Origin of the sequence: Halorubrum distributum JCM 10118, from assembly GCF_000337335.1 — an archaeon.
GTDB classification, from domain to species: domain Archaea; phylum Halobacteriota; class Halobacteria; order Halobacteriales; family Haloferacaceae; genus Halorubrum; species Halorubrum distributum.
The window spans coordinates 54,255-108,670 of sequence record NZ_AOJN01000018.1; the positions used below are offsets into that span (position 1 = coordinate 54,255).

At 69.2% G+C, this 54,416-nt stretch carries 58 protein-coding genes, 3 tRNA genes and 2 pseudogenes (2 of these 63 cut by a window edge); 34 read left to right on the plus strand and 29 right to left on the minus strand.

Annotated elements, in window-relative coordinates; translation table 11 throughout:
- On the minus strand, positions 1–1,036 hold the 5' portion of the coding sequence (locus tag C466_RS02305) for a 60S ribosomal export protein NMD3 (protein WP_004597080.1). 110 nt of this gene lie to the left of the window's left edge; the window shows 1,036 of its 1,146 coding nt (coding positions 1–1,036); it begins with the start codon at positions 1,034–1,036; its stop codon lies off the left edge, out of view.
- A 141-nt stretch (positions 1,037–1,177) separates the two neighbouring features.
- Here C466_RS02305 and C466_RS02310 point away from each other — a divergent pair, with 141 nt between their 5' ends.
- From C466_RS02310 to C466_RS02330, 5 genes are all read left to right on the plus strand, one after another.
- Complete coding sequence (locus tag C466_RS02310) at positions 1,178–1,528, plus strand: DNA-binding protein (protein ID WP_004597079.1); 351 nt, start codon at positions 1,178–1,180, stop codon at positions 1,526–1,528.
- Entirely contained in the window at positions 1,529–2,122 is a 594-nt protein-coding gene (locus C466_RS02315) for a DUF7411 family protein (protein ID WP_004597078.1), read from the plus strand.
- 127 nt (positions 2,123–2,249) lie between these two features.
- Positions 2,250–2,705 (plus strand): DUF892 family protein, encoded by a 456-nt coding sequence (locus C466_RS02320; RefSeq protein WP_004597077.1) that lies wholly within the window; start codon positions 2,250–2,252, stop codon positions 2,703–2,705.
- A 113-nt stretch (positions 2,706–2,818) separates the two neighbouring features.
- The gene (gene hisS, locus C466_RS02325; protein WP_004597076.1) at positions 2,819–4,141 is read left to right on the plus strand and encodes a histidine--tRNA ligase; all 1,323 of its coding nucleotides are present in this window, start codon (positions 2,819–2,821) and stop codon (positions 4,139–4,141) included.
- Positions 4,142–4,218: 77 nt separating this feature from the next.
- Positions 4,219–5,295 carry a CNNM domain-containing protein gene (locus C466_RS02330; RefSeq protein WP_004597075.1) on the plus strand — a complete coding sequence of 359 codons (1,077 nt, stop codon included), beginning with the start codon at positions 4,219–4,221 and terminating at the stop codon, positions 5,293–5,295.
- Between the two features lie 85 nt (positions 5,296–5,380).
- Here the strand turns inward: C466_RS02330 and C466_RS02335 are convergent, their stop codons facing one another.
- From C466_RS02335 to C466_RS02360, 6 genes are all read right to left on the minus strand, one after another.
- Positions 5,381–6,124, minus strand: a complete 744-nt coding sequence (locus C466_RS02335; RefSeq protein ID WP_004597074.1) for an ABC transporter ATP-binding protein — start codon at positions 6,122–6,124, stop codon at positions 5,381–5,383.
- Positions 6,121–7,119, minus strand: a complete 999-nt coding sequence (locus tag C466_RS02340) for an ABC transporter ATP-binding protein (RefSeq protein ID WP_004597073.1) — start codon at positions 7,117–7,119, stop codon at positions 6,121–6,123. Before C466_RS02340 ends, C466_RS02335 begins: the two co-directional genes overlap by 4 nt.
- Complete coding sequence (locus C466_RS02345; protein WP_004597072.1) at positions 7,112–8,461, minus strand: branched-chain amino acid ABC transporter permease; 1,350 nt, start codon at positions 8,459–8,461, stop codon at positions 7,112–7,114. The genes C466_RS02340 and C466_RS02345 overlap by 8 nt, the downstream gene beginning before the upstream one ends.
- Positions 8,458–9,579, minus strand: a complete 1,122-nt coding sequence (locus C466_RS02350) for a branched-chain amino acid ABC transporter permease (RefSeq protein WP_004597071.1) — start codon at positions 9,577–9,579, stop codon at positions 8,458–8,460. Before C466_RS02350 ends, C466_RS02345 begins: the two co-directional genes overlap by 4 nt.
- Positions 9,580–9,723: 144 nt before the next feature.
- Entirely contained in the window at positions 9,724–10,662 is a 939-nt protein-coding gene (gene lipA / locus C466_RS02355) for a lipoyl synthase (protein WP_004597070.1), read from the minus strand.
- A gap of 78 nt (positions 10,663–10,740) precedes the next feature.
- The gene (locus tag C466_RS02360; protein WP_004597069.1) at positions 10,741–11,745 is read right to left on the minus strand and encodes a hypothetical protein; all 1,005 of its coding nucleotides are present in this window, start codon (positions 11,743–11,745) and stop codon (positions 10,741–10,743) included.
- A 120-nt stretch (positions 11,746–11,865) separates the two neighbouring features.
- Between C466_RS02360 and C466_RS02365 the strand changes: the two genes are divergently transcribed.
- From C466_RS02365 to C466_RS02375, 3 genes are all read left to right on the plus strand, one after another.
- Positions 11,866–12,282, plus strand: coding sequence for a protein-tyrosine phosphatase family protein (locus C466_RS02365; protein WP_004597068.1), 417 nt, complete (start codon positions 11,866–11,868; stop codon positions 12,280–12,282).
- A 126-nt stretch (positions 12,283–12,408) separates the two neighbouring features.
- Positions 12,409–12,984 (plus strand): DUF7342 family protein, encoded by a 576-nt coding sequence (locus C466_RS02370; RefSeq protein WP_004597067.1) that lies wholly within the window; start codon positions 12,409–12,411, stop codon positions 12,982–12,984.
- On the plus strand, positions 12,977–13,414 hold the full coding sequence (locus tag C466_RS02375; RefSeq protein ID WP_004597066.1) for a hypothetical protein: 438 nt from the start codon (positions 12,977–12,979) through the stop codon (positions 13,412–13,414). The genes C466_RS02370 and C466_RS02375 overlap by 8 nt, the downstream gene beginning before the upstream one ends.
- Positions 13,415–13,436: 22 nt before the next feature.
- Here C466_RS02375 and C466_RS02380 read toward each other — a convergent pair whose 3' ends face one another.
- The 5 genes from C466_RS02380 to C466_RS02400 form a co-directional block, all read right to left on the minus strand.
- On the minus strand, positions 13,437–13,721 hold the full coding sequence (locus C466_RS02380; RefSeq protein WP_004597065.1) for a type II toxin-antitoxin system RelE family toxin: 285 nt from the start codon (positions 13,719–13,721) through the stop codon (positions 13,437–13,439).
- Positions 13,714–13,995, minus strand: a complete 282-nt coding sequence (locus C466_RS02385) for a ribbon-helix-helix domain-containing protein (RefSeq protein ID WP_004597064.1) — start codon at positions 13,993–13,995, stop codon at positions 13,714–13,716. The genes C466_RS02380 and C466_RS02385 overlap by 8 nt, the downstream gene beginning before the upstream one ends.
- Positions 13,996–14,270: 275 nt before the next feature.
- Entirely contained in the window at positions 14,271–15,488 is a 1,218-nt protein-coding gene (locus tag C466_RS02390) for an RNA-guided endonuclease InsQ/TnpB family protein (RefSeq protein WP_049908366.1), read from the minus strand.
- A 134-nt stretch (positions 15,489–15,622) separates the two neighbouring features.
- Positions 15,623–15,694, minus strand: a tRNA-Thr gene (locus C466_RS02395).
- A gap of 98 nt (positions 15,695–15,792) precedes the next feature.
- Entirely contained in the window at positions 15,793–16,458 is a 666-nt protein-coding gene (locus C466_RS02400; RefSeq protein ID WP_004597062.1) for a DUF7114 family protein, read from the minus strand.
- A 59-nt stretch (positions 16,459–16,517) separates the two neighbouring features.
- Here C466_RS02400 and C466_RS02405 point away from each other — a divergent pair, with 59 nt between their 5' ends.
- The 3 genes from C466_RS02405 (at position 16,518) to C466_RS02415 (ending at position 19,311) form a co-directional block, all read left to right on the plus strand.
- Entirely contained in the window at positions 16,518–17,264 is a 747-nt protein-coding gene (locus tag C466_RS02405; protein ID WP_004597061.1) for an enoyl-CoA hydratase/isomerase family protein, read from the plus strand.
- Between the two features lie 91 nt (positions 17,265–17,355).
- Positions 17,356–17,426 (plus strand) — tRNA-Gly (locus C466_RS02410).
- Between the two features lie 706 nt (positions 17,427–18,132).
- Entirely contained in the window at positions 18,133–19,311 is a 1,179-nt protein-coding gene (locus C466_RS02415) for an inorganic phosphate transporter (RefSeq protein ID WP_004597060.1), read from the plus strand.
- Between the two features lie 30 nt (positions 19,312–19,341).
- On the opposite strand, the gene C466_RS02420 is transcribed toward C466_RS02415, so the two are convergent.
- The gene (locus tag C466_RS02420) at positions 19,342–19,986 is read right to left on the minus strand and encodes an undecaprenyl diphosphate synthase family protein (protein ID WP_004597059.1); all 645 of its coding nucleotides are present in this window, start codon (positions 19,984–19,986) and stop codon (positions 19,342–19,344) included.
- A 79-nt stretch (positions 19,987–20,065) separates the two neighbouring features.
- Here C466_RS02420 and C466_RS02425 point away from each other — a divergent pair, with 79 nt between their 5' ends.
- From C466_RS02425 to C466_RS02450, 6 genes are all read left to right on the plus strand, one after another.
- Positions 20,066–20,605 (plus strand): hypothetical protein, encoded by a 540-nt coding sequence (locus C466_RS02425; protein WP_004597058.1) that lies wholly within the window; start codon positions 20,066–20,068, stop codon positions 20,603–20,605.
- Between the two features lie 61 nt (positions 20,606–20,666).
- Positions 20,667–21,137 (plus strand): DUF5812 family protein, encoded by a 471-nt coding sequence (locus tag C466_RS02430; protein ID WP_004597057.1) that lies wholly within the window; start codon positions 20,667–20,669, stop codon positions 21,135–21,137.
- 71 nt (positions 21,138–21,208) lie between these two features.
- On the plus strand, positions 21,209–22,105 hold the full coding sequence (secF, locus tag C466_RS02435; RefSeq protein WP_004597056.1) for a protein translocase subunit SecF: 897 nt from the start codon (positions 21,209–21,211) through the stop codon (positions 22,103–22,105).
- A complete protein-coding gene (locus C466_RS02440) occupies positions 22,105–23,709 on the plus strand; it encodes a preprotein translocase subunit SecD (protein ID WP_004597054.1) in 1,605 nt (534 codons plus the stop codon). The genes secF and C466_RS02440 overlap by 1 nt, the downstream gene beginning before the upstream one ends.
- Positions 23,710–23,886: 177 nt before the next feature.
- The gene (locus C466_RS02445; protein WP_004597053.1) at positions 23,887–24,591 is read left to right on the plus strand and encodes a metal-dependent transcriptional regulator; all 705 of its coding nucleotides are present in this window, start codon (positions 23,887–23,889) and stop codon (positions 24,589–24,591) included.
- Complete coding sequence (locus C466_RS02450; protein WP_004597051.1) at positions 24,588–25,289, plus strand: TMEM165/GDT1 family protein; 702 nt, start codon at positions 24,588–24,590, stop codon at positions 25,287–25,289. The genes C466_RS02445 and C466_RS02450 overlap by 4 nt, the downstream gene beginning before the upstream one ends.
- 31 nt (positions 25,290–25,320) lie before the next feature.
- Here the strand turns inward: C466_RS02450 and rnhB are convergent, their stop codons facing one another.
- From rnhB to C466_RS02465, 3 genes are all read right to left on the minus strand, one after another.
- A complete protein-coding gene (gene rnhB / locus C466_RS02455) occupies positions 25,321–26,052 on the minus strand; it encodes a ribonuclease HII (RefSeq protein ID WP_004597049.1) in 732 nt (243 codons plus the stop codon).
- A gap of 48 nt (positions 26,053–26,100) precedes the next feature.
- A complete protein-coding gene (locus C466_RS02460; RefSeq protein ID WP_004597047.1) occupies positions 26,101–26,472 on the minus strand; it encodes a 30S ribosomal protein S8e in 372 nt (123 codons plus the stop codon).
- Positions 26,473–26,597: 125 nt separating this feature from the next.
- On the minus strand, positions 26,598–28,232 hold the full coding sequence (locus C466_RS02465; protein WP_004597045.1) for a potassium channel family protein: 1,635 nt from the start codon (positions 28,230–28,232) through the stop codon (positions 26,598–26,600).
- A gap of 165 nt (positions 28,233–28,397) precedes the next feature.
- Here C466_RS02465 and C466_RS02470 point away from each other — a divergent pair, with 165 nt between their 5' ends.
- The 4 genes from C466_RS02470 (at position 28,398) to C466_RS02485 (ending at position 30,453) form a co-directional block, all read left to right on the plus strand.
- Positions 28,398–28,796, plus strand: a complete 399-nt coding sequence (locus C466_RS02470) for an ArsR/SmtB family transcription factor (protein WP_004597043.1) — start codon at positions 28,398–28,400, stop codon at positions 28,794–28,796.
- Positions 28,793–29,071, plus strand: coding sequence for a DUF7521 family protein (locus tag C466_RS02475; protein ID WP_004597041.1), 279 nt, complete (start codon positions 28,793–28,795; stop codon positions 29,069–29,071). Before C466_RS02470 ends, C466_RS02475 begins: the two co-directional genes overlap by 4 nt.
- A gap of 65 nt (positions 29,072–29,136) precedes the next feature.
- Positions 29,137–29,838 carry a helix-turn-helix domain-containing protein gene (locus C466_RS02480; RefSeq protein ID WP_004597039.1) on the plus strand — a complete coding sequence of 234 codons (702 nt, stop codon included), beginning with the start codon at positions 29,137–29,139 and terminating at the stop codon, positions 29,836–29,838.
- 69 nt (positions 29,839–29,907) lie between these two features.
- On the plus strand, positions 29,908–30,453 hold the full coding sequence (locus C466_RS02485; RefSeq protein WP_004597037.1) for a DUF1684 domain-containing protein: 546 nt from the start codon (positions 29,908–29,910) through the stop codon (positions 30,451–30,453).
- A gap of 107 nt (positions 30,454–30,560) precedes the next feature.
- Here the strand turns inward: C466_RS02485 and dpsA are convergent, their stop codons facing one another.
- Positions 30,561–31,109 carry a DNA starvation/stationary phase protection protein DpsA gene (gene dpsA, locus C466_RS02490; protein WP_004597035.1) on the minus strand — a complete coding sequence of 183 codons (549 nt, stop codon included), beginning with the start codon at positions 31,107–31,109 and terminating at the stop codon, positions 30,561–30,563.
- Between the two features lie 79 nt (positions 31,110–31,188).
- Positions 31,189–31,996, minus strand: a pseudogene (locus C466_RS02495) (carbon-nitrogen hydrolase family protein).
- A gap of 87 nt (positions 31,997–32,083) precedes the next feature.
- Here C466_RS02495 and C466_RS02500 point away from each other — a divergent pair.
- The 7 genes and pseudogenes from C466_RS02500 to C466_RS02530 all read left to right on the plus strand — a co-directional run bounded on the left by C466_RS02500 (position 32,084) and on the right by C466_RS02530 (position 38,387).
- Positions 32,084–32,755, plus strand: a complete 672-nt coding sequence (locus C466_RS02500) for a DUF7384 family protein (RefSeq protein ID WP_004597031.1) — start codon at positions 32,084–32,086, stop codon at positions 32,753–32,755.
- A gap of 25 nt (positions 32,756–32,780) precedes the next feature.
- Positions 32,781–33,704, plus strand: coding sequence for an HhH-GPD family protein (locus tag C466_RS02505; RefSeq protein ID WP_004597029.1), 924 nt, complete (start codon positions 32,781–32,783; stop codon positions 33,702–33,704).
- A 199-nt stretch (positions 33,705–33,903) separates the two neighbouring features.
- Complete coding sequence (locus C466_RS02510; protein WP_004597027.1) at positions 33,904–35,184, plus strand: RNA-guided endonuclease InsQ/TnpB family protein; 1,281 nt, start codon at positions 33,904–33,906, stop codon at positions 35,182–35,184.
- Positions 35,185–35,349: 165 nt separating this feature from the next.
- On the plus strand, positions 35,350–36,816 hold the full coding sequence (locus tag C466_RS02515) for an amidohydrolase family protein (RefSeq protein ID WP_004597025.1): 1,467 nt from the start codon (positions 35,350–35,352) through the stop codon (positions 36,814–36,816).
- Between the two features lie 89 nt (positions 36,817–36,905).
- Positions 36,906–37,187, plus strand: a pseudogene (locus C466_RS02520) (hypothetical protein); the annotation flags it as partial.
- Between the two features lie 105 nt (positions 37,188–37,292).
- Complete coding sequence (locus C466_RS02525; protein WP_004597021.1) at positions 37,293–37,691, plus strand: DUF5778 family protein; 399 nt, start codon at positions 37,293–37,295, stop codon at positions 37,689–37,691.
- A gap of 51 nt (positions 37,692–37,742) precedes the next feature.
- A complete protein-coding gene (locus C466_RS02530) occupies positions 37,743–38,387 on the plus strand; it encodes an alpha/beta hydrolase (RefSeq protein WP_004597019.1) in 645 nt (214 codons plus the stop codon).
- Between the two features lie 46 nt (positions 38,388–38,433).
- Here C466_RS02530 and C466_RS02535 read toward each other — a convergent pair whose 3' ends face one another.
- The 7 genes from C466_RS02535 to C466_RS02565 all read right to left on the minus strand — a co-directional run bounded on the left by C466_RS02535 (position 38,434) and on the right by C466_RS02565 (position 45,962).
- The gene (locus C466_RS02535; protein WP_004597017.1) at positions 38,434–39,678 is read right to left on the minus strand and encodes a glycosyltransferase; all 1,245 of its coding nucleotides are present in this window, start codon (positions 39,676–39,678) and stop codon (positions 38,434–38,436) included.
- Between the two features lie 432 nt (positions 39,679–40,110).
- Positions 40,111–40,440, minus strand: coding sequence for a transcription factor S (locus C466_RS02540; protein ID WP_004597015.1), 330 nt, complete (start codon positions 40,438–40,440; stop codon positions 40,111–40,113).
- Between the two features lie 584 nt (positions 40,441–41,024).
- The gene (locus C466_RS02545) at positions 41,025–42,116 is read right to left on the minus strand and encodes a putative sulfate/molybdate transporter (RefSeq protein WP_004597013.1); all 1,092 of its coding nucleotides are present in this window, start codon (positions 42,114–42,116) and stop codon (positions 41,025–41,027) included.
- Positions 42,117–42,204: 88 nt separating this feature from the next.
- The gene (locus tag C466_RS02550; RefSeq protein WP_004597011.1) at positions 42,205–42,897 is read right to left on the minus strand and encodes a hypothetical protein; all 693 of its coding nucleotides are present in this window, start codon (positions 42,895–42,897) and stop codon (positions 42,205–42,207) included.
- Positions 42,894–43,895, minus strand: coding sequence for a hypothetical protein (locus tag C466_RS02555; protein ID WP_004597009.1), 1,002 nt, complete (start codon positions 43,893–43,895; stop codon positions 42,894–42,896). Before C466_RS02555 ends, C466_RS02550 begins: the two co-directional genes overlap by 4 nt.
- Before the next feature lie 138 nt (positions 43,896–44,033).
- A complete protein-coding gene (locus C466_RS02560; protein ID WP_004597007.1) occupies positions 44,034–44,870 on the minus strand; it encodes an RAD55 family ATPase in 837 nt (278 codons plus the stop codon).
- 3 nt (positions 44,871–44,873) lie between these two features.
- Complete coding sequence (locus tag C466_RS02565) at positions 44,874–45,962, minus strand: beta-ribofuranosylaminobenzene 5'-phosphate synthase family protein (RefSeq protein ID WP_004597005.1); 1,089 nt, start codon at positions 45,960–45,962, stop codon at positions 44,874–44,876.
- A 167-nt stretch (positions 45,963–46,129) separates the two neighbouring features.
- On the opposite strand from C466_RS02565, the gene hemC reads away from it, so the two are divergent.
- The 4 genes from hemC to C466_RS02585 all read left to right on the plus strand — a co-directional run bounded on the left by hemC (position 46,130) and on the right by C466_RS02585 (position 49,563).
- Positions 46,130–47,299 carry a hydroxymethylbilane synthase gene (gene hemC / locus C466_RS02570; protein WP_004597003.1) on the plus strand — a complete coding sequence of 390 codons (1,170 nt, stop codon included), beginning with the start codon at positions 46,130–46,132 and terminating at the stop codon, positions 47,297–47,299.
- Positions 47,292–48,188, plus strand: coding sequence for a uroporphyrinogen-III C-methyltransferase (gene cobA / locus C466_RS02575; protein ID WP_004597001.1), 897 nt, complete (start codon positions 47,292–47,294; stop codon positions 48,186–48,188). Before hemC ends, cobA begins: the two co-directional genes overlap by 8 nt.
- Positions 48,185–48,946 carry a uroporphyrinogen-III synthase gene (locus C466_RS02580; protein WP_004596999.1) on the plus strand — a complete coding sequence of 254 codons (762 nt, stop codon included), beginning with the start codon at positions 48,185–48,187 and terminating at the stop codon, positions 48,944–48,946. The genes cobA and C466_RS02580 overlap by 4 nt, the downstream gene beginning before the upstream one ends.
- Before the next feature lie 215 nt (positions 48,947–49,161).
- Complete coding sequence (locus C466_RS02585; protein ID WP_004596997.1) at positions 49,162–49,563, plus strand: hypothetical protein; 402 nt, start codon at positions 49,162–49,164, stop codon at positions 49,561–49,563.
- On the opposite strand, the gene C466_RS02590 is transcribed toward C466_RS02585, so the two are convergent.
- From C466_RS02590 to C466_RS02600, 3 genes are all read right to left on the minus strand, one after another.
- Positions 49,564–50,607 carry a DUF4382 domain-containing protein gene (locus C466_RS02590; RefSeq protein ID WP_004596994.1) on the minus strand — a complete coding sequence of 348 codons (1,044 nt, stop codon included), beginning with the start codon at positions 50,605–50,607 and terminating at the stop codon, positions 49,564–49,566.
- Positions 50,608–50,739: 132 nt separating this feature from the next.
- The gene (locus C466_RS02595) at positions 50,740–52,065 is read right to left on the minus strand and encodes a 5'-deoxyadenosine deaminase (RefSeq protein WP_004596992.1); all 1,326 of its coding nucleotides are present in this window, start codon (positions 52,063–52,065) and stop codon (positions 50,740–50,742) included.
- Positions 52,066–52,611: 546 nt separating this feature from the next.
- On the minus strand, positions 52,612–53,112 hold the full coding sequence (locus C466_RS02600) for a CBS domain-containing protein (RefSeq protein WP_004596990.1): 501 nt from the start codon (positions 53,110–53,112) through the stop codon (positions 52,612–52,614).
- Positions 53,113–53,226: 114 nt separating this feature from the next.
- On the opposite strand from C466_RS02600, the gene C466_RS02605 reads away from it, so the two are divergent.
- A complete protein-coding gene (locus tag C466_RS02605) occupies positions 53,227–53,721 on the plus strand; it encodes a metal-dependent hydrolase (RefSeq protein WP_004596988.1) in 495 nt (164 codons plus the stop codon).
- 73 nt (positions 53,722–53,794) lie between these two features.
- On the opposite strand, the gene C466_RS02610 is transcribed toward C466_RS02605, so the two are convergent.
- Positions 53,795–53,948: transfer RNA gene (locus C466_RS02610), tRNA-Met, on the minus strand.
- Between the two features lie 226 nt (positions 53,949–54,174).
- On the opposite strand from C466_RS02610, the gene C466_RS02615 reads away from it, so the two are divergent.
- Positions 54,175–54,416, plus strand: the start of a protein-coding gene (locus C466_RS02615) for a DUF7115 domain-containing protein (RefSeq protein ID WP_004596986.1). It continues 1,081 nt past the right edge of the window; only the first 242 of its 1,323 coding nucleotides appear in the window; the start codon lies at positions 54,175–54,177; its stop codon lies beyond the right edge, outside the window.

Below are 54,416 nucleotides of genomic sequence, written 5' to 3' on the forward strand. Positions count from 1 at the left end.
CGAACGCCGGGTTCGGCACGGTCTTCGCCTCGTAGGTGACGGGGTCGAGCACCTGGATCGCGTTCTCGTCCTCGACGGTCACAACCGTCGTCTCCGCCGCGTCGTCGCGGGTGCCGAGCCGGGTCGCCTCCGGGGCCTCCCCGTCCGCGAACGCGGAGGCGTACGCCGCGCCGCTCGCGAGGCGCACGCCCCGGAGCCGGTCGGAGACACCGGTGACGAGGACCGGGCCGTCGCCGTCCTCGGGGTCGACGATCTCGCCTTCCGCGTACTTCGGCAGCCGGACCGCGAAGGTGACGCGGTACACCTCGTTGCCGTCGCCGTCCTCGGTGACGAGCGTCGGGTACGACTCGAAGCTCCCGCCGAGGGACTCGGTGATCCGCGTCGCGACGTTCTGCGCGAGGCGGTTCGAGGAGAGCTTGATGTTCGGCCCGTCGTCGGTCTCTTTCACCTCCGTGATGAACGCCTCGCGGTCGCCGTCGGCCTCCTGGTCGGCGACGTACGTCTCGGCGATGTCGAGCGCTTCGGCACGCTCCGCGGGCGTGAGGTCGCGCTCGTCGGCGCGGACCTGGACGATCCCCGCGTAGTACCCGCCGGCGATGCGCCCGCAGCGGTCGCAGGTCCCCCGCGAGATCTTGACCGGGACCGTCACCTCGGCGGACCGGAGGGTGCCGCGCACCACGCCCGAGAAGCGGCAGTGCATCCGCACGTTGTTCTCGTCGACCTGCTCTGGCTCGACGCCCCACTCGACGTCCGCGGCGTCGACGTGGACGCCCAGCGCCTCGGCGACCTCGTCGACCGCGACGTCGGTGTAGTCGCGCGCCCCCACGTCGCGCCACGACTCGCCGCGCCTGACGGCGCCGCAGCCGGAACAGACCAGCACCTCGATCCGGTCGGGCGCGTCGACGAGGTCGAAGTCCTCGAAGTAGCAGTCGTCGCAGAGCAGCGCGTCTCGCCCGCGCGGCTCGCCCGGAAGGGGGTCGCGCCGCTCGGGGACCGGGTCGCCGCAGCGCGGACAGAACTCCCGCGACTCGCTCATTGCCCGCGGCTACGCCGAGGATCCGTTTAAACCGCGCGGACCGCACCCGTCGGCGTCGACGGGCTCGCCCGCGGTTCCGGCCGGGCCGCGCGGGTCGCGACCTCCGAAATGGTTTTTCGCACGGACCGAGAACAGACGCCCATGAGCGGCAACCCCGACGACGAACGGCTCGAGGAACTGCGCGAACAGAAGATGGAGGAGCTCCGCGAGCGACAGGGGGGCGAGGACGCCGCCGAGGCCCAGCAGGAGGCCCAGGAGCGCGCCGAGGCCCAGCAGGAGGCGGTGTTGAAACAGCACCTGACCGACGGCGCGCGCCAGCGGCTCAACGCGGTCGAGATGTCGAAGCCCCAGTTCGGCGAGAAGGTGAAAAAGCAGGTCGCCGCGCTGGCGCAGAGCGGGCGGATCCAGGGACAGATCGACGAGGACCAGATGCGAGACCTGCTCAAAGAGCTCCAGCCCGAACAGAAGAGCTTCGACATCCGACACCGGTAGATGGAGCTCGCGCTGCTGTACAGCGGGGGGAAAGACTCCTCGCTCGCCGCGCACCTGCTCGACCGGTTCTACGACGTCCGCTGCGTCACCGGGAGCTTCGGGCTCACCGACGACTGGGAGCACGCCGAGCGGGCGGCCGCCGAGCTCGGGTTTCCGTTCGAGCGCGTCGACCTCGACCGCGACGTGGCCGAGCGCGCCGCCGAGACGATGGTCGCGGACGGCTACCCCCGCAACGGGATCCAGCGCGTCCACGAGCACGCCTTGGAGACCATCGCCGCCCTCGACGTCGACGCCATCGCGGACGGCACCCGTCGCGACGACCGCGTCCCCACGGTGTCGCGGGCGCAAGCGCAGAGCCTCGAAGACCGCAACGGGATCGACTACATCTCCCCGCTCTCCGGGTTCGGCCGCCACGCCGTCGACCAGCTCGTCGACGCCACCTTCGACGTCCAGCAGGGCCCCAGCGAGGAGGTCCCGAAGGCGGACTACGAGGACGAGCTCCGGACGCTCATCGCCGACGAGTACGGCGAAGAGACCGTCGGCGACGTGTTCCCCGACCACGACCAGACGTACGTTCACGGCCGGAACGACTGATCGGCCGGAACGACTGCTCGACCGGAACGACTGCTCGACCGGTGCGTCGCTCCGTCTCCGGTCGGCGATCTCCCGTCGACCCGGAACCGCCGGAACTCCTTTCGACCCCGCGGGCGTAGCGTCGGGTATGTCATCCGAACGAGTCGTCGACCTGCTCCGGACGGCGTACGCCGACGAGATCGAGACCGTGATGAACTACCAGACGAACGCGATCGTCCTCGACGGCGTCCGTGCCGAGGAGATCAAAGAGAGCCTCAAACAGGACGTCCAAGAGGAGCTCGGCCACGCCGAGCAGCTCGGACAGCGGCTCAAACAGCTCGACGCGCGCCCGCCCGGGTCCGCCGAGTTCACGGCCGGCCAGGAGTCGCTCCAGCCGCCAGAGGACTCGACGGACGTGTTGGCCGTCATCAACGGCGTGCTCGACGCCGAGGAGGACGCGATCGCGACGTATCGTGACCTGATCGACGCCGCCGAGGAAGCCGACGACCCGGTCACCGAGGACCTCGCCGTGACGCTCCTCTCGGACGAGGAGGCCCACCGGACCGAGTTCCGCGGGTTCCAGAAGGAGTACCAGCGCGAGTAGACCGGGCGCGGGGCCGCGCTCCCCGACCGTGAGTCGCGCGACCCACGCACCGACGCCGGCGAGCCCGCCCCCGAAAGGATGCTTTCAAGCGGGCGCTCGCCGAAGCGACGCCCATGTACGACGGCCTCAAGGGATTCCGAGACTTCTACCCCGGCGAGCAGTCCGCTCGCCGCGAGGTGACCGACGCGATCGAGGGCGCGGCGAGCCGGCACGGCTTCCGCGAGATCGCCACCCCCGCCCTGGAGCGGACGGAGATGTACGTCGACAAGTCCGGCGAGGAGATCGTCGAGGAGCTGTACGCCTTCGACGACAAGGGGGGCCGCGGGGTCTCGATGACGCCGGAGCTCACGCCCACCGTCGCCCGGATGGTCGTCGCGAAGGGCCAGGAGCTGTCGAAGCCGATCAAGTGGATGTCCACCCGGCCGTTCTGGCGCTACGAGCAGGTCCAGCAGGGCCGCTTCCGCGAGTTCTACCAGACGAACATCGACGTGTTCGGCTCCTCGGCGCCCGAGGCCGACGCCGAGGTGCTGGCGGTCGCCGCCGACGCCCTCACGGACCTCGGGCTCACCGGCGACGACTTCGAGTTCCGCGTCTCGCACCGCGACATCCTCGGGGGCCTCGTCCGGTCGCTCGCAGCCGATCCCGACGCGGTCGACACCGCGGCCGCCATCCGCGCGGTCGACAAGCGCGCGAAGGTCGACGACGCCGAGTACGTCGGCCTCCTCTCCGACGCCGGGCTCGCCCGCGACACCGCGCGCGACTTCGACGACCTCATCTCGGACGTCGAGACCGTCGCCGACCTCGACGCGGTCGCCGAGGCCGGCGACGAGTCGGTCGAGGCCGCCGTCGAGAACCTCCGGAACGTGCTCGCCGCCGCCGACGACTTCGGCGCGGGCGAGTTCTGCGAGGTGTCGCTGACCACCGCCCGTGGGCTCGACTACTACACGGGCGTCGTCTTCGAGTGCTTCGACTCCACCGGCGAGGTCTCCCGTTCCGTCTTCGGCGGCGGGCGCTACGACGACCTCATCGAGTCCTTCGGCGGCCAGCCCACCCCCGCGGTCGGGGTCGCGCCCGGCCACGCCACCCTCAAGCTCCTCTGTCAGCGCGCCGGCGTCTGGCCCGACGAGGAACTCTCGACCGACTACTACGTCCTCTCGGTGGGCGACACGCGGAGCGAGGCGGCCGCGCTCGCGAGCGACCTCCGCGCGCTCGGGGACGACGTGGTCGTCGAGCAGGACATCTCCGGCCGCTCGTTCGGCGCGCAGCTCGGGTACGCCGACTCGATCAACGCCGAGACGGTCGTGGTCGTCGGCGAGCGCGACCTGGAGAACGGCGAGTACACGGTGAAGGACATGGAAAGCGGCGACGAGACGACCGTCCCGGTCGAGGAGTTCCCGCCCGAGGACGGGCTGCCGACGTACGAGGACTACGTGTAGGCTCCGAGTTCCCGTCCGCTCTCGCGTCGTTTCCCGTTCTCGACCATTTTTAAGTTCGAACCGAGATCGGTGAGACGATGATCCCGCTCGCGACGACGATGCCCCCGACCGAGGTCGCCCTCCGCGTGGCCGCGGGCGTCCTCCTCATCCTGATCAACGCCTACTTCGTGGCCGTCGAGTTCGGCCTGACGCGCCTCCGGCAGTACCCCGAGTCGGAGATGGACACCCCCGGACTCCGGCGCGCCTGGGAGATGACCGACGACCTGGAGTTCTACCTCACCACCTGTCAGGTGTGGATCTCCGGCACGAGCATCGCGCTCGGCATCGTCGCCGAGCCGGGGCTCGCGGCGCTTTTCGCCCCGCTGTTCGAGAACACGACCCTCGCGTCGGCCGGCGCGGGCTCGCTCCTGGGATTCTTCCTCATCAACATGGTCCACCTGACGCACGGCGAGCAGACGCCGACGTACCTCGGCGTCGAGCGCTCGAAGCAGGTCGCCAACTACGGCGCCCGACCGCTGTACTGGTTCGCGTGGGCCATCTCCCCGCTGATCAAGTTCGGCGACTGGGTCGCGAAGGCGACGCTCCGCCTGTTCGGCGTGGAGATGACCGGCTCGTGGACCGAGGCCGAAGAGGAGGTGTTGGAGACGCGCGCGCAGCTCCGGACCCGCCTCGGTTCGATGATGGCGGAAGTGGAGCTCCCGGAGGAGCGCCGCGACGAGGTGCTCAGCGCGCTCGACGTGGACCGGATCACCGTCGCGGACGTGATGACCCCGCCCGACGAGATCGTCTCGCTGACGACGACGGCGTGCGTCGCGGAGAACCTCGACCGGATCCGCGACACCCCGCACAGCCGCTTCCCGCTCGTCGGCGACGACCTGACCGAGTTCGAGGGGATCGTGTACGCCCCCTCCATCGTGAGCCGCTTCGACGAGCTCCGGGACGGCGACCTGACGTTCGCTGACGTCGCGGCCCCGCCGATGACGGTGCCGGCTGACGCGAGCGTCAGCGACGCTTACGACCGGTTTCAGGCGGAGTCGCAGGAGCTCGCCTTGGTGACCGAGGACGGCGAGGTCGTCGGGCTGCTCACCGCCACCGACGCGATGGAGGCGGTGATGGGACAGCTGGAGGACCCGCTGGACGCCGGCAATTTATAATAGAACGGCGCGGTGGGGTCGCCGGCGCGTCGCGCCGGCCGTAAGAGGCGTCGCGCCTCCCCGTCGCCGCCGGCGCTGCCGCCGCCTATCCGCCGAGGAAGTCGCGGCGCACGTCCTCGTCGGCGAGCAGCACGTCGCCGCGGTCGGTGTAGCGGTTCTCGCCGTTCACCAGCACGTAGCCGCGGTCGCATCGGCGGAGCGCCTCCTTCGCGTTCTGCTCGACCATCAGCACCGCCGTCCCCGAGTCGTTGATCCGGTCGATCCGGTCGAACATGTCGGAGACGAGGTCCGGGGCGAGCCCGGCCGAGGGCTCGTCGAGCAGCAGGAGGTCGGGGTCGAGCATGAGCGCCCGCCCCATCGCGACCATCTGCCGCTGGCCGCCCGAGAGCGTCCCGGCCTTCTGGTCGCTGCGCTCGCGGAGGATGGGGAACCGGTCGTAGATCGTCTCGATCTGGTCTTCCGGCACCTCGTCGAGGATGTATGCGCCCATCTCGAGGTTCTCGCGGACGCTGAGCCCGGGGAACACGTTGTCGTTCTGCGGGACGAACCCGACCCCCTCGCGGATGATCCGCTCGGGCGCGAGCCCCTGGATCGACTTCCCCTCGAACTCGACGGTGCCGCCCATGTGGGTCGTGAGCCCGAAGACGGTCTTCATCACCGTCGACTTGCCGGCACCGTTGGGACCGACGATGGTGACGTACTCCCCGTCGGCGACGTCCAGCACCACGTCGGAGAGGATCTGGAGATCGCCGTAGCCGGCGTCGAGGTCCCGAATTCTGAGGATCGCATCGCCGTCGATCGCGTGTCCGGTGCCGGCGTCGGCGGTCATAGGTCCTCCCCCAGGTACGCCTCGATGACCCGCTCGTCGTTCCGTATCTCGTCGCCGGTCCCCTCGGCGAGCACGCTGCCCTGATGCATGACGATGACGCGTTCGCAGTTGTTCATGATGACGTCCATGTCGTGTTCGACGAGCAGGAAGGTGTAGCCGTCAGCGCGCAGGTCGTGGACCCGATCCAAGAGCTTCTCCTCGAGGGTCGGGTTGACCCCGGCGAGCGGCTCGTCGAGCAGCACCATCTCGGGGTCGGTCATCAGCGCGCGGGCCATCTCCAGCAGCTTCCGCTGGCCGCCGGAGAGGTTCCCCGCGTGCTCGTGCGCGAGGTGGTCGATCTCGAAGAACTCCAGCGTCTCCCACGCCCGCTCGCGGAGCGCGGTCTCCTCCTCGACCACCCCGCCGCGAAGCCCGGGCGTCACCGCGCGGATCGCGGACTCGCCGAGCTGGCCCTGCGGCGCGAGCATGAGGTTCTCCAGCACGGTCATCTCGGCGAGTTCCCGGGCGATCTGGAAGGTCCGGACCAGGCCCTTCCGGGCGATCTGATACGGCTTGAGCCCGGTGATGTCCTCGCCCTCGAAGTACACCTTGCCGGCGGTCGGCTCGTGGACGCCGGTGATACAGTTGAACGTCGTCGACTTCCCGGCGCCGTTCGGCCCGATCAGGCCGGTCAGCGACCCGGACTCCACCTCGAAGGAGGCCCCGTCGACGGCGGTGACGCCGCCGAACCGCTTCACGAGCCCCTCGACGCGGAGCGGCGGTGTCCCCGAGGGGGGCCCCGACGGAATGTGCTTCGCCGCCTCTTCGACCGCGCTGTCGTTCGACTCCGGTTCGTCGCCGGGCCCGTCCGTCGCCGCGACGGTCTCGGCAGCGCCGAGCTCTCCCGGGCCGGCGGCGTCGTTCGCGTCGGCGACATCGACCGCCTCCGACGCGTCGTCTACGTCAGTGGCGTCGTTCGCGTCGCCGCTGTCGCTCCGGTCGGGCGCGTCACTCATCGGACTCACCTCCGGTCGGCCGCTCCGAGAGGTCGACGGCCGCGGCCGTCTCGATCCGGTCGCCGAGGATCCCCTCGGGCCGACGGTGGATGATGAACACGAGCACCAGCCCGAGGAAGACGAACTGGAGCGGCGCGATGTTGTCGGTCGCGTACGCGAGGAACGTCACCGGGTCGAGCGAGACGAGGGCGTCGCCGAACGACGGCGGCGTCTCCGCGTCGATGAGGCCCCGCACCGTCCCGCCGACGCGCCGCGGGCCCTCGAACAGGACCGCGGCGAAGACGATGCCGCCGAGGACGGAGCCGGTGTTCGACCCGGACCCGCCGATGATCACCGCGATGAACACGTAGAACGTCAACAGCGGCCGGAACTGCGGGGTCGGCGAGACGTTGCCCTGGCTGCCGAACCAGAGGATGCCGGCGAGTCCCATCAGCGCGCAGCCGATGACGAACACCTTGATCTTCACGAGGTTCACGTCCTTGCCGAGCGAGTTAGCGACGAGCTCGTCCTCGCGGATCGCCTTCATCGTCCGGCCGAACGGCGAGCGGCCGAGGCGTTCGAGTATGAGGTAGAACGCGACCAGGAACGCCGCGAGGACGGCGATGTACCCCCAGCCGATGAGGATCGGGTGCGAGATGCCGAGCCCGCCGTTCCCGAAGACGCCGAAGACGGGGTCGCCGAGCGCGGTCGGCGTCCCCGCCTGTCCGTCGACGAGGAACAGTTCGCGGACGGGGTTGTCCGGCATCCCCATCCCGCGGCCGCCGCCGGTGCCGGCGCCGATCGTGTCGCGGAGGAAGTTGTCGAAGGCGCTCGACTGGAGCGACAGGCGGACGATCTCGGAGAGCCCGAGCGTCACGATGGCGAGGTAGTCGGCCTTGAGCCGGAGCGCCGGAAGGGCGGCGACCGCGCCGAGCAGCGCCGCCATCCCCATGCCGGCGACGATCCCGACGGGGAGCGGCAGCCCGAGTCCGGGCGGGCCGAACGCGGGGTCGGGCGACCGGACGACCATCCCCATCGTGTACACGCCGACGGCCATGAAGCCGGCGACGCCGATGTTGAAGAGGCCGGTGTACCCCCACTGGAGGTTGAGGGCGAGCGCGGTGAGCGCGTAGACGAGACCGAGGAACGTCAGCGTCTCCATGAGCCCGGCGACGCTGTTGAGCCCGTCGGTGAACGTCAGCAGCGTCGCGGCCGCGTAGATGGCGAGCAGCGTCCCGACGACGAGGCCGAGGTCGCTCTCTCGGGCGGCCTCGACCACCGCCGCCGTCGCGCTCTCGGGCGGGTCGGACGTGCCGTCGGACGGTCCGGACGCGGAGCCGTCGGGGGCGTTCGCGTCGCTCATGTGGTCGTCACCCCGCCGAAGAGCCCCTCGGGGCGCAACAGCAGCATGAGGATCATCACGCCGAACGCCGCGGCCTGGTTGAAGTCGGACGGGATCCAGATCGTCGAGGTGGTGAACACGACGCCGATGACGAGGCCGCCGACGATCGCGCCGTAGACGGAGCCGATCCCGCCCAAGATCACGGCCGCGAAGATGAGCAGCAGGAGGAGCCACCCGAAGTCGAACTGGATCGTCCCGCGGAGCAGGACGTAGAGGTAGCCCGACGCGCCCGCGAGCCCGCCGCCGATGATCCACGTCGCGGTGACGACGCGCTCGGCCGGGATGCCGGTGATGAGCGCGAGGTCCTTGTTGTCGGCCATCGCCCGCATCGCGGTGCCGAGCTTCGTGTGCTGGAGCATCCCGTGCATCGCGAGCATCAGCCCGACCGCCGCCACGAGGATGGTGAGCTCGTGGGCGTTCACCGAGAGCCCGAGCGGGTCGAACGCGAGGTTCGACGCGTCGACGCTGGCGGTGATCCCACGGCGGTCGGAGCCGTAAACGAACTGGAGCAGGTAGCGCACGATGAGCGCCGCGCCGATGGAGGCGATGAGCAGCGAGATCCCGTCGCGGTCGCGCATCGGCTTGTAGAACGCGCGGTCGAGCGCCACCGCGAGCAGCGCGGTGACGACGAACGCCGCGAGCAGTCCGACCAGGATCGCGCCGGGCGTCGTGAGGATGTGCGCGCCGATGTCGCCCGGCGAGGCGTTGCCGGCGTCGCGGACGGTCAGGAGCGCCCGGACCGACACGTCGCCGAGGCCGGCGATCAGGAACGCCACGCCCCAGCCGGAGAACGCGCCGACGCTGACGAGGTCGCCGTGCGCGAAGTTCGCGAACGAGAGGATGCTGTACGTCATCGAGAGCCCGATGCCCGCGAGCCCGATCACGAGCCCGATCACGACGCCGTTCCAGAGGTTCGAGCCGAGCCGGTCGACCGAGATCGACCCGCCGATCGGGCCGAGGCCGACCCCCGCGAGCTTCGCCGCGAGGTCGACGAGAAGCAGGCCGCCGAGGAGGGCGACGAAGAGAAGCCCCGGCCGGGCCCGCGCCGAGTCGACGATCGACGAGTCAGTTGTTCCCATGTGTACGTCTCACTGACGCAGGGTGAGTCACCGAGAGGTAAATAACTCGCTGTTCGGACAAAAGTCGAGACCTCAAAACCCCCTGACAGCTGTGACGGTCCCGGCGGAGTCCGCGGTCGAACTCGGTGGAGTTTCTACTTCGCGTCAGTCTCCGCCCGCGGCCCGCGCGTGGCGCCGCGCGTCCTCGGGCGACCGGCCCTCGCGCACCAGCGCCTCGACGAACAGCTCGCCGGCCTTGTACGACGACCGGACCATCGCGCCCGACGCGCAGTAGAGGAAGTCGAACTCCTCCTCGGCGACGCGCCGCCACGTCTCGAAGACGTCCGGGTGGACGTACTCGAACACGTCGAGGTGCGAGCGGGAGGGCTGGAGGTACTGGCCGAATGTGACCACGTCGACGCCGACCTCGCGGAGGTCGCCGAGCGTCCGGTACACCTCGTGGTCGTACTCGCCGACGCCGAGCATGAGGCTCGTCTTGGTGTGGATGTCGGACTCGCGGTCGACCCGGTCGAGGACCGCGAGCGACTGCTCGTAGTTCGCGCGGCGGTCGCGGACCGGCCACTGGAGCCGCTCGACCGTCTCGACGTTGTGCGCGATCACGTCCGGCTCCGCGTCGACGATGCGGTCGATCGCCTCGGGGTCACCCTGGAAGTCGGGGATGAGCGTCTCGACGAGGATCTCCGGGTCCCGGCGCTTGATCGCACGGATCGTCTCCGCGAAGTGCGCCGACCCGCCGTCCGCGAGGTCGTCGCGGTCGACGGACGTGAGGACGACGTAGTCGAGCCCGATCTCCGCGACCGCGTCCGCGACGTTCGCCGGCTCCTCGGGGTCGAGCGCCTCCATCCCGCCCGTCTCGACGTCGCAGAAGTTACAGCCGCGCGAGCAGCGGTCGCCCATCAGCATGAACGTCGCCGTGCCGGGGCCGTCCTCTCCCGACCAACACTCGCCCATGTTCGGGCAGTTCGCCTCCTCGCAGACCGTGTGGAGGTCGCGGTCGCGGAGGGTGGACTTGATCTCGGTGAACCGACTCCCGGACGGCGGGCGCGACTTCAGCCAGTCCGGCTTTCGGCGGCCGCGTTGCATGGTCGATCCTTGGCGCCCGAGCGCAAAAGCGTGCGGGTCGGCGGGGGCGCGCCGCGGACTCGACTCGTCCCGACGGCCCTACGCCTCGGGGACGAAGACGTTCATCGACGGCGTCTGGATCCCCTGGAACTTGTTCTTCCAGTTGTACGCGATGTTCAACACGCGGCGCCGGTTCCCGGGCGGCCCCGTCACCACGCTCACGGAGGTGCCGTCCTCCGGGATCTCGACGCGCGTGTCCGCCCACTCGAAGCCCGCGAGCAGCTCCGATGGGTTCTCGACCGACACCGTCCCGCTGTTCTTGTCCACCTCGTACAGCCGGTAAGAGTCGTTTTCGAGCAGCCGCTTGATCTCGTCGAGGTCCGTATCGAAGTGCTCCCGCAGCGCGTCGGCGGTGTGGTAGCCGCAGACGATCAGGTGCGCGAACGTCTCGACGTTGCGCGGGTTCTGCTCGGCCTCGCGCAGGTGGTCGAAGTACGCCAGCTTCTCCTCGCGGTCGAGTTCGAGGATCGCGTTCACGATCCGCGCCGCCTCCCGCTCCGTCTCCGTCGCGTCCGGGTCGGCGAGGACCTCGTCCGCCCGGGAGCCGGTGTTCTGGCCCCGCGACACGTCGAGGACGTTCTTGAGGTGTTTCGCGCGGTCGTACACCGCCGACTTGTACGACCAGTCGCGGACGTCATCGGGGTAGTCGTCGAACTCCTGAAGCAGTGCCTCCCGGTCCTCCGGAAAGCCGATCTCCTCGCGGAAGTCGCTCCACGCGGTGGCGTCCTCGAAGAGCTCGAACTGCGTCAGGGTGTCCTGCCCGAGGTTCGCCCGCGTCCCGCCGCTCGCGACGAACTTCGCTTCGAGGAACGTCTCGCTCCCGCCGTCCGACTCGACGATGAGGTCACCCAGTGAGTCGTAGGAGTTGCCGGCGTGTCGGACCGCGGTCCGGTCCGGGAAGTCGGCCCTGATGCGGTCGGCGAGGGCCTCTGCGAGGTCCGGTCGGCCTTCCGCTTCGAGGTCCCCGTCCGGCTCCGCGTCGTTCGCGAGCTGGGCGGTCAGCCGCTCGGTCGCCTCGACCCAGGCGCGTTCGTGTTTGCCCATGTCGCGTGTCGGTCGGGGAGGGGAATAAAAACGGTGTACGGCGGTGAGCTCGATGAGAGCGCCGGTGTGCGGGAGCACTTAACAGCGCGTGCCGATAGACGGACAACAGCGTATCTCACGATGGACGAGGTGACAGCGGGACTCTTCGTCGGGACCGTCTCCGACGCCGAAGCCGGAGGACTTCTCGAAGACCGCGGCATCGACGTCGTCGTTTCCCTCACGCACGACGATCCGGACACCGGGACCGTCGCTCGCGTCGACGTCCCGATGACGGACGGGCCGCGAAACGAGTCCGAGTCGTTCGTCGCCGCCGCGGAGACGGTCGTCGAGCGACGCGAGGCCGGGCAGCGCGTCCTCGTCCACTGTTCGGCCGGCGCCTCGCGCAGTCCGGCCGTCGCCGCGGCCGCGACGACGCGCCTGACGGACCGTGACCTCGGCGAGGCGTTCGAGCAGGTGCTGGCGCGGCGGCCAGAGGTCGATCCGCACGACGCGTTGATCCGGCGGGCGGCGACGTTCGCGACGCAGGAGCGCGAGTGAGGCGCGACGTCGCAGGAAGGGCGTCGGCCGGAATTACGCATGAACACAGTGTAAGCAGAAATAATTCAGTGTGCCACAGATATAAATCGACAGACCCAGTAGGCTGCTGTACGGAGACTCTCACGCATGGACTCCACAGATATCCCCGACGATGCGTACGACGGTGAGGAGTCTCCACCTAATCTCGACGAACTGGAACCCCTTGACACACTGTTCAGGGACGGACCGATCCGAGAACGACTTCTCGACGTCGTCGTCGGAGTTCGTACGCCGACGAAGGTCTCGACGGTCGCCGAGCGTGCCGATTGCGGCACTGAAACGGCACGGGACTACTTAGCGTGGTTCGACGAGATGGGGATAGTACAGCGACACGACGGTCGTCCGGTCCGGTACGAACGCAACGACGCGTACTTCCAGTGGCGACGCGTCGACCGGATCCGCGAGGAATACTCCGAGCGGGAGATCGTTGATTCCCTCGACGATACGCTCAATCAGATCGAGGACTACCGAGCGCAGTTCGATGCAACGCACCCGGACGAGGTGTCCCTCGTCGACGCGACTCGGGAGCAGAATCTGTCCACCGAGGCAGCTTGGGAAGCGCTCTCTGAGTGGGAGACGCTCGAACGACGAGCGACACTCCTCGACGCAGCACGCCGAAACGACCCGGTCGCTGGCAGCAAGCCCGGTCCGGTCGATGCCTGAGGACACGGCTGACCCACCCAGTCGCGGTCCCATCGATACAGAAATTCTCGACCGGATTGCTACGCATCTCGCTCGCAGCGATCGGTTCGACGCCATCCAGACGCGACCGGAATACGCGCCGAACGCAGTCGTCGCTGACTACGATCTCGGATACTTTCCAGGCGGCGTCACCCGCGCGTATCTACGGATCCGATGGTTCGAGACCGACGACTTCAGCATCCATTATTCGGAGCAATACCAGACCGGCAACGAGTGGGAGTGCCGATGGGACTGCCACCCGAATGATCACAATACCCGCGAGCACTTCCATCCACCCCCAAATGCGTCGACTCTCGGAGAGGATGCCGACTATTCTGACGACTGGCGGAACGTACTCACAACTGTCCTAACCGATCTCGATGACAGGATCAGTGCCTTCTGGAACGAGTGACGTTCTGAGGGGATGAACTCACTCAGTCGTCGTCAGCGGTGTACGCGCCGCCTCGACGTTTGACGCGTGCGACGACGAGCCGGTGGTCGTCCTGCCGGAAGCTCACGGAGAGCCGGAACTCCCCGATGCGTACCTTCTTGTACGGGCTGTTCTGGAGCGGCTCACCGTAGTCCGGCGGGTCGCGCCACGGCGAGGAGACGATTTCATCGAGCTTGTCGAGTATCCGGTCTTGGTCGGCGGGGGACAGTCCGTCGAGGTCGTCTTCGGCGGTCGAGGAGAGTTCCCACGTCCACCCGTCGTCACTCATCGCTCGTGCCGAACCGCTCGCGGGCCTCCTCGGCGCTCGTCGTTCGACCCTCGCGGATGTCCTCCTCGGCTTCGAGCAGGGCAACGAGTTCGTCGCGGTCGAACGTCGGGAACTCGACGGCGTCCCGAAGCGTGTACCGAATGAACTCGCTCCGGCTGTTGAACCCGCGTCCCTGCCACGTATCGTCTATCTGTTCGAGGAACGACTCGGTGAGTTTGAAGTTCACCGTGGCGATGTCGTCGCCGCCGTCGTCGTTTGTAGTCGCTTCAGACATATAGACGTAATACGCTGGTCTTACCGATAGTCGTTTCGGCGGGACCACATTCACCACCTAACCGCCTTGGAGAGTCACGTCGCGCTGTGTGTCCCGAGAGAGTGTCTCTCGGTACGAGCTACGCTGCGTAGCGAGAGGGCCGACTCGAAGACGGATCTTGTCGAGACAGGTAGACGCGGACAGAAAGCAAGCGCAGAGAAAGCCTAGGCCGAGATGTCAACCGTCCCGCGAATGATGACGCGAAACTTGTCAGTGAACTCTGCCTCCATCGACGGTCAGTCGCTCGGGACGAATCCCCGATTCGGCGTCACGGTTCCTGACTTCAGGGCGAGTTGACTGTCGCCCGTCCGCCGAGACGACTGTAGGCCCCGACGGACGTACCTCCATCCGACGTTCTTCGCGCCGACGTAGTCCGCGTTCCCCGTCTCACCACACGATTGGCACTCGAACTCCGAGCGCACGATTCGGTTCCCTTCACTCGTGTGACCGCATTCCGGGCACCGCCGACTCGTGTTCTCCGGTGACACGTACACGACACGGAGCCCCTCCGCGTCCGCTTTGGACTCTACCATGTCCACGAGCTGTCGATGCGCCCACTGGTGGAACTCCTTCACCCGAGGCGCACAGTCTCGGATGTGCCGGAGGTTCTCGAAGGCGATGTACTCGCAGTCGTGTTCAAGGGCCTCGTCGATGATGTCGTTGGCGACCTCGTGAAGCGTGTTCCGGACGTGTCGCGATTCCCGCCCACTCATCTGTTGAATCGTTCGGTGCGCGGACTGTGTACCCGTCCGTTGGAGCCGACCGCGGATTCGCTCAAACTCTCGGTGTCGGTGCCGGAGTTCGTCACCGGATGCGAAGTACGCTGTCGAGGTGGTCGCGATGTTTTCGATACCGAGATCGACGCCGAGAACTGTCCTGTCCTCGGTGTCATCCCGTATCTCGGCTCGTTTCTTGGGCTTGGGTTTCCGGAACCCCAAGTGAATGTAGTACCCACCATCGCGCCGTGAGAGTGTGGATTCAGTGATCTCCCACGCCTCGCTGTCGAGGTACTGGTATTGGTATCCGTTCTCGTCGTCCGGCAGCACGAGTTCACATCGGATACGGTCTCCGACTGTAGAAAGAGAGACGGTTCCGTCGTCGAACAACGTCATCGTGCGCGTGTCGTACTTCACCGTGTCTGCCGTGAACTCCGGCCGAGAGGTGGCGTAATCCTCTTCGAGAGCTTCGATATCATCGATGCCGCTGAGTGCCGCTGCGGCTTGATGAGTGGCGAGTATCGTGTGTTGGCTCCCGAGACGTGTCTCTTCTCGCACCTCGTCGTAGGCGAGCTTTTGAAGACGTGTTTTCCGCGCTTCATTTGCTCTCCATCCGATACGACTGCTGATGTTACAGGCGCGTTTCCACTCAGAGATGGTGGTGTCGAGCAGCGTTCTCTGTTCGCTGGTGAGAGTTAGGCGAGTAATTGCGGTACGTCTCAGGTACTCGTCCGCCACGTCTCTCGATACCGCAGTATGGTACTTAGTGATTATCTCGTGTCACAGGAACTTCACTGCCCTCACCGAGTTCGCTGATCAGAACTCTTCGCGAAACGTACTCTCGAGGACGTGAAAGTGCGGAGAATAAGAAAAGCCTGAGGGGGGATTTGAACCCCCGGTCTCGTCCTTACCAAGGACGCGCTTTACCGCTAAGCTACCCAGGCACGCAAACTGTCGTTGACCGGATTCGACTTTATGGGTTTCGATTCCCGGGCGCGGCGTCGGGGAATCCGAGGGGTGTCGTCCGTCGTCACCGCACCGGTCACCGATCGGTCGCGCTGACGGCCCGCTCGGAGATGTCGGCGATGCGGTCGGCGGTCGCGTCCGGCAGCGCCCGACCCGCGGGCGGGAACTCCCCGTCGCAGTCGGCCGCGAGGTCGCGGGCGTATTCGAGCAGCTCCTCGGGCGGGTCGCCGCCGACCGCGGTGGTGCCGGCGACGACCGCGAGTTCGAGGGCGTCCACCTCCAGGTTGCGGTCGAGTCCCGCTGCCGTCTCGGCGTCCGTCCCCTCGCGGTCGCGGAGCGTCTGGTCGCGGCCGAACGCGCGCACCACGTCGACCGCGGGCCGGGCGGCGTCGGTACAGGCCAGAAGCGAAAAGCCGCGCGAGACGAGCACGTCGGCGGCGAGGATCTCCATGTCGGCGTCGATGTCGGCCGCGGCGGTCGGCGCGGTCACCCACGGCTCCTCGCGGGCCACCGTGCGGGTGAGCCGCAGGCCCTCGTAGATGAGCTGTACGCCCGCGGCGCGGTCGGCCACGTCCGCGAGGTCGACCTCCGGCTCCAGCGCGCGAGCCGTGACCAACGCCAGCACCCCGGGGGTGACCGCGGCGTCGACGAGTCGGGCGTCGAGGGCCTCGCGGAGCTGTTCGGGTTCCACGTCCGCGAGCGCCTCGCGCGCGGCGTCACGCGCTCGCGCGGCATCGTCCATTGCTGTTCGATAGACGAGCGAAGGGCAAAGACCTTTGGAAACGAACGGAATCCCGTACCGTGATCCGGACCCGAACCGACGGCGACGTGCGCGTCGTCACGCTCGACCGCCCCGAGGCCCGCAACGCGCTCCGCCCCGCGGACCTGACCGCCCTGCGCGAGGCCTTCGCGGAGACCGAAGGCGGGGGCGACGCGGGCGACCGCGACGCGGGTGACCGCGACGCCGCGCACCCGCCGGTGACGCTCCTCCGCGGCGCGGGCGACGCCTTCTGCGCCGGCGCCGACCTCGACGCGGTCGCCACACTCGACGACCCGCAGGCGTTCGCGCGGCGGGGCCAGCGTGTCGCCGCCGCCATCGAGGAGTCGCCGTCGGTCGTCGTCTGCGGGATCGACGGTCCGGCCCGCGGCGGCGGCGTCGAACTGGCGCTGGCGGCGGACGTCCGGATCGCGACCCCGCGGGCGACGCTGGCCGAGCCCGGCGTCTCCTTGGGGTTGTTCGGCGCCTGGGGCGGGACCGTCAGGCTCCCTCGCGTCATGGGTGAGGGCGACGCGCTCGACTTCGCGCTCTCGGGGCGGGTCCTCGACGCGGACGCCGCGCTGCGGACCGGGCTCGTCTCGCGCGTCGTCGACGATCCGCGCTCGGTGGCCGACGAGATCGCTGCCGGCGAGGCCGACGCGCTCGCGGCGATCAAGCGGCGGATGCGTGACCGGCGTGAGAGCGGGACGCAGGAAGATGCGGAGGCCGCCGCGTTCGCCGATCTTCACGACGCGCACGCGGACGAGATCGCGCGACTGCGGGGAGAGTGAGCGACGAAGCGGCGACGAGGGCAACGACGCACCGCAGTCCCGATGTGACAGGTTTAAGTGAGTCTCCGACCAACTGCGAGATGCGAAGCACGCACCGGTAGTGTAGTGGTATCACGCAACCTTGCCATGGTTGCAACCCGAGTTCAAATCTCGGCCGGTGCATTTTCCGAGCGAAGTGAGCAAATCACCGAGAGAGATTTGAACGCTATCAGTCGCGCGCAGCGAACGGGCGAGCGAAGCGAGCCGTGAGCGAGCACGTCTGATTCTGAGTTCAAATCTCGGCCGGTGCACTCCTTTCAGTCGTGCCCCGGCTTGACTCCCGTTCGCTCCGCTCGCGGGAGTCTCGGCCGGTGCATTTTCCGAGAGAAGCGAGGAAAATCGCCGAGAGAGATTTGAACGCTATCAGTTATTTATAAATCGGCGGCAGATCGGCGGAGCACACCTCCAAAGCCCCAGCCGCGAGGCGGACGCACACTCGCTGCGCTCCTCACTCGGTCGCTACCGCTCCCTCGTTGCGGTGCTTGCGTCGTCTGCGCCCGCCTCGCGACTGCCCCTTTGAGTCCCGCCCCGTACCGCTCCGCACAGCGCCTCACGCCTCTCCAGCCTCGTCGCTGGCGGCCTTCGCTGCGCTCCGGCCGCCAGCGACTCCCTCGCGCGTGCTCCTCGCGGCCGCCGGGGGCGGCCGCTCGTCGGCACGCGCCACCGCCTCGTTCATTTATAAGTAAGTCGCACCGGATCGCACCGTCATTTAAATACCGTCCGCGTTCGCGCCCGTCTCGCTCGTGACCACCCGCGGGCGCAATGCGTGCGCGGCCGACGGAGACAGACCCCGTCCGTTTAACAGCGCGTGTGTCCTCTGTTCGCGTATATGGTTGAGCTTCTTCTTCTCGTCGGCGTCGCGGTGGCGGCGTTCGTCGGATACAACATCGGCGGGGCGACGACGGGACCGGCGTTCGGGCCGGCGGTCGGCGCGGACGTGATATCGAAAGCGGGCGCGGCGGCGCTGATGTCGGTGTTCTTCTTCATCGGCGCGGGGACGCTGGGCCAGCGCGTGGTGACGACGCTGGGCGAGGACCTCGTCACCGGCGCGAACGTGTTCACGCTGGAGACGAGCATCATCGTGCTCTTCTTCATCGGCGGCGCGCTGTTCGTCGGCAACTTCGCCGGCGTGCCGGCGTCGACGTCGATGACGGCGGTCGGCTCCATCGCCGGGCTGGGGATCGCGACGAACACCCTCGACTGGGCGGTGATGGGCGAGATCGCGATCTGGTGGCTCGTCGCGCCGATCATCGGGTTCTGGGTGTCGGGCGTCGTCGGGCGCTACTTCTACTCCGCGATCGACCGCTGGGTGGCGATAGAGAGCACCGAGGGCGCGCTGTTCGAGTTCGACCGCTCGGGACTGATCCCGCGGCCGGTCCTCGGTCCGAACACGACGCGGCGCGAGCTGACGGGCGGGATCGTCGTCATCTCCATCGGCTGTCTGATGGCGTTCTCCTCGGGCACCTCGAACATCGCGAACGCCATCGCGCCGCTCGTCGCGCTCGACGGCGTGGAGATGACGCCGATGATCCTCCTCGGGAGCGCCGCGGTCGCGGTCGGCGCGTTCACCATCGCCCGGCGGACGCTCGACACGCTCGGCAACGACATCACCGACCTCCCGCTGACGGCCGCCATCGTCGTCGCCGTCGTCTCCTCCGGGATCGTCATCAGCCTCTCTGCGGTCGGCATCCCCGCCTCGTTCGTGATCATCGCGACGATGTCGATCGTCGGACTGGGCTGGGGGCGCGCGACGCGCACGGTGACGGTGCGACAGGGGATCAAAGGCGAGAAGGAGCCGAAGGTCTCCGTCGGCGCGCTGACGGCCGACGAGATGCCGGAGATCGGCGAGGGGGACGCGAGCGACATCCCCTCGGCCTCGGACCTGTTCAACCCGGGCACGAGCGCGCGCGTCGTGTTGATGCAGAACATCGTGCCGATCCTCTCGACCGTGGGGGCGCTGGTGACGTTCACCCTGCTTTTCACCTTCGTCTGGCAGGGTCAGTTCTGAGAGGGCAGTCACCGACCGAACCGACGCAACCTACCGGCCGAACCGGCGCTGCCGGTTCTGGTAGTCCAACACCGCCCGGAGGTACTCGCGCCTGCGGAAGTCCCGCCAGTTCACGTCGGTGAAGTACAGCTCCGCGTACACCGACTGCCAGATGGCGAAGTCGGAGAGCCGCTCGGCGCCGGTCTTGATGACCAGGTCGGGCTCCTCGGGGAACAGCAGCCGCTCCGCGACGTCGGTCTCGTCGATGGCCTCGGGTGTTATCTCGCCGGCCGCGACGTCGCTCGCGAGTTCGCGGACCGCGCCGGCGAACTCCGCTTTGCCGCCGAGCCCGACCAGGATTCGGACCGGGGCGTCGTCGGACTCCGTCGCCGCGTCCGGGCCCCCCTGCTCCGGCGACCCGTCGACTTCCGGACCGCGGACCACGGTCTCTGCCGGTATGTCGAGCCGCCGTAACTCACGGACGAGCGTCGGGGCGACCGCGCGGTCGAGGACGGAGACGGAGACGGTGACGCGCTCCGCGCCGTACTCGAACGCCCAGCCGATCGCCGACGAGAGCGTGTCGAACGCGCCGTCGGCGAGGAGGTCGCGCTCGGTGAGCACCAAGGCGACGTGTGCCGGGGGCTCGGCGTCGTGGAGGCGGTGGCGCGTCGCGAGGTAGGCGTCGTAGAGACCCACGTGGGGAGGATCCGGTCGCGCCTATAAATGGCTTCCCGCCGACGAGGGGTTTAATTCGCCGACGCGCCTACCGCGTGTGATGGCAGAGAGCTACCGCGGGGTGTTCGGCGCGATCCCCTACGCGTTCCGCGCGACCGAGTCGTGGACCATGCGCGCGTACGCCGCGCTCGGCGCGCTGGCGGCCGCGTTCGCGGCGCTGTTGTTCACCTCCGCCTTGGTCGTCTGGATGGCCGAAACGGTCTCGGCGCAGGGTGGGACCTTTCTCTTCTCTCGATCGCTGTTCGTAGTTGCCGGGCTGGCCACCGTCGGCCCGCTGCTCGCGCCGATCCTGTTCGTCGCTCGTCGCCACCGCCGCGGCGACCGCGTCGCGCCGACGTACGACCGGTGGATGGGGATCGCCGGCTTCCTGTTCCTCGTCTCGCTGTTCGTCGCACTAGTTATCTCTACGCCGCAAGACCTCCAGCAGACCGAGTCCGCCGTTGTCGGCGCGCTGTACGCGCTCCCGCAGTTAGCCGGGTTCGTCCCGCCCGTGGCGGCGGCGCTCGCGATCTTCGCAACCCATTTCAGACTTCGGGGCGGGTCGGACGCCGACGCGGCCGTCGACGAGGTGTCCGCGTGAGCGACGAGTCGCCGGCCGCGGCTCGAAAGCCGGAAGTCGTCGGGGCGACTACCGCGGCGCAATGACCGACGAGAAGGAGAGCACGTTCCTCGTCACGCACGTCGAGAGCGACTCGGCCGTGCTGAAGGACGTCCACGACGGACAGGTACACACGCTGAGCTCGAACCCCGGCCTCGACGTCGACGACGCCGTGGAGGCGACCGTCGCCCCCGACCCCCCGATGGAGGTGACCTACCAGGTGATCGAGGTCGCGGAGCGCCGGCCGCTGTCGATCGAGGAGAGCCCGGAGCCGCCGACCGTCCACGAGCGCGAGCTCGCCGCGGAGACCGAGACCGGGGAGCTCGCCCGGGAGGAGCGCGCGGGCGTCGGCGAGGTGCACGTGCTGACGCCGCCGGAGTCGGAGACGGAGGCGGCGGTCGCCGACGTGATAGACGACCGCGAGGGGACGCTCTCGCGCGCCGCTCGGCTCGGCGTGAACCGCGTCGAGATACGCGCGGAGCCGGGCGTCGTGGCGGTCCGATACCTCCCGTAGCGAGGGCGACCGAGCCGCCGCGGCCTCGCAGATAAGAAGGCTTATTCGCGCCCGCGGAGGAAGCGGTGGTTATGGTAGTGATCGAGGTGCCGGAGGTCAACTACACCGACTACTCGAACCGGCAGCTCGCGGCGGTGCCGCTCGCGTTTCTGGTCCTCGCGCTGGCGATCATCGGCGGCTGGGTCGTCGCCACCGGTGCGCCGGCGAACATGGGGCTGGAGTTCACCGGCGGCGTCGAACTGCGAGTCGCAGCCGACGGAGGCGATGTCGAACAGCAGGTTCAGACGGCGTTTGACCGCGAGCCCGACTCGGTCCGGACGATTCTGAGCGACGACGTCGACGAGGGGAGGGTCGTCGTCGTTACGTTCCAGGCGACGGAAAACGATCCGGAGGGGTTCGCGAGTAACCTCCAAGACCAAGCCGACGCGGCCGGGTTTACCACGTTAGCGGTCGATCAGGTGTCGGCGAGCTTCGCGAGCGACACCGCGCGGACCGCGCTCTTCGGCGTGGCGCTCGCGTTCCTCGGGATGAGCGTGCTCGTGTTCGCGCTGTTCCGGACGTTCGTCCCCTCGCTCGCGGTCGTCGCGTCCGCGTTCTCCGACCTCGTCATCCCGATCGCGGCGATGAACCTCCTCGGCATCGAGATGACGCTCGGAACGATCGCGGCGCTTTTGATGATCATCGGGTACAGCGTCGACTCGGACATCCTGTTGAACGACTCCGTGCTGCGGCGGACCGGCGAGTTCTACGAGTCGGTCAGCCGCGCGATGCGGACGGGGGTGACGATGACGCTCACCTCCATCGCCGCGATGGTCGTGATGGCTATCGTCGCCTCGGTGTTCGGCGTCGGACTCCTCCGTGACATCGGGATCATCCTCTCGATCGGGCTCTGCGCCGACCTGATGAACACGTACCTGCTGAACGTCTCGCTGCTTCGCTGGTACAAGTTCGAGGGGGTGGCCCGGTAATGCTCGAACCGATCAAGGAGAACTGGCGGATCCTGCTGCTGGTCGTCGTCGTGCTCGGGTCGACGGTAGCGCTGTTCGGGCCCGGGTTCGGTCCGGAGCCGGCGCCCGGCGAGAACGCGAGCGAGGCCCAACAGGGGATCACGAACCTCCAGTACGGCCTCGACTTGGCGGGCGGGACCCGCGTCCGCGCGCCGCTCTCGGGGTACACCGCCACCGACGTGGCGCTCGGGGGTGAGAGTCCCGAGGCGGTCGCGGATGCGGTCGCGGCCGAGTTGGACAACGCCTCGACCCGGAACGTCGGCGTCGTCCCCGACGAGAGCGCGGTGGAGGTCACGGATCCCACCGTGACCGAGTCCCAGTTCCGGGCCGCGATGGACGCCGCCGGCTACGAGTACGGCGGGATCCGCTCGGGCGTCACGCAGGAGACCCGCGACGAGACGATGAACGTCATCCAGGGGAAGATCAACGAGGCGGGGCTCTCCGGCGGGAGCGTCCAGCAGGTCCAGTCGATCACCGGCGAGTACTTCATCCTCGTCGAGGTTCCGGGGCAGGGTCGGCAGGAAGTGATCGACCTCCTCGAAGAGCGCGGGACCGTCCGGATCGACATCGCGTACACCGACGGGAACGGGACCGCCGTTCAGGAGGGTGCGCTGATCCAGGGCGACTTCGACGAGATCGGGACCGCGACGCAAAGCGACCGCGGCCCGGGGGCGTACGTGCCCGTCACCGTCCGCAACAGCGACGACGACGGCCAGTCGCCGGCGCACGCCTTCCAAGACGCGGTCGCGCAGCGCGGCTTCCCGGACGCGTACGAGACGCAGGCGGACCAGTGCGGGTACAACTCCGAGACCGGCGAGATAGAAGAGGTGAACGGGGATCGGAACCCGTGTCTCCTGCTCGTCGTCGACGGCGAGGTCATCAACTCCTTCGGGATGGACTCCGGCCTCGCGGACGACATGGGCACCGGCTCGTGGGCGGAGACCGGGCGGTTCCGGCTCACGACCGGGGAGTTCGCAGAGGCCCAGCAGATCTCGCTGAACCTCCGCGCCGGCGCGCTCCCGGCCGACCTCGACATCAGCGGCGAGGGCACCTCCTCGTCCATCTCGGCCTCCCAGGGGGAGAACTTCCGGACGTACTCGCTCATCATCGGGGTGCTCTCGGTGTTCGCGGTCGCCGGGATGGTGTTCCTCCGCTACCGCGAACCGCGGGTCGCCCTGCCGATGATCGTCACGGCGCTGGCCGAGGTGTACACGCTGCTCGGGTTCGCGGCGCTGCTCGGCTACCCGCTCGAACTCGCGGTGATCGCGGGCTTCATCGCCGTGGTCGGGACCGGGGTCGACGACCTCGTCATCATCGCCGACCAGGTGATGAGCGAGGGCGACGTGAGCTCCCGGACGGTGTTCGACTCGCGGTTCCGACAGGCGTTCTGGGTCATCGGCGCGGCCGCGGCGACGACGATCATCGCGATGTCGCCGCTGATGGTGCTGTCGCTCGGGGACCTCTCCGGGTTCGCCATCTTCACCGTCCTCGGCGTGCTGATAGGCGTGCTGATCACCCGCCCCGCGTACGGCGACATCCTGCGCCGCCTGCTGACGGTCAGGTAACCCGGCTCGGGCTCCGCGGTCACCCGTTTTCCGGTCAAATGCGACGTTCGATCAGTTGTCACGCCTCCGGAGCGCTATTTTTCTCGTTCGTGATCCCGAAGGGGCCGCCGCCGGAGCTCCGTCAGAGACTGAACGACGACCCGACAAACTATTAATTTAGATCCATCAAAAGCAGGTATGCCGACCGACGCCGTCGAGGACTACCTCAAGGCGATCTACCGGATCGAGTCGCGGGCGGGGCCGCCCGTCTCCACCTCGCAGATCGCGGGGGCGCTCGACAAGACCCCCGCGACCGTGACGAGCATGGTGGAGACGCTCTCCGAGCGGGGCCTGCTCTCCCGCGAGAAGTACACTGGCGTCGAGCTGACGCCCGCCGGCGAGGTCGCCGCGCTGGAGGTCGTGCGCCGGCACCGGCTCATCGAGGCGTTCCTCGCCGAACAGCTGGACTACGAGCCGACCGAGGTGCACGACGAGGCCGACGCGCTCGAACACCACGTCAGCGAGGAGTTCACTCGGCGCGTCGAGCGCCTCCTCGACTACCCCGCCGCCGACCCGCACGGGGACCCGATCCCGCCGGCGGACCTGTCGACGCCGGAGGACGCCGGCACCGCGCTCGTCGCGGCCTTAGCGCCCGGCGAACGGGGCACGGTCGCCCGCATCAGCGACCGCGACCCCGACGTGTTGGAGTTCCTCGTCGACGCGGGGATCACCCCGGGCACGACCGTCGAGGTCGTCGACGTGGCCTCCTTCGGGTTGGTCACCGTCCGGACGAGCGACGGCGACGAACACGGACTACCGGAGGCGGTCGCGGACCGCGTGTACGTCCGCCGCGCCGCGGAGTCGAGCGCCGCCGGCGACGGCCAGGAGGCGAGCGACGCATGACCGGCTACGTCGAGATCCTCGTCGTCGCGTTCGCCGCCCAGCTGGCGGTGCTCCCGGGCGAGAAGGTCCAGCTGATGATCGCCGGGCTCGCGACGAAGTACGACCCGAAGATCGTCGTCGCCGCCGCGGGGTCCGCGTTCGCCGGGTGGACCGCCGTCGAGATCGCGTTCGGGCAGGCGCTCCAGTCGGCGCTGCCGCCGCTCGTGCTCAACGCCGTGACGGCGGTCCTGTTCTTCGTCTTCGCGGTCCTCCTGTACCGCTCCGCACCGCCCCGCGGGACGAGCCCCGAGGCGGAGCGCACGGACGGCGGGATGGCCGCGTTCGACGACCTCTCGCTGCCGGGGCGGCTCGACCGGTACTCGGGGTCGCTCGGCGGCTTCCTGCCCATCTTCGCGCTCACCGCGACCGGCGAGTTCGGCGACAAGACCCAGCTCGTCACGATCGGCTTAGCGGTCCAGTACGGGGCGACATCCGCCATCTGGTTCGGCGAGATGTTCGCGATCATTCCGGTGAGCCTCGCGAACGCCTACTTCTTCCACAAGTTCGCCGGGCGGGTCGACATGCGGCTCGCGCACCTGGGCTCCGCGCTGCTGTTCGCCTTCTTCGGCGCGGACACCGTGTTGGCGATCGCGACCGGCTTCTCGGTGTGGGAGGCGTTCGTCGGGGCGGTCGGCGGCCTCGTCGGCGGGCTGATCTGAGAACACCGCGGCGCCGGCCCCTCGAACCGGCTCAGAACTCGTCGAGCGCCGACTGCTCGGCGGCCGCCAGCGCGTCCTCGCAGGTGCTCCACGACGCGCGCGCGCAGTCGGGCAGCGTCCCGTGGTCGCCGACGTACGCGGCGAGGAACGACCGCGTCGCCGGGTCGCTCGGGTAGCCGCTCCCGAGGTCGTCGTATCCCGGATACGCGGCGTCGATCTCAGCCATCGCGGCGTCGCGGACCGTCTTGGCGACGACGCTCGCCGCGCCCACGACGGGGTCGTCCTCGTCGGCGCCGTGGGCGGCCGTCACGTCGACGGTGGGGAGGCGATGGCCCTCCTCGGAGGCTCCGTTTTCATCGTCCCCCGCGGCCGCTTCTCCCCCCTCCGCGACGAACCGCGCGAGCCGCTCCGCGAACCGCTCCTCGCTCGTGTCGCCCGCGTCGGCGACGACGCGGACCGGTTCGTCGACGCCGGCGGGGAGGGCCGCGAGCGCGTCGACGACCGCCCGCGCCTGCCCGCGGACGGTGAGCGTGTTCATGTCGGTGTCCGGACGGTCGATCTGGGCGGGCTCGACGCGGGCGACGCCGACCGCGACGTCGGGGTCGCCACTGAGAGCCGCGGCCATCTCCTCGCGCCGCGCCGGCGCGATCCGCTTCGAGTCGTCCACGTCGGCCGGGAGGCTCGCGGGGGCGGCGATCACCGCCGCCGCGACCATCGGTCCGAGCGCGGGCCCCTTGCCGGCCTCGTCGACGCCGAGGTACACGCGTGGCTGGTCGGCGTGCGTGCGGAAATAGCTTCAGAAAGGACGCGCTCAGTCGAGCAGGACCGCGTTGACCTGGCCGGTCTGGCCGGGGCGGGAGGTGACGCGCGCGCGGCCGGCGGACGTCTCGATGATGGCGCCCTTCGTGACGATGTTCCGGCGGGCGTAGTTGACGTTCGCGGGGTTGTCGGCGACGTTCTCGATCTCGGCCTCGCTGACCTCGCCGTCGTCGGCGACCTGCGCGACGTTCGTCGAGAGCGCGCGGACCTTCTTGTCCGTGCCGCGGGCGTCGATGTACTGGAGGCTCGTCTCGCCCACCGTGGTCTCGGCGGGCTCGCGGCCGAGCTGGTGGCGTTTCTTGTTCGAGGCGTGCTTGAGTCGGCCGCCGGTCCGCTTGCGCGCGGAGCGTCCCTGGTCTTTCATACGGGTACGAACAGCCAGCGAATACTTGAACCGTTCGACTCGTCCCGGCGGGATCGGCGGCGCGAGCGGGGGCAGCGCCGCGACCCCGACGGGTGGCCCGGGCCGAATTCGCGAGGGGACCCGGCTCAGGCGAACGCGCGCTCGAACGCCCGGACCCCCTCGTCCGTGCCGGCGACGACGAGCTCGTCGCCCCGCTCGATCCGCGTCTCCGGGCCCACGTCGGTGACGAGGCCGTCGCCGCGCTCGACGGCGATGACGGTACAGCCGGTGGTCTCGCGGACGGCCGCCTGCCCGATCGTCCGGCCGTTCAGGGCGGGCGCCTCGCTCTTGACGACCTCGACGTGGGTGTCCAGCGAGAGCACGTCGCGGTCCGTGAGGACGGCCGACGCCGACATCCGCCCGGTCACCGTCGAGAGGGAGAGGACGTAGTCGGCGCCGGCCCGGTGCATCTTCGGCACGCTCTCGGGGTCCTCGACCCGCGCGAGCAGCTCCACGTTCGGCGCCAGATCGCGGACCACGAGCGTCGAGAACTCGGCCGTCGTGTCGTCGGGAAGGGCGAGGACGACGGTGCGCGCGTTGGCGACGCCGGCCTCCCGCAGCGTCTCCGGGTCGGTCGCGTCGCCGACCACGTCGATCGCCTCGCCGCCGTCGCGGTCGACGACGGTCACCGGGAGGTCGGCCGCTTCGAGGGCGTTCACGACGGTCTTCCCGACTTGGCCGTACCCGACGACGAGGGTTTCTCCCGCGCCGAACCGGCGGGCCGCCGAGTTGGTCAGGTCGACGAGCCGCTCCACCTGCCCCTCGGTCCCCGAGACGAGCAGAACTGTCCCCGCGGACAGCGTCGCGTCCGGCGGCGGCGCCGCCTCGAACGCCCCGTTGAACCACGCGCCGATCACGTCGACGCCCGTGCGCTCGCCGATCCGGCTCCCCGCGAGCGTCGACCCTGCGAGGCCGCTCCCGTGGTGGATCGACACCTCCGCGATCCGCAGGTCGCCGACCGCCACCGCCTCGTCGAGGTCGGTCCGCACCGCCGTCGTCACCTTCGAGGCGAGGCTCTCCCCGAGCAGCGACCGCGGGGAGAGCACCTCGTCCGCGCCGGCGAGCCGGTGGTACCGCTCGCGGCTCGGGTCCTCGACGACGCTTATCGCGCGGACGTCCGTCGACAGCTCCTTCGCGGCGAGGACGATGCTCGCGTCCACCCGGTCGGAGACGTCGGTGACGAGGGCGCGCGCGTCCGTCAGCCGCGCGCTCGAGAGCCCGTCGGTCGTCTCGGGGTCGGCCCGGATGACCGTGTGGCCCGCCTCGTACAGCGCCAGCGCCCGCTCGGGATCGGGCTCGACGACCACGTACGGGACCGCTTCCGACTCGAACTCGTCCAAGAGCGCGTCGGAGCGCGTGGTGTCGGAACAGACCACGACGTGCCCCTCGGCGTCGCCCTCCAGCGACCGGGGAACGCTCGTCGCGAACGCGGACTCGAGGAGCGGGGTCGCGACGACCGGGAGCGCGCCGATGAGCAGCATCATCCCGACGAGGTCCATCACGGCGACGAACGCGTGCATCTGCTGGCTCTGCCACGACGACGAGTCGCCTCCGAACCCGGTCGTCGTGAACATCTCGATCGCGAACTGGAACGACTCGATCAGAGTCCGGGGGTCGTCTTCGAAGGCGCTCATCCCCCACTGGTAGGCGACGGCGGTGAACGTGAGCATGACGCCGAGAAAGACCGCGTACAACACGACCCGCCGCTTCCACGTGTCCATCGAGCCGCGATACGTCGCGGCCGTACAAAAACGGGGGGACTCGTCCGGCTCGGCCGTCGCGGACCGGTCGGCCGGGTACTCGACCGTCGGCGGTCGGCCGATCGGACCGCCCTGACGTCGGACCGAAGTTCGATGGTTTAAGTTCCGGGGGCCGAACCGTCACCCATGGTGCGGGACCCGTCGCGAGACCCGGAGCCGCCGTCGGTCGACGAGGTGCTCGACGCGCTGGCCGACGACGCGGCCCGTCGGATCGTCGCGGCGCTCACCGAGCCGAAGACCGCGAGCGAGCTCTCCGAGGAGTGCGACATCCCCCTGTCGACGACCTACCGGAAGCTGGAGAAGCTCACCGATGCCTCCCTGCTCTCTGAGTCGACCGACATCCGCCGGGACGGGCAGCACACGACGCGGTACTCGGTATCGTTCGACGCCGTCACCGTCTCGGTGGACGACGGCGGCGAGGACGGCGCGGACCGCCGCGAGTTCGACGTGGAGTTCTCTCGGCCGGACCAGACCCGAGACGAGCGACTGGCCGACCTGTGGTCGGAGCTACGAGAGGAAACATGAGCCCGTACATCGACCTGACTATCATCGTCGCAAAGACCGCCATCCTGCTACTCGGTGGCAGCATCACCTACTACGCGCTCCGCGCGTACGACCGGACCGGCGACCGCTCGCTACGGGAGCTCGGCGTCGGCTTCGGGATCGTCACCGTCGGCGCGCTGCTGGGCGGCGTCTCCCACCAGATCATCGGCGCCGACCTCGCGGTCGGTATCGCCATCGACGGCCTCCTCACGGCGGTCGGGTTCGCGGTCATCGTCTACTCGCTGTACCTGGAGTAGGCTGAGCGGCTTTCGACGCGCGACGAACGGTACCCTTTTGCGGCGCTCGGCCGTCCGTTCACGGCATGAGCGACGCACGCGAGGAGCTCTCCCGCCGGATCGCCGGCGAGATAACGCTGAGCGACGACCCGGGGGCGACGCTCCGGAAGTGGCGGACGGACTTCGACGTCTCGCAGACGGAGCTGGCCGACCAGCTCGGCGTCTCCTCGTCGGTCGTCTCGGACTACGAGAGCGGCCGCCGGGAGAGCCCGGGGATCGGCGTCGTCCGCCGCACCGTCGAAGGACTCCTCGACATCGACGAGCGCCGCGGCGGCGGCCGACTCCGCCAGCACGCCCGGGTGCTCTCGGCTGGGTTCGAGAGCGACATCGTCCACGACCTCCGCGAGTACTCGACGGCGGTCCCCCTCGAAGAGTTCTACGAGGCGATGGGCGCGACGGAGATCGTCCGCGGCGACCACGACCACGTGAACGGCCACACCGTTATCGACTCGATACAGGCGATCACGCGCCTCTCCAGCGAGGAGTTCTACCGGCTGTACGGCCAGTCGACGAACCGCGCGCTCGTGTTCACCCGGGTGACGCGCGGCGAGTCGCCGCTCGTGGCGCTGCGGGTCGTGAGCCCGACGCCGAACGCGGTCGTGCTCCACGGGATCGAGGACGGCGACCTGTGGGACCACGCCGCCGACCTCGCCCGCGTCGACGGCGTCTCGCTGGCGACGTCGAACCGCGACCTCGACGACTGCCTCGCGGACCTCCAGGCGCTGTGAGCTGACGCCCGGGACGGGGAGGGCGGCCGAACCGCGGGCCTGAAACCGCCGGCGCCCGTCGGTCCGGCCATGACCGAGGATTACGCCGAGCGGCTCCGTGCGAACCGCCGGGAGAAGGACGAGTTCTTCGACGACCACCCGCAGTCGCCGATCCCGCCGGAACACCGGGACGAGTTCGACGGGCTCGACTACTTCCCGCCGGATCCGGAGTACCGCGTCGAGGCGACCGTCACGGTCCACGACGATCCCGAGCCGGTCGAGATGGAGACGACCGCGAGCAACCCGGTCCGGTACCTCCGGGTCGTCACGTTCGCGTTCGAGGTCGACGGGGAGGAACACACCTTGGCGGGCTACCGACAGGAGGGCGACGACGGCGCGATCTTCGTCCCCTTCCGCGACAAGACGACCGGCCAGCAGACGTACCATCAGGGACGCTACATGGAGCTGGCGCCCGAGCGGGACCTCGACGACGGCGACGGCGTCACGATCGACTTCAACCTCGCGTACAGCCCCTTCTGCGCGTACAGCGAGACGTTCTCCTGTCCGCTCCCGCCCGAGGAGAACTGGCTGGAGATCGTGATTCCGGCCGGCGAGCGGGCGCCGGACCTCGACTGAGCGATCCGGCGGTCACCGACGGCATCGGCGCTGCTCGGGGGTGTCGAAAATCAGAAATCGGAGAATCGGACGCCGGAACGGCCCGAAAGCAGTCGGCCGCGGTCGGCTTACTCGAGCGTCTCGCTCGTGACGAGCGTGTCGTCCTCGAGGTAGTGCTCGATGTGGTGGCCGTGTTCCTCGACGTCTTCGAGGATCTCGCGGAGCTGCTCTTCGGTGTTGTAGTCGCCGAGGTTGTTGGCGAGCTGGATGTGCTCGCGGAGCTGCTCGGTGATGTCGCCGAAGATCTCGAGGTCGTGCTCCAGCGACGTCCGGATGTCGTAGGCGTCGGCGTCCTCGGGGGTCACCGGCGCGTGCTCCTCGTAGTTCGCGCCCCCGGAGAGGGGCACGCCGCCGAGCGCCTGCGCGCGTTCGGCGAGCACGTCGGCGCCCTCTTCGAGGTCGGCCGCGACCTCGCCGAGGTACTCGTGGATGTCGAGGAACTCGGCGCCCTCGACGAGCCAGTGGTGCTTCTTGATCTGATGGTAGAGGACGTACGTCGCCGCGAGGTCGCTGTTGAGCGCGTCGACGAGCTGTTCGGCCTTCTCCTCGGGGACGCGGAGCGCTTCGCTCTCGTGAACGTCGCCGTATCGCTGACGGGCCTGCTTCTGGGTGCTCATTTCAACTATATACACGCGCGCGATCTACTTAATAGTTCCTACTGGGAAAACTACTTTTTCGAAAATGGAAAGAATAGTTTCAGATGCCGTCGACAGCCCCCACCAGATCGCGCTGCGCGGAGAGCGTGTCTCGGTCGAGGGTCGCGGTCAGCGTCGCCGGTTCCCGGCCGAGCTCGGCGGCGACCGCGCCGTCGGGGCGGACGACGATGGAGTTGCCCGCGTAGGTCGCCGCCTCCGCCGGGCGCGCGCCGCCCGCGGTTCCCGTGCGCCCCGCGCCGACGGTCCACCTGACCCCGTCGAGCGCGCGCTCGGACGAGGAGCCGCCAGTTCGCGACGTGGTCGGCGGGCCACGCGCCGACGACGACGAGGGCGTCGACCGCGCGCTCAGCGAACCACGCGCTCTCCGCGACGAAGTTGAGGTCGTAGCAGGTCAGCAGTCCGGTCGACCCGGCGGGCGTCTCGACGATCACGCGGTCGCCGCCGGGCTCGACCCACTCCGCCTCGTCGTCCCACAGGTGTCGCTTGCGGTAGGCGGAGAACGCTCCGCCGCCGTCCTCGGAGGACCCTCCCGGCGGGACGTACGCGGTCGCGTTGTATACGGCGTCGCCGTCCCGTTCGGCGTACCCCGCGACCACGGCCGAGCCGGCGGTCTCGGCGACGGATTCGAGCCGTGCGCGCGCCACGTCCCGGGACAGCGCGGCCTCCCGGAGCCGTTCGTCGGCCACGAACCCCGTGAGCGCGTACTCGGGGAACACGGCGAGGTCGACGCCGCTCGGCAGGTCGGCGGCCCGATCTCGAAGTCGGTCCGCGTTCGCGTCGACAGCGAGGTCCTCGACCGGGACCTGCGGGACGGCGACGGTCGGATCGTCGGAGGAGCGATCGGTCACGCGGCGGGCTTCGACGCGGCGGCCAATAACGTTCGGCCTCTCCGTCCGGCCGCAAGGACGATACGCCCGCGGCGACGACCAGCGGGCATGACCTTCGGCGACCTGTTCGAGCGCGCGGCCGCGCTCGGCGGCGACCTCGACGAGGCGGACGTGCGACGAGCGCTCGACGACGTGCGCTCGACGGCGGACGGGAACGGTGGCGATTCCGGGAGCGACGGCGACTCCGGCGGTGAGGGGAACGAAGTGACCGACCCCCTCGACCCCAGTCCGGCCCGCGTCGTCGCCGACGCGGACGCGCTCGCCGCGGACCTACTCGTCGGCGGCGACGCCCGCGAGGCGCTCGACGCGCTGCGGTCGCACGCGTGGACGACGCTGGTCGCCAGCGACCCGCTCCTCGACGACGCCGAGGCCGTGATCGCGTCGCTCTCGGACGCCGACCTCGCGGCTGACTGGCGCGACGCGGTCGAGGCGTGGCGCGAGCCGGTCGCGCAGCCGCCGGGCGATCACCCCGCGCTGGCCTCCGCCTACCGCGGCGGCGCGATGCAGGTCGTGAGCCTCGACCCCTCGCTGACCGGACCGCGGGCCGCCGCCGGGCTGCGCGACCGCATGCCCGTGAGCGTCCGGGAACCGCGCGCGTTCGCGGCGGTGTTCGACCCCGCGAAGCTGTACCCCGACGCGGTCGGCGGGGAGTACCCCGGTCCCGACCGCGACCCGCGGACGATGGACCCCGTCCGCGCCGACGGGGACCAGCACCGATAAACCGCCGCCGGCCGGAGCGATCCGCATGACCGACGCGGAGGGTGCGCCCGAGCTCCCGGCCGACATCGACGCGGTCCGCGACGCGCCCGTCGACTGGTACGAGGCGGACCACCGGGACTTCCCGTGGCGCCGCACGGAGGACCCCTACGAGATCCTCGTCAGCGAGGTGATGAGCCAGCAGACCCAGCTAGACCGCGTCGTGCCCGCCTGGGGGGACTTCCTCGACGAGTGGCCGACGACCGCAGCCCTCGCCGCGGCCGACCGCGCCGACGTGGTCGCCTTCTGGTCGGACCACTCGCTCGGATACAACAACCGGGCGAAGTACCTCCACGAGGCGGCCGGACAGGTCGAGGACGACCACGACGGAGCGTTTCCGGAGGACCCCGACGGCCTGAGCGAACTGATGGGCGTCGGCCCGTACACCGCCAACGCGGTGGCGTCGTTCGCGTTCGACAACGGCGACGCCGTCGTCGACACCAACGTGAAGCGGGTCCTGTACCGCGCGTTCGACGTCCCGGACGACGACGACGCGTTCGAGCGTGTCGCCTCCCGGCTCATGCCGGCGGGCGAGTCCCGGGTGTGGAACAACGCGATCATGGAGCTCGGCGGCGTCGCCTGCGGGAAGAGCCCCAGCTGCGACGAGGCGGGGTGCCCGTGGCGCGAGTGGTGTCACGCCTACCAGACCGGCGATTTCACCGCGCCCGACGTGCCCGAGCAGCCGAGCTTCGAGGGGAGCCGCCGGCAGTTCCGCGGGCGGATCGTCCGGCTCCTCGGCGAGCGCGACGTCATAGGCCTCGATACCCTCGGACACCGTATTCGCGTCGATTACTCGCCAGATGGCGAACATGGACGCGAGTGGCTTCGAGGGCTCCTTTCGGATTTGGCAGATGATGGATTAGTCGAGGTCGAAGGCTCCGGAGATGAGACGACCGTCCGGCTCCGAGGGTAACACCCGTTCGTATTCTACTCACAGATCTACCCGGCAGTGATAGTGCTCTTGATACGGAGAATCGAGGAGACAGCCTCGCGCTTTAGTGCGGGGATGAATCCGACACTACCCGTCACAGTTCACCGGTCGATGGCACGGCTGGATATTCCACGCTACTCCAATCTACACCTTCAAGTAATTTTATCGACATAGGTTACGTATGGCAAAACAGGTCGTTACCCGTACCTATACTGCTTCCATACGGAACCAGTCGCGGGTACGAGACGACCTTGATTCGCTCGGGTTCGCAGCCAGTAAGCTCTGGAACGTCGGACGGTGGACGTGTAACCGGATTTGGGACGAAATCGGTCACGTCCCGAACCACACCGAACTCACCGCGTACCTCAAAACCAACGAATGCTATGGTGACCTTCATTCTCAGTCAAGTCAGCGAGTCCTTCAAGAACTCGCTGAAGCGTTCAACGGTTGGTACGGTAAACGACAGAACGGAGATACACGAGCGAACCCGCCCGGCTACCGCAAACACGGCGACGAACACCCCCGGTCCACGGTCACATTCAAGCAGAAAGGCTTCAAACTCGACACTCAGTACGACCGTGTTCGACTCTCAAAAGGATCGAACCTGAAGGAGTACTGGTCGGACTTCGTCCTGTGTACGTACCAGACTCGCCCCGATATTGACCTCTCCGCCGTGGAGAACGTCCAACAAGTCAAGATTGTGTGGACCGGCGACGAGTGGGAACTACACTTCGTTTGTAAGGTCGAGATCGACGTGAATGAAGCCCCCGGTGAGAAGACGGTCGGTGTTGACCTCGGTATCAACAACTTCGCTGCGCTCGCGTATGAAGACGGTCACAGCGAGTTGTACCCGCTGAACTGCTTGAAACAGGACGACTACTACCTCAGCAAGCGAATCGCCCGGTGTGACGATTCGCATTCTGCGCAAGCCACGCGGCTGAACCAGAAGAAGTCGGCCCGTCGCACCCACTACTTCCACACCCTCTCGAAGCATATCGTCCAGCGGTGTGTTGACGAGGAAATTGGAACAATCGTGGTGGGCGATCTCTCCGGTGTCCGTGAGGATGAGGAGAACGGCGAGTCAAAGGAGTGGGGGAAACACGGCAATCTTGACCGACACTCATGGGCGTTCGACCGGTTCACCGATCTCCTCGAATACAAAGCCGAGATGGAAGGCATCACGGTTGAGCAAGTGTCTGAGCGGGATACCTCGAAGTCGTGCTCGTGCTGTGGCCGGAAGTGTGACGCGAACCGTGTTGAACGCGGACTGTACGTCTGCGATGAGTGCGGTACAGTGGCCAATGCGGATGTGAACGGTGCTGAGAACATTCGGCAGAAAGTATCTCCGAGTTCACCGAATCTCTCGGTGGATAGGAGTAACGGCTGGTTGGCACAGCCATCGACGTTCTTGTTTGACAAGGAAACTGGCGCGTTCGCGCCTCAAGAACAGGTAACGTCGTAAACCACAATATCCCAACCCAGCGGTGCGATACCGTGGGAATCCTCGCGCTTCAGCGCGGGGAGGATGTCAAGAAGGGAGAACCCGCGGAGCGTACCCGCGCTCTCAATTGAGGGAAAATAGGTACTAATAATTACAGCTACGCACGACGCTGACGGGTGGGAGGAAATGACGGCTGACTGTGTGATTCACGATGCGTTCGTTCTCACGGTGGACGAGCGAAATCGACTCTACGAGCGAGGAACGGTGCTCATCGAGGATGGCCGGATCACCGACGTGCGGTCCTCTCGGGACGATGACGCGGAGTTAGCGGCCGACTTGGTCATCGACGGCGAAGGCAAACTCGTGATGCCAGGTCTCGTCAACGCGCACACCCATCTCGAACTGACGCCGCTGCTTGGCGCGTTCAGCGACCTCGACCTCATGGAAATGATGAGTGGGATGACCGCCATATTCGGCCACATCGCCGAGGGCGAGTACGACTACTTCGCCCGGGCGGGGTACGAACTCGCCGCACTGAACTTCCTCACCGGTGGGGTCACGACCGTCAACTCGATGGACGTCCGGCCCAGCGGGGGCGCAGAAACGTTCGGCGAAGCGGGCCTCCGCGGATTCTTCGGGATGGCGCTCTCAGACCTCTTCTGGGACGTTTCCGTCGAAGAGCAGTTCGACCGCGCCCGCGAGTTCATCGATGAGTACCACGGCGCGTACGACGGCCGCATCCGGGCGACGATCGACCCCCACGACGACTGGTCATGTACCCGCGAACTGTGGGAACACACCGCCGAACTCGCTGACGAGTATCCCGACCTGCTCGTCCACACGCACCTGCTCGAACTGGAGGCGAGCAACACGATGGCGCGGTCGAATGGCGCCGAGGATTCGCTCGCCCTTCTCGATGACGTTGGCCTCTTGGACGACCGACTTGTAGCCGCGCACTTCCGGCTCGCCGACGACGAAGACATCCAACGGACTGCCGAAGCAGACGCGTCGGTCGCACACTGCCCGTCGATTTTCTGTTACTGGAACACGGGCGGCGACGTACAGTGGACGCCGGTGCCGGAACTCCGCGCCGCGGGCGTCGATGTCGGCCTGGGTATCGACGACCATTACTGGCACGACTCCTACAGTCTGTTCGGCGAGGCGAGGCAAGCCCGGCTCGCAGCGAACCTCAAGCGCTCGACCGGCCAGTACGACTCGATGGAGCTCGTACGAATGCTCACCATCGAAGGGGCAGAGGCACTCGGGATCGGCGACGAGATCGGGAGCCTCGAACCCGGCAAGCGCGCCGACGTCATTCTGCTGGACGTCGAGAAGCCGAAATTCACCCCGCTGACCAACATCCCGGCGCAGGTGGCTAACAACGCAGCGCCGGCTGATGTGGAGACGGTAATCGTGGACGGCGACGTACTAATGAAAGCCGGTGACGTGAAGACCATGGAAACTGATGCGGTGCGCGACCGCGTCGAGGCCGCGGTGGACCGTTTCGAGTCGGAGACGGACTGGGAGCTCGGCATCGGTGAGAGTGAGCCACCGAGTACGATGAACGTCGCCCGCGACCTGCCAAAGCGCGGCCCCAGTCAGTTGCTCGGACGACTCGCGTTCCAGTCGCTCAGAGATAGGTTGCCACTCTGATACGGATATACGGGGATCGTTCGGCAACAGCCACTCCCAGTTGCTGCCGATATTTGAGACATTTATCATGTGTGATAAATATCCACAATCACCGCGCGTTCGACGTCTCGGACGACGACGCGTTCGAGCGGGTCGCGTCCAGGCTCATGCCCGCGGTCGAGTCCCGGGTGCGGAACAACGCGGTCATGGAGTTCGGCGGCGTCGCCTGCGGGAAGTCGCCCCGCTGCGACGAGGCGGGCTGTCCGTGGCGCGAGTGGTGTCACGCCTACCAGACCGGCGATTTCACCGCGCCCGACGTGCCCGAGCAGCCGAGCTTCGAGGGGAGCCGCCGTCAGTTCCGCGGGCGGATCGTCCGGCTCCTCGGCGAGCGGGGACGAGGTCGTCGTGTCGCTCCGTCGCTGAGGCGAGTCGTCGACGGGGGGCCGTCCGCCCGGTGAACCGTCACCCGTTTATTACGGGAGCCGGAAGGGGGACGCATGAGCGAGACCGTCGACTCGGACCTGTACACCCGTACGAAGGCCTTACTGGAGCCGGGCGACATCGAGCTGCTCGGCTGTATCGTCCACACGAACCTCGACGGGCAGCAGGACCTGGAGATGCACGAGCTGACGGTCGCCGCCAACGAGGTCATCGCCGACCACGCGGGGAAAGGCGAGACGTACATCGAAGCGGGCAACGACGACACGGACTTCTCGTCGAACCAGTTCCAGGGACTGACGCTCGACGGCGAGGCGTTCGTCTGGGAGTGCCAGCAGCTCCTCCGCGACGGCAGCTTCGACATCGTGTTCTACTACGAGGCCAACGTCGACCAGGAGGCGCTCGCGGCCGACCTCGCAGACCTCGACGGGGTCGACCGCGTGACGCAGGTGCCCTGAGCCGGAGCGACGGCGAGGACCGAGTTCGAATCCGGACTGACTCCGAATTCCGTGAGCGACACCATTCTGATCCCCGGCGGCCGCGACGTGCGCGCCACCCTCGACACCGCCGCGAGCGACGGCGGTGGCGACGCCACCGGGAACGGCGGCCGGGCCGACGCGGTCGTCGTCGCCTGTCCGCCGCACCCGCAGCAGCGCGGTCACCGCGGCGACGAGCGCCTGACGGCCGTGAGCGACGCCCTGACCGACCGCGGGATCGACTGCCTCCGGTTCGACTACGGCGACTGGGACGAGGGGTACGGCGAGACCACCGACGTGGACGAGGCGGTCGGCTGGGCGGCCGAGCGCTACGAGCGCGTCGGGCTGTTCGGCTTCTCGTTCGGTGGCACGGTCGCGCTCGTCGCGGCCGCGTCGCGGCCCGAGCTGGCAGGCGTCTGCGCGCTCGCGCCGACCGCGCGGCTGAACCCCGACGTCGACGCGGTCGCCGCGCTCGGCGAGGTCGTCGACCGCGGCGTGCCGGTCCGAGTGGTGTACGCGACCCGGGACTCGACCGCCGACTGGGAGCCCGTGATCGAGCGGGCGGAGGCTCTGGGCGTCGAGACGGTCGCGTTCGAGTCGGACCACTTCTTCGTCGGCCGGGCGGCGCGCGTCGGAGAGGCGGTCGCCGAGTTCCTCGCGCCGCGGCTGCGCGAGTGAGCACGGGTCGAGTCCGAAAAGGAGATCGAGCGGCCTCGCGGCGGGATCAGTCGCTGCCGACCTTCGTCGTCACGCGGAACGTCTCCGGCGGGTTGAGGATCCCCGCGACGGTCCCCATCGAGTGAACGACGGTGATAAGCGGCGCGAGCGGGACCGCGAGCGCCCAGTGGTGGTGGTCGTCCCCGTAGTAGGCGACGCCGAGGAGGAACCAGCCGAGCGTACACAGCGCCAGGCCCATCGACGCGGCGAAGAAGAGGCCGCTGTAGGCGATGGTGACGCTGAGCAGCGACAGCGGGACGACGAGCAGAGTGACGATCGGCGAGAGCGCCCACGCGTAGTTACGGACCCGCGTCAACAGCTCGTACCGCAGCGGCAGCATCGCCGACGCCTGAACGTTCCCGGCCGCCCAACGACGGCGCTGCTGGAGGATCTCGTACAGCGACGGCGGCGCCTCGTTCCGACAGACCGCGTCCGACAGCGCGAACGTCACGTCGAGCTCGCGGAAGGCCGCCCAGACGAAGGCGGTGTCCTCGACCAGCGTCTCGCGGTCCCACGTCGTCCGCTCCTCGACCTCGGTGCGGACGGCGATGCCGCCGCCCCAGGCGAAAAGCGGGATCGAGAGCCGCGCGAACGCGCGCTGTTCGAGCTGGACGCCCATCCGGTAGACGTCGGCCAGGTAGCTGAGGCTCGAGTCCGTGCGACGCGGCTTCTCGCGGAGCTGGACGATGTCCGCGTCCGGGAGCCCGTCGAACGACTCGACGACGCTGTCCTCGTCCAAGTAGAGCACGAACTCCGTCTGACAGTCGAGCGTCCGCCGAGCCCACTCCTGCGCGCGGCCCTTCCGGACCGCGCGACACGAGAACTCGTCCGGGACCGCGTGGACGGTCGCCCCGCGCACGTCGATGGGCGACTCCGCGATCACGTGGACGTCGTCGAGCCCGTCCGGGAGCGAGTCGACCGTCTGCTGAACGACCTCGGCGGCGTCGACGGTCATGATGCGAACCTGTACCTCGTCGGGCCCGTACTCGTTCGGGGGCGTCTCGTGGCCGGCGCCCACGACCCCGGTGAGCGCGAACCAGACGACCGCGGTCGCGCCGAAGAGGAGCGTCACGCCCCAGAGCGCGACCCCGAACAGCGACCCGAGCCCGCCGTCGCCGACGGCGGTGGTGGCCGCCGCCTGCGCGGGAGCGGTGCCCGGGCCGGAGACGACCGCCGGTGCGAGAAGCGTCGCGAGGCCGCCGACGACCAAGGCCAGCGTCACCCCGATCAGTGCGAGACGTTCGGTGTTCATCGTGTCTCCCCCTCCCGCGCCGAACCCTATGAACCGTCCAAACGCTACAAGGGGATTCAGCCGTATTTCGACCGGATTTACGCGCTTAATCCGATCTGATCCGAAACAATCGACTGACAGCGGCGCTGTGGTGTGTGTTACTGTGTTTCATAATGCCGAGTCTGTGCTTCGCGGACGAAGCCGTCGATCGGCCCGGGTGCTCGCGGCGCGCGCGCCAGCGGTCGTCGATCGACTCCGCCGCCGGCCGCTCGCCGCGGGCTGGTCTCCGCCGGGGTCATCGGGAGTGGCTCGGGAGGGGACCGGCCGACGAACGCGTCGACCGCGCATCGGCCGCGCATTGACCGCACATTGGCCGCGCATTGATCGCGAGTCGACCGCGCATTGACCGCGAGTCGACCGTGCGCCGCCGTGGAGCCTCCCGCGCTCTCGCGGTCAGTTGTACCCTCTCCACCGGTGGCCGCACTCCTTACATTTAAAAAAGCGGGTCGGCGGCTCGTCCGCGGCGCCGGTCTGTTTGATCGTGTACCACGCCTCGCCGTGGTCGCACTCGTCGCAGACGACGTCGGTCGCGGTCGGCTTCCCCTCGAAGTTCGCGCCCTCCTCGGTCTCGATCACCTCCTCGCCGGTCTGCTCGGTCGTCGACTCGAACTCGGCGGCGAGCCCCTCGTCGCGTTCGGCGGTGCCGCCGCAGTCGTCGTTCTGACACACCATCTCCCCGTCGCGAGAGACCATCATCGAGCCGCAGTCGTCACAGAACTGCATATACTCGTTCGGTACGTGATTGAGCGGTTTAGGTTCGGCGGGTACGGTCGAATACGCGGTGTACGGTGTCGGACATTTATAAATAGACGATGCCGTTGGGGGAGGTGACGGTGTCTCGTGACCCGTCGCCGCAGTGACGTATTTCGAAGCTCCAGCCGCTTGCTTATAAATGAGTGTCAGTAGATCGGCGGTGAACACCTCTAAAGCCCCAGCCGCTCGCATATAAACAATCGACTGTGGATCGACGCGAAACGCCTCCAAAGCCCCAGCCGCTCGCATATAAACGATCGACTGTGGATCGACGCGAAACGCCTCCAAAGCCCCAGCCGCGAGGCCGCCGTAGGCTCGTTGCGCTCCTCGCTCGCGTTGCTCGCTGCGGTGCTTACGTCGCCTACGGCGGCCTCGCGGCTGCCCCTTTGAGTCCCACCCGACCGCGACCGCACCGCAGCCTCACACCTCCCCAGCCTCGTCGCTGGCGCCGGCGGCGCCAGCGACTCCCTCGCGCGTGCTCCTCGCGCCCTCCGGGCGCTCGGAGGCACGCGCCACCGTACCTTATTTATAAATGGCCACCTCTCAGTTCCCCGTTATCCGCCGATCCGCTTCCACGCGAGGTGAACCGCGATCCCGGCGAGGAACGCGACGCCGAGGTTGGTGGCGAGCGCGAGGAGGCCGATCCCGACCGACAGCGCGCGGTTCCCCGAGTCGGTGACGTTGCGCGCGAGCGAGACGGCGACGATGGCGAGCAGCGCGCCGAGCATCGCCAGCGGGAACGCCGCGATCAGCGCGGGCGTGGCGAAGAGCGCGGCGACGAGGTAGCCGGCGCCGAGGACGACGTTCGCGCCGCCGGTGCGCGCGCCGAACGCGTACTTGCCGGCCACGCCGTCACAGCCGTGACACATCGGGATCCCGCCGAGGGGGACCGCAATCAGGTTGGTGACGCCCATGCTCGTCGACAGCTCGTCGGGGGTGACGTCGGCGTCGAGCAGGTCCGAGAAGAGGAGCGAGGTCGCCAGCGCGGCGTTGCCGATGGTCATGGCCAACTGCGCGGCCACGCCGTCGAAGGTGGCCCGCGTGAGCGCCGCGCCGAACGCCGGCGTCGGCGGTGCGCCGGGCAGTCGAGGGGTCGGCACGCCGGCGACGACGAGCGCGGTCGCGACGCCGAGGAGCGCGACGGCCAGCGCGCTCGCCTTCCCGTGGCCCGCGAGCGCGAACGCGGCGGCGACCGCGACCCCGACGAGCGCGACGAGCGGGTCGTCGACCGCGAGCTCGATCCCCGTTTCGAGGAGGACGAGCCCGACCGCGAACTGGACCCCGCGGATCACCGGCTCGCCGATCCAGCGTTCGACGTACGCGAGCGTCCCGGAGAGTCCGATCGCGAGGAGGAGAACGCCGAGGACGAGGCCCGCGAGCGCGAGCTCGGCGTAGGTGAGCGCGCCCGCGATCGCGAGCGCGGCCAGCGCCTTCATCGGCTCGACGGACACCGGGAGGCCGTACCGGACCCCCCAGACGACCTGGAACGCGCCGAACGCGACGAGGGCGTGCGGCAGCGAGACGTCCGTCAGCAGCGCCAGCGCGACCACGAGCGGGATGACCGTAATCGAATCCCCTATCGCGCCGGTGACCGCCCCCGGCCCGAACTCGACGGACCGCCGCCCCGCAGATTCGGACGTTATCACGCGATGCGCGCAGTATCGGCCGGTCGGGCTTGAACGTGTTCAGAAATCGCTGGCGGGTACTCGCCCGACAGGACGAAACTCCGTGCGGTTACTCGCCGTCGAAGGCGGGGTCCTCCGCGTCCACCATCGGGCAGTTCCGGACTCGGAACCGCGAGAAGTCGACCGACTTGACGATCTCGGTCCCCTCGTGGGTACAGGCCGTCTCCGGCGGTGCCGTGAAGTGCGGACAGCGCTGGCAGTAGCTCCGCTTGTCGACCACCCGCTCGTCGCCGGTCGTCCCCGGCCCCGGCGTCTGCCCCAGATCGCCGACCGCACCCCCCTCGGCGGCGTCGTCGAACTCGGTCGCGTCGGCGCCGACCGAGGTCCCCTCGTCGAGCGCCTCCCACACGTCCTCCTCGCCGACGTCGCCGCTCCCCATCGACTCGAAGGGGTCCTCGTCTGTCGGCGAGCCGGCGGCGTCGGCGTCCAGTTCGGAGAACGGGTCGTCCGCCGGGGCGCCCGGTTCCGGATCCTCGGACGCGCCCGTCTCGGGCCCTACGGACGCGCCCGGCTCCGGGTCCGCGCGGGGCGACGCCTCGCCGCCGTCGTCGATCCCGTCGCCGAGCGCCGCGAACGGGTCGTCGACCTCGTGGGCGTCGGGGTCGTCGAGGCCGTCGTCGGCCCCGTCGCTCGCTCCGTCGCCGCTCGGTTCGTCGTCAAACTGCTCCTCACCGAACGGCTCGTCGTCGAAGGGGTCCGCTTCCGGTGCGTCGTCGCCGTCAGACCGGTCGCCGTCGCTCATCGGCGGTCCCTGTCCGGCCCGCCGTCGCTCGCGGCGGTGCTCGTCCGGTCCGTCGTCCGGCTCATCTCGTCGCGGTCGTCGTCCGCGACGTCGCCGTCGATGGCGGGCCGGTCCCCGACGAGGAGTTTCGACGTGCCGAGGAAGCCGGTGTTCGGCTCCAGGTCCTCGAACCGGCGCCCGCAGTGGGGACACTCAGGCGCCGACAGCAGTCCCAGCTCCACGCCGCCGCCGCAGTGGTTACAGTCGGCTGACCGCACGCCGTGCCGGTTCGCCGTCCGCGTCAGCACGTCGACGCGCTCGCGGTCCGCGCGGTCGCGCTCGGCCGCGTCGAGCCGGCGCTTGACCTTGACGACCGCGTTCGCGACCCGCGAGAGCTTGTCGTCGATCTCGGTCAGGTCGTCCGCGGAGATCCCGGCGAGGTCCGACTCCACGTCGTCGAGGCGGTCGTCCACGGCGTCGACCCGTTCGTCGACCTCCTCCACGCGTTCGTCGACCCCATCGAGGCGGTCGCCGAACGCGTCCAGTCGGTCGCGAACCGCGTCCAGGTCGTCGAGGCGGGCGTCGAGCGCATCCAGCCGCTCGCGGAGGTCGTCGACTCGGTCCGAGGAGGGCGCGTCGGCGACGGCCGCGTCGAGCCGGTCCAGCCGGGCGGCGAGCTCCTCCAGTTCGTCCGCAAGGTCGTCGACCCGCGCCGCCGGGCCATCCGCGTCGCCAGCCTCTCCGTCGTCCTCCGCGCCCCCCTCGGCGGCGTCGAGCGACTCCACCTCGCGGTAGAGGTCGACGAACCGATCGCGGAGGTCGGCCACCTTCTCGTCCAACTCCGCGTCGAGGTCGTCGAGGCGGGCCTCGATCGCCGCCACCTCCTCGGAATCGGGGACGTCGATCCCCTCGGACTCCGCGAGCGCGACGAGCGCACGCTTGAGGAGCTCCTCGCGGCTCACGCCGGCGTCCTCGGCCGCGGCGTCGAGGGCGGCCGCCGCCGGGTCGAGGTCACTCATCGCGGATCCTCCGTCATCTACCTGTCGTTGAGCGGCGAGGCTTAAGTAACCTGTCGCGCCGTTCTCCGGATCGATACTCGGCGACCGCCCGGTCCCGAGCCGGGGCGTCGGCTACCGGATTCGGCGTCGGAGGACCGGCTACCGAATCTTGCGCACGTCGCTGATGTCGAAGCCCCCCTCGTGGATCTCGGTCTCGAAGCGGACGATGTTCTCTGCCTCCAGCCGCGAGAGCACGCCGCGGAACTCGCGGACGAACATCGTTCGGGCGCGCTGCGAGCCGCCGCTCTCCCAAGAGAACTGGAGCGTCCCGCCCGCGGCGTCCATCAGGGTGCCGAACTCGCGGTCGCGGAGCGCGTCGGTGTTCACCAGCACGAGGACCAGGGCGTCCCACTCGTATGCCGCCTTCTTCAGTCCCTTCATCACCATGGCGACGTCGCTCCAGTCGGTGTCGTCGGAGACCATCGAGACGAGGTCTGTGACGGAGTCGATACAGACGAGGCTCCGCTCGCCGTGTTCCGAGAGGTAGTCGCCGAACGCGGTGAGCACGTCCTCGTACTCGCCGCGGTCGCCGAGCTCGGTGATCGAGGCGGTCGCCGTCTCGTACCAGTCGCGCGGCACGGGCGACAGCTGGAAGTACTCCGGCGAGAGGTCCCGGAAGGAGATTTGATCGACCGCCGCGTCGACGATCTCCGAATCCATCGTGTACCCCATCTCGCGGGTGATCGCCTCGGTGTCGGCGGTGAAAGAGATGTAATGAACCGACTCGGGCAGCGTCGCGTCGGCGTCGACGTCGCCGTAGTAGAGGTCGAACAGCTCCTCGTCGGCGCCCGCCAGCGCGTTCATCGCCGCGCTGGTGTACGCGAACTCCCGAGCGCCCGCGCCCGCCTCGCCCGCGAGCAACACGACGCTTCCCGGCGGCGCGCCGCCCCCGAGGATCGAGTCGAGGCGCGCGACCCCGAACGGAACACTGGACATGGCTTACGCCCCGTCGCCGCGGGATTTAGTGTTACCCCTCTCCGGGTCGGCCGAGGGCGGTTCCGCCCCGCGCTCCGCGTCGATCCGCGCGCCCTCGTTCGAAGCGCGGACGACCGACACCTCGCCGCCGACGCCGGCGGCGTCGAGCGCGCGCTCGCCCGCGTCGCGCGCCGCCGCGGCGCGCTCCGCGTCGGTGACGCCGTAGACGGTCGGCCCCCACGAGGACTGCCCGGCGCCGAACACCGACGCGGCGCCCGACAGCGAGTCGACGACTTCGCCGACCGGCGGCCGGTACACGCCGCCCTGCTCGTCCGCGTACCACGCGCCGTTGAGCCGGCCGATATCCGCGACTGCCGCCCCGAACGCCTCCGCGTCCTCCGTCGCGACCGCGGGGAGGACGCGCCGGGTGACGATCCCGCCGATCCGGTCGGCGAGGCTCGGGTCCGCGCGCTCGACCGCGGTCCGCATCGCGTCGTCCTCGGCCGCGCCGCTCCGCCCGGCGTCCGCGTCGGGCTCGACGAGCAGGAACCGCCAGTCCTCGGGGACGGCGTGGCGCGCGGCCACCGGCGGGACGGTCCACTCGCCGTCCGCGGGCCGGTCGGTGGTGAAGCGCGCGGTCGGGTGGCCGGCGTCGAGGACGAACCCGCCCCCTTCGAACGTCGCGACCCCGACGCCGGAGCGCCCGCCGCGGCCGAGCGCCGGAGCGCGCTCTCGAACACGCGCCGGCTCGCCGTGGGCGGCCGCGACCGCCGCGAGCGTCGCCGCCGCCAGCTGCGTCCCGCTGCCGAGCCCGGCGTGTCTGGGAAGCGACTCGCGGACCGCGACCCGGGCGCCGTCGACGCCGAGCAGGTCGACGGCCGCGGTCGCGTACCCGCGGGCGTCGCCGCGCACGTCCGAGACGGAGTCGGCGGACTTCGCGGGGATCTCTTCGGCCCCGTCGACCGTCACGCTCACCGCCGAGGCCGGCTCCGCGTCGACGACGACGCGGGGTGCGGCGAGCCCCACGCCGAGCGCGCCGTACAGCCGCTCGTGCGAGAGGCTGAGGTTACAGAAGCCGAAGTGGAGCCGGGCCCCGGCGCTTGCGCGTGCCATCTCGTTATCGCTTCGGGGCGGACTGATAAAGGGGCCGTGACCGTGGCGGGAGTTGCCTCGGACCCGGCGAGCGGACGCGCGACCCCCGCGAGCGCGGCGTCCGACCTCGCGGTCGCGGAGGCGGCCGAACTGGTGCGCTTTTGAACGCGGGGGACCTCGGTCCGGGTATGACCGAAACGCTCAGGCTCGCGACCCGCGGGTCGGACCTGGCCCTCCGACAGGCCGAGACCGTCCGCGAGGCGCTGTCGAGCCGGCGCCGCGACGTCGAACTCCGGCAGGTGGAGACGCGCGGCGACCAGATCCCCGACGAACTGATCCACCGCCTCGGGAAGACGGGCGCGTTCGTGCGCGCCCTCGACGAGGAGGTGCTCGCCGGCGACGCCGACCTCGCGGTCCACTCGCTGAAGGACCTCCCGACCGAGGAGATGGACGACCTCGTCGTCGCGGGCGCCCCCGAGCGCGCACCCTCCGGCGACGTGGTCGTCCAGCCGGACGGGCTCGGCATCGAGGAGCTCCCGTCGGGCGCCGTCGTCGGGACGGGGTCGCTCCGCCGGGGCGCACAGATCCGGGCTGCGCGGCCCGACCTCACCGTCGAGCCGATCCGCGGCAACGTCGACACGCGGCTGGAGAAGCTGCTCGCGCCCGGCCTCCAGGCGGAACACGAGCGGCGCCTGATCGCCTCCGGAGAGGAAAGCGCGCTGACCGCCGAGGAGGACGGCGACGCGGACGGCGCGGAGGGAGAGGAGAGCGACGAGGTCGACGAGGAGTTCGACCGCACCGTCGAGGAGTGGTTCGACTCGCTGTCGGACCTCGAACGCGCGGCGATGGAACGGAAGGTCGAGACCGAGTACGACGCGGTTGTCCTCGCCGAGGCGGGCCTGCGCCGCTCGAACCTCTTCCACGAGGTGGAGACGACGCGGCTCCCGCGCGAGGAGTTCGTTCCCGCGGCCGGACAGGGCGCCATCGCGGTCACCGCGAGCGACCCCGACGTGATCGAGGCGGTCCGCGACGCGGTCGACCACCCGCGGACCCGCGTGGCGGTCACCGTCGAGCGGACGGTCCTCGGCGAGCTCAACGGGGGCTGCGTGGCGCCGATCGGCGTCTCCGCGATGGTTCAAGGCGAGCACGTCCACGTCCGGGCGCGGGTGCTCTCGACGGACGGCACCGAGGAGGTGGCCGACACCCGCGACCTGCCGATCCGGTCGCACGCGACGGCCGCCGCGGAGTTCGCCGCGGAGCTCGCGGACCGCGGCGCCGACGACCTGATCGCCGAGGCGCGCGAGGCGGCGGAGACCGGGGAGAGCAGTGAAGCGGAGGCCGGGGAGGACGATGAGTGAGGACGCGCCCGGTACCGGCGCGGGTCCCGGATCGAACGCGGACGAGCCGCCGACCCGCGGCCGCGACGACCGAGTCGGAACCGTGTTCCTCGTCGGCTCCGGGCCGGGCGACCCGGACCTGCTCACGGTGAAGGCGAAGCGGCTGATCGAGTCGGCCGACGTGGTCCTCCACGACAAGCTCCCGGGCCCGGAGATCCTCGGCGAGATCCCGGAACCGAAACGGGAGGATGTTGGGAAACGCGCCGGCGGCGAGTGGACCCCGCAGGAGTACACCAACCGGCGCATGGTCGAACTGGCCCGCGAGGGGAACCGCGTCGTCCGGCTGAAGGGCGGCGACCCGTTCGTCTTCGGCCGCGGCGGCGAGGAGGCGGAACACCTCGCCGACGAGGGGATTCCCTTCGAGGTCGTCCCCGGGGTCACCTCGGCCATCGCCGGCCCCGCGGTCGCCGGCATCCCGGTGACCCACCGCGACCACGCCTCCTCCGTCTCGTTCGTCACGGGCCACGAGGACCCGACGAAAGAGGAGTCCGCGGTCGACTGGGACGCGCTCGCGGCGACCGGCGGGACCATCGTCGTGCTGATGGGGGTCGGGAAGCTGCCGGCGTACACCGCCGCGCTCCGCGACGCCGGCCTCGACGGGGACACGCCCGTCGCGCTCGTCGAGCGCGCCACCTGGCCCGACACCCGCGTCGCGACCGGCACCCTCGACACCATCGTCGACGCCCGCGACGAGGCGGGGATCGAGCCGCCCGCGGTGACGGTGATCGGCGACGTGGCCGCGACCCGCGACCGCGTCGTGACCTTCCTCGAAAACGCCGGTTCGGCCCCGGTACAGTCGGCGAGCGAGGAGCAGGAAGACGACGAGTCGGCCGGGGGTGACGGGGCGTGAGCGGCGACGGGGGCCGCGGGCCGCGCGTGGCCGTCTTCCGCCCCGACGACGAGCGGATCGAGTCGGCCGTCGAGCTGCTCCGATCGCTCGGCGCGGAGCCGGTCGCCGACCCGATGCTCGAAGTCGAGCCGACGGGCGCGGTTCCGGCCGATGCGCCCCTCGTCGTCCTCACGAGCAAGACCGGCGTCGAACTGGCCGCCGAGGCGGGCTGGGAGCCGGGCGACGCCGACGTGGCCGCCATCGGTCCCGCCACCGCCGCGGCCGCCCGCGAGGCCGGCTGGACGGTCGACGTCGTCCCCGAGGAGTACACCTCCGCCGGCCTCGTCGCCGCGCTCGGACCTCGCGTCGCGGGCGAGCGCGTCGTCGTCGCACGCTCGGACCACGGCAGCGACGTCCTCCTCGACGGCCTGCGCGAGGCCGGCGCCGACGTGACCGAGACCGTGCTCTACCGGCTCGCGCGGCCGGCCGGCGCGGGGGACTCAGCGGAGCTGGTCGCCGCCGGCGACCTCGACGCGGTCGCGTTCACCTCCTCGCTGACCGTCGACAACTTCCTCGCGGCGGCCGCGGACCGCGGCGTCGAGGACGCGGCCCGCGCCGGACTCGCGGACGCGGTGGTCGGCGTCATCGGCCCGCCGACCGCGGAGACGGCCGCGGAGCGCGGCGTCGACGTCGACGTCGTCCCCGACGAGGCTGCGTTCGAGGCGCTCGCGACAGCGGTCGTCGACGCGCTCGACGAGACTGCGGCTCGGCACGACTGACGCGCCGAGTCCGGCGACGACTGCGACACGATCCGTCGCGTGCCCGCAAAATCTCCGTTGCTGATAATCGACGGCGACCGACCCGTCGACGTCCGACCGCACTTACCGGCGCGGATAGCGCGTCAACCGAATCGCGCCGGCGACCGGAGCAGTCGAATATCAAATGAGATATTTAGAGGGTGTAATTTATACCCCAGTACGTGATAGCCGATGCCATGGAACCGACCGAGCGCTGGCTGCTGCGGGTCGAGGACGACGTCCTCGTCGTCGAGTTCCCACACGGGACTGGACTGAGCCCCGCGGACGGCGAGTCGCTGCTCGATCGGTGGCGGGTCGCGACGGACCCCAACGCCGTCAACGCCGTCGTGATCGTCGTGCGGACGAGCCGTCCGTGTTCGGATGCCGGTCGCCGGGCGCTCCGCGAGTCGGCGCAGATCGCGGTCGCCCGCGGCGTCGACCGCTTCGCCGTCGTCGGCGAGCGCTCGAAGCGGCGGTTCCTCAAGCGGACCATCGACGTCGAGGGAGTCGACACCGAGGCGTTCAACGACGATGACGCCGCGCTGCGGTGGGCGAAGTGCCCGTCCGCCGCCCCCTCGTCGGTCGAGACCTCCTCGTAGTTAGCTTCCGCTCGCGGTCTCGTTCTCCGCCTCGTCCGTCTCGTTGCCGCCGGTAGCGTCGTCCTCGCTATCCTCGCCGTCTTCTTCGTCGTCCTCGCTACCTTCGTCGTCGTCATCGTCGTCGATCTCGTTGACGTCGACGTCGCGGCCCGCGACCCCGCTGCCCGAGATCACGGGTTTGAGGATGTAGCCGTTGTTCTTCCCGCGCTTGACGACGTTGATGTCGAAGACGAAGCTCACCTCCTCGTCGGGCGTGACCTCGAACCCGTTCGTGATCTGGAGCTTCTCGCTCGGGAGCTTCACGTCGACCTCGCTGCCGTCGACGATCCCCTCGACGGCCGAAACCTCGAGTTCGATCTTCTCGTAGCTCCCCGCCGGAATCTCGCCGTCGAAGACCGCGATGGCGTCGTCCTCGACCACTTGCGTGAGATCGACCGTCGCGCCGTCGAGTTCGACGACGGTGAAGCCGCGGTCCTCCTCGTCGTCATCCTCGCCGTCCTCATCCTCGCCGTCCTCATCTTCCGCTTCGACATCTTCCTCGTCGTCCCCGCCGTCATCGACGTCCGTCTCGTTCGCGTCGTCGTCCTCGTCCGCCGTCTCGTTCGCGTCGTCATCGGTTTCCGTGGCGTTCTGCTCGGTGTCGTCGTCCGATCCGTCGTCCTCGTCGGCGTTTTCGTCGTCTTCCTCATCCTCCGCGTCTTCGTCGTCCTCGTCGTCGCCGTCTCCGGCCTCGAAGATCCGAGCCCGGTCGAGGGTGACGTCCAGCCGGTCGAAGTCGTCGATGTCGGCCGGGGCGTCGCTGATGAGGAGCCGGAAGTTTCCGGTGAGCGTCTGGGAGCCGTCCGAGCCGTCCGAGCCGTCCGACCCGCCCGAGGTCGGAAGAGACCCGTCGCCGGCGCAGCCGGCGAGCAGCGTCGCGCTCGCGCCGGCGCCGAGGGCCACGAACTTCCGTCGGCCGAGGCCGTCGGTCGACGCGCCCGTCGAGCGGTCGTCGCCCGTCGTTCGCGATCCGTTCTCGCCTGTCGTCTGCGATCGGTCAGTCATCGTGAGTGAACGAACGGGCCGCGGACGGGTATAAACGGGCGATACTCCGTCCGAATTTGTGCGGATAAAGCCGGCTTTAGCGGCGCGTGCGGTGGTTCGAGACGATCGGGGGGCGATACGGACGGTAGCGGGCTACGGTTCGGCGGTGTCGATGCCGGCCGCCTCGACCACGCGCTCGGCGTGCCGCGTCGCGCGCTCGCGGACCGCCGCCGCGTCGATCCCGACGTGCTCGCCGTCCGCGTAGCGGACGTCGCCGTCGACCATCGTGAAGGTCACGTCGTCGCCGTGGGCGGCGTACACCAGATGGGAGAGCGGGTCGTGGATCGGGGTCGCCCGGGTGACGTCGGTCGTGAGTCCGATCACGTCGGCGCGGTGCCCCTCGCGGAGCGCGCCGAGGCGGTCGAAGCCGGCCGCGCGGGCGCCGCCCTCGGTCGCCATCTCCAGCACGGTCGCGGCCGGGAGGCGGGTCGGGTCCCGGGCGTCGACCTTGCCGAGGAGGCTCGCCTGGCGCATCTCCGTGAAGGGGTCGAGCGTGTTGTTGCACGGCGGGCCGTCGTTGCCGAGTGCGACCGTGACCCCGCGGTCGAGGTAGTCTTGGACCGGGGCGATCCCCGAGGCGAGCTTCATGTTCGAGGAGGGGCAGTGGGTGACGACCGTGTCGGTCTCGGCGAGCACCTCGCGCTCGCGCTCGTCGGTGTGGACGCAGTGCGCGAGCGTCACGTCCGGGCCCGTCAGGCCGACCTCGTCGAGCCAGAGGACGTTGCGCTTCCCCGTGTCGGCCTCCACCGTCTCGATCTCGTCCTCGTTCTCGCTCGCGTGGGTGTGGATCGTCACGCCGTCGTAGCGGTCGGCCAGCTCGCGGCAGCCGCGCAGGCAGGCCTCCGTGCAGGTGACGGCGAACCGCGGCGTGACGGCGTAGCGGACGCGGCCGTCGGCGGCGCCGTGGTACTCCCGGATGAGTGCCTCGCTCTCGGCGAGCGCGGCGTCGGTCTCCTCGATGAGCCCGTCGGGGGACTCCTTGTCCATCAGGACCTTCCCCAGTCGCCCCCGGATCCCCGTCTCGATCGCGGCCTCGAACGCCTCGTCGGCGTGGTTCACCGAGAGGTGGTCGACGACGGTCGTCGTCCCCGATTCGAGACACTCCAGGTACCCCAGTTCGGCCGCGGCCCGGGTCGCCGCGGCGTCCATCGCGGCCTCCATCGGGAGCACGGCGTCGAACAGCCAGTCGAGGAGGGCGTCGTCGTCGGCGATCCCCCGGCCCAGCGACTGGACGGAGTGAACGTGGCCGCCGACGAGGCCGGGCGCGACGAGGTCGAACGCGCGCCGCTCGTGGTCGGGGTAGCGGTCGCGGAGGGCGCTCTCCTCGCCGACCGCGGCGATCGTGTTCCCCTCGACGACGACGGCGCCGTCGGGGATGACGGTCTCGGAGTCGGCGACGACGGTTCCGGCGATCAGCATGTCCGTCCGTTCCTGACGGTCGACCGGTAAGAGGCTGTCCTTCGACGCCACCGCGCATCCGGCTCAGTTCCAGAGACGAACGACCCGCAGGAGAGACGGCACGACAGCTGGCCGCATCGACGCGATATTTAAATGCGAGTGGGCGGCCGCGCGACACCTTATAAACGAACTGCGGTGGCGCGTGCCTGCGAGCGGCCGCCATCGGCGGCCGCGAGACAGCACCGCGCGAGGGAGTTAGCCGGCCGGAGCGAAGCGGAGGCCGGCTGACGAGGCTGGGGAGGCGTGAGGCGCGGTGCTGTGCGGGGCGGGACTCAAAGGGGCAGTCGCGAGGGCAACGCAGGCGACGCAAGCACCGCAAGGAGCGAACGGAGTGAGCGACTGAGGAGCGCAGCGAGCGTGCGTTGCCCTCGCGGCTGGGGCTTTGGAGGTTTTCGTCGTCGATCGACAGTCACCCATTTATAAGTGAGCGACTGGGGCTTTGGAGGTGTTCACCGCCGGGCTATGGACGGCGATTTATAAATAGATCTTAGAACGACCCGATCCGATCTATTCCAGTCGGCGGTCGCGGAACGCCCGGATCACGTCCTGCCGGGCGATGATTCCGACGAGGCGCCCGTCCTCGTCGACTACAGGTACGCGATTAATATCCGGGTCGTCGCCGACGAGCAGGTCCAGCACGTCGTCGACGCTCGCGTCCGGCGTCACCGTCGCCACGTCGGTGCTCATCACCTCGGAGATCGGCTTGTCGGCGTTCCGGATCAGGTCGACGCCCAGGTCGATGTCGGCCCACGGGCGCTTCACCTGATAGGAGAGCGTGTCCACGAACGGCGGGAGGCCGATCGGGATCCACAGCGTCTCGTCCTCGGGCTCGAACAGGTCGACGAGGTCGGACTCGGTGATCACGCCGACCACCCGCTCGTCGTCGTCGACGACCGGAAACCCGCTGAACTCGTAGCGGGCGAACCGCTTGAACACGTCGGCGACGTCGTCGTCGGGCGAGACCGTCTTCACGTCCGGTTCCATCAGGTCGCGGGCGGTCAGTGTCATACCGGACGGTCACGGCGGGAGGCCGTAGGCGTTTCGCCCCGGCGGCGCGGCGGGACGCGCGACGCGCTGCTCGCCGACGCAACGGACTTAGGGACCGCGGACGCAGTCGAAGACATGCACCGCAAGGGCCACGTCGGGGCGTCGCTCGTCGTCTACGCCCCGCTCGGGTTCCTCGTCACGGCCCTCGCCTCGATCGAGGTCGGACTCGTCGGCGCCGCCGGCGTCGCCTCGCTGGCGATGGTCCCCGACCTCGACATACGGATCCCCTTCGTCAAACACCGGGGGATCACTCACACCGTCTGGTTCGCGCTGCTCGTCGGCGTCGCCTTCGGAGCCGTCGGACTGGCGGTCGGCCTCCAGCGCGGAGTTGTCGAGGCGCTGCTGTTCGGCGGCGCCGCCTTCCTGTTCGGCGCCGTCACGATTCTCTCGCACCTCCTCGCCGACGCGCTCACCCCGATGGGGATCCGGCCGTACGCGCCCGTGAGAGACGACGAGTACACGCTCGACCTGTTCACGGCGGCGAACCCGCTCGCGAACTACGGACTCCTGGGACTGGGCGGCGTCGTCGTCGCGGTCGCGCTCGTCGCGGGCGAGGCGGTTCCGGTGTAGCGGGCGCGAGAGCGGCGATCTGTCGCAGAGCAGTGTGACGGCAGCGACACTCTCCGAGCAACGCCGAAAAGTATGGCCGGGGTGGGCTCCGAACCCACGATCTCCGCATGTCCCAGGTCCGAGGCTCGGCGGAGCCACGGGAAGGACGCGGACGCTTCCAAGGCGTCACCGCACCGAATCTCCGAACCCTATGAGTGCGGCGCTATGTCCAGCTAAGCCACCCGGCCTCACCAGTTCGTACCGCGATGAGACTCTTTAACCTTCCCATCCGTCGGAAGGTTGTGAACCGATCGCAGATCGCCTCGGGCGGTCGCTTCCGGGGTCGCCTCGGGGCCGAACGCGCTCTCGAACACGGGCACAGAACCGCCCCGGTTCGGGCCGCGAAGGGCGCGCTCGACCCGCGCTCGCGCCCGACCCAGCGGATTTATGCCGGGCGCGGCGTATCCCCGGCGTATGAGCCTCCCCGAACTGCTCGCGGCGACCGTCGGCGACGAGGACGTCGTCGCCGAGGTGCCGCTGGGCGGCGACGATCGACTCGCGGTCACGCCCACCCGGACCCTCGTCTTCCGCGGCGACGGCCTCCTCTCCGACGAGTCCGTCGACGAGTACGGCCACGACGTCGAGCGGATCGAGGTCTCGACGGGCCGCCGCAAGGCGAAGATCACCCTCGGGTACGGCCTCGACGGCGACGAGAC

Excerpts from the sequence above, each read along its gene's own strand:
- C466_RS02315 (WP_004597078.1), top strand. The coding sequence starts at position 1,529 with ATGGAGCTCGCGCTGCTGTACAGCGGGGGGAAAGACTCCTCGCTCGCC.
- C466_RS02335 (WP_004597074.1), bottom strand. The coding sequence starts at position 6,124 with ATGACCGCCGACGCCGGCACCGGACACGCGATCGACGGCGATGCGATC.
- C466_RS02505 (WP_004597029.1), top strand. The coding sequence starts at position 32,781 with ATGACCGACGCGGAGGGTGCGCCCGAGCTCCCGGCCGACATCGACGCG.
- hisS (WP_004597076.1), top strand. The coding sequence starts at position 2,819 with ATGTACGACGGCCTCAAGGGATTCCGAGACTTCTACCCCGGCGAGCAG.
- C466_RS02535 (WP_004597017.1), bottom strand. The coding sequence starts at position 39,678 with ATGAACACCGAACGTCTCGCACTGATCGGGGTGACGCTGGCCTTGGTC.
- C466_RS02525 (WP_004597021.1), top strand. The coding sequence starts at position 37,293 with ATGAGCGAGACCGTCGACTCGGACCTGTACACCCGTACGAAGGCCTTA.
- C466_RS02425 (WP_004597058.1), top strand. The coding sequence starts at position 20,066 with ATGGCAGAGAGCTACCGCGGGGTGTTCGGCGCGATCCCCTACGCGTTC.
- C466_RS02475 (WP_004597041.1), top strand. The coding sequence starts at position 28,793 with ATGAGCCCGTACATCGACCTGACTATCATCGTCGCAAAGACCGCCATC.
- C466_RS02375 (WP_004597066.1), top strand. The coding sequence starts at position 12,977 with ATGCCTGAGGACACGGCTGACCCACCCAGTCGCGGTCCCATCGATACA.
- C466_RS02380 (WP_004597065.1), bottom strand. The coding sequence starts at position 13,721 with ATGAGTGACGACGGGTGGACGTGGGAACTCTCCTCGACCGCCGAAGAC.
- C466_RS02340 (WP_004597073.1), bottom strand. The coding sequence starts at position 7,119 with ATGAGTGACGCGCCCGACCGGAGCGACAGCGGCGACGCGAACGACGCC.
- C466_RS02550 (WP_004597011.1), bottom strand. The coding sequence starts at position 42,897 with ATGAGCGACGGCGACCGGTCTGACGGCGACGACGCACCGGAAGCGGAC.
- C466_RS02450 (WP_004597051.1), top strand. The coding sequence starts at position 24,588 with ATGACCGGCTACGTCGAGATCCTCGTCGTCGCGTTCGCCGCCCAGCTG.
- C466_RS02510 (WP_004597027.1), top strand. The coding sequence starts at position 33,904 with ATGGCAAAACAGGTCGTTACCCGTACCTATACTGCTTCCATACGGAAC.
- C466_RS02485 (WP_004597037.1), top strand. The coding sequence starts at position 29,908 with ATGACCGAGGATTACGCCGAGCGGCTCCGTGCGAACCGCCGGGAGAAG.
- C466_RS02385 (WP_004597064.1), bottom strand. The coding sequence starts at position 13,995 with ATGTCTGAAGCGACTACAAACGACGACGGCGGCGACGACATCGCCACG.
- C466_RS02555 (WP_004597009.1), bottom strand. The coding sequence starts at position 43,895 with ATGAGTGACCTCGACCCGGCGGCGGCCGCCCTCGACGCCGCGGCCGAG.
- C466_RS02560 (WP_004597007.1), bottom strand. The coding sequence starts at position 44,870 with ATGTCCAGTGTTCCGTTCGGGGTCGCGCGCCTCGACTCGATCCTCGGG.
- C466_RS02430 (WP_004597057.1), top strand. The coding sequence starts at position 20,667 with ATGACCGACGAGAAGGAGAGCACGTTCCTCGTCACGCACGTCGAGAGC.
- C466_RS02605 (WP_004596988.1), top strand. The coding sequence starts at position 53,227 with ATGCACCGCAAGGGCCACGTCGGGGCGTCGCTCGTCGTCTACGCCCCG.
- C466_RS02345 (WP_004597072.1), bottom strand. The coding sequence starts at position 8,461 with ATGAGCGACGCGAACGCCCCCGACGGCTCCGCGTCCGGACCGTCCGAC.
- C466_RS02480 (WP_004597039.1), top strand. The coding sequence starts at position 29,137 with ATGAGCGACGCACGCGAGGAGCTCTCCCGCCGGATCGCCGGCGAGATA.
- C466_RS02440 (WP_004597054.1), top strand. The coding sequence starts at position 22,105 with ATGCTCGAACCGATCAAGGAGAACTGGCGGATCCTGCTGCTGGTCGTC.
- C466_RS02445 (WP_004597053.1), top strand. The coding sequence starts at position 23,887 with ATGCCGACCGACGCCGTCGAGGACTACCTCAAGGCGATCTACCGGATC.
- cobA (WP_004597001.1), top strand. The coding sequence starts at position 47,292 with ATGAGTGAGGACGCGCCCGGTACCGGCGCGGGTCCCGGATCGAACGCG.
- C466_RS02600 (WP_004596990.1), bottom strand. The coding sequence starts at position 53,112 with ATGACACTGACCGCCCGCGACCTGATGGAACCGGACGTGAAGACGGTC.
- C466_RS02590 (WP_004596994.1), bottom strand. The coding sequence starts at position 50,607 with ATGACTGACCGATCGCAGACGACAGGCGAGAACGGATCGCGAACGACG.
- hemC (WP_004597003.1), top strand. The coding sequence starts at position 46,130 with ATGACCGAAACGCTCAGGCTCGCGACCCGCGGGTCGGACCTGGCCCTC.
- C466_RS02370 (WP_004597067.1), top strand. The coding sequence starts at position 12,409 with ATGGACTCCACAGATATCCCCGACGATGCGTACGACGGTGAGGAGTCT.
- C466_RS02360 (WP_004597069.1), bottom strand. The coding sequence starts at position 11,745 with ATGGGCAAACACGAACGCGCCTGGGTCGAGGCGACCGAGCGGCTGACC.
- C466_RS02500 (WP_004597031.1), top strand. The coding sequence starts at position 32,084 with ATGACCTTCGGCGACCTGTTCGAGCGCGCGGCCGCGCTCGGCGGCGAC.
- C466_RS02415 (WP_004597060.1), top strand. The coding sequence starts at position 18,133 with ATGGTTGAGCTTCTTCTTCTCGTCGGCGTCGCGGTGGCGGCGTTCGTC.
- C466_RS02595 (WP_004596992.1), bottom strand. The coding sequence starts at position 52,065 with ATGCTGATCGCCGGAACCGTCGTCGCCGACTCCGAGACCGTCATCCCC.
- C466_RS02350 (WP_004597071.1), bottom strand. The coding sequence starts at position 9,579 with ATGGGAACAACTGACTCGTCGATCGTCGACTCGGCGCGGGCCCGGCCG.
- secF (WP_004597056.1), top strand. The coding sequence starts at position 21,209 with ATGGTAGTGATCGAGGTGCCGGAGGTCAACTACACCGACTACTCGAAC.
- C466_RS02460 (WP_004597047.1), bottom strand. The coding sequence starts at position 26,472 with ATGAAAGACCAGGGACGCTCCGCGCGCAAGCGGACCGGCGGCCGACTC.
- C466_RS02470 (WP_004597043.1), top strand. The coding sequence starts at position 28,398 with ATGGTGCGGGACCCGTCGCGAGACCCGGAGCCGCCGTCGGTCGACGAG.
- C466_RS02310 (WP_004597079.1), top strand. The coding sequence starts at position 1,178 with ATGAGCGGCAACCCCGACGACGAACGGCTCGAGGAACTGCGCGAACAG.
- C466_RS02515 (WP_004597025.1), top strand. The coding sequence starts at position 35,350 with ATGACGGCTGACTGTGTGATTCACGATGCGTTCGTTCTCACGGTGGAC.
- C466_RS02585 (WP_004596997.1), top strand. The coding sequence starts at position 49,162 with ATGGAACCGACCGAGCGCTGGCTGCTGCGGGTCGAGGACGACGTCCTC.
- C466_RS02565 (WP_004597005.1), bottom strand. The coding sequence starts at position 45,962 with ATGGCACGCGCAAGCGCCGGGGCCCGGCTCCACTTCGGCTTCTGTAAC.
- lipA (WP_004597070.1), bottom strand. The coding sequence starts at position 10,662 with ATGCAACGCGGCCGCCGAAAGCCGGACTGGCTGAAGTCGCGCCCGCCG.
- C466_RS02330 (WP_004597075.1), top strand. The coding sequence starts at position 4,219 with ATGATCCCGCTCGCGACGACGATGCCCCCGACCGAGGTCGCCCTCCGC.
- C466_RS02365 (WP_004597068.1), top strand. The coding sequence starts at position 11,866 with ATGGACGAGGTGACAGCGGGACTCTTCGTCGGGACCGTCTCCGACGCC.
- C466_RS02320 (WP_004597077.1), top strand. The coding sequence starts at position 2,250 with ATGTCATCCGAACGAGTCGTCGACCTGCTCCGGACGGCGTACGCCGAC.
- C466_RS02400 (WP_004597062.1), bottom strand. The coding sequence starts at position 16,458 with ATGGACGATGCCGCGCGAGCGCGTGACGCCGCGCGCGAGGCGCTCGCG.
- dpsA (WP_004597035.1), bottom strand. The coding sequence starts at position 31,109 with ATGAGCACCCAGAAGCAGGCCCGTCAGCGATACGGCGACGTTCACGAG.
- C466_RS02465 (WP_004597045.1), bottom strand. The coding sequence starts at position 28,232 with ATGGACACGTGGAAGCGGCGGGTCGTGTTGTACGCGGTCTTTCTCGGC.
- C466_RS02540 (WP_004597015.1), bottom strand. The coding sequence starts at position 40,440 with ATGCAGTTCTGTGACGACTGCGGCTCGATGATGGTCTCTCGCGACGGG.